This is a genomic window from Acidovorax sp. NPDC077693 (assembly GCF_044542805.1).
GTDB lineage: Bacteria > Pseudomonadota > Gammaproteobacteria > Burkholderiales > Burkholderiaceae_C > Acidovorax.
Genome location: NZ_JBITVD010000018.1, coordinates 1 through 57,671 on the forward strand (window position 1 = coordinate 1; position 57,671 = coordinate 57,671).

The following is a 57,671-nucleotide window of genomic DNA, read 5'->3' on the forward strand; positions in this document are numbered from 1 at the left end:
GCCCCCTGGCCCCGCCCCCCGCCCCCCCCCCCCCCCCCCCCCCCCCCCCCCCCCCCCCCCCCGGCCACGCGCGGCTCCAAGGCGCTGACCAAGAAGCTCGAAGAACTCAAGAAGCAGGCGCTGGAGCGCTTTGACAAGCTGCGCGAGCTGTTCGAAAAAGTGCACAAGGTGTACGACAAGGAAGGCTACGGCACGCCTGCGTACGTCAAGGCGCAAGCCGCCTTGTCGGCCGAGCTGATGACCATCCGCTTCACCGCCAAGACCATCGAGAAGCTGTGCGACATGGTGCGCGGCCAGGTGGACGACGTGCGCAAGAAGGAGCGCGAGCTGCGCCGCATCATCGTGGACAAGTGCGGCATGCCGCAGGAAACCTTCATCAAGGACTTCCCGCCCAACCTCTTGAACCTGCAGTGGGTCGAGAAGCAGGCCAACGCCGGCAAGCCCTGGTCGTCCATCATCGCGCGCAACATCCCGCCCATCCAGGACCTGCAGCAAAAGCTGATGGACCTGCAGTCGCGCGTGGTGGTGCCGCTGACCGAGCTCAAGGGCATCAACAAGCGCATGAACGAAGGTGAAGCCACCTCGCGCGATGCCAAGAAGGAAATGATCGAGGCCAACCTGCGCCTCGTGATCTCGATCGCCAAGAAGTACACGAACCGCGGCCTGCAGTTCCTGGACCTGATCCAGGAAGGCAACATCGGCCTGATGAAGGCGGTGGACAAGTTCGAATACCGCCGCGGCTACAAGTTCTCGACCTACGCCACGTGGTGGATCCGCCAGGCCATCACCCGCTCGATCGCCGACCAGGCGCGCACCATCCGTATCCCGGTGCACATGATCGAGACGATCAACAAGATGAACCGCATCAGCCGCCAGCACTTGCAGGAGTTCGGCTTCGAGCCCGATGCGTCCATCCTGGCGGCCAAGATGGAGATCCCGGAAGACAAGATCCGCAAGATCATGAAGATCGCCAAGGAGCCGATCTCCATGGAAACGCCGATCGGCGACGACGACGACAGCCACCTGGGCGATTTCATCGAGGACGGCGCCAACACCGCCCCGATCGAAGCCGCGATGCAGGCCGGCCTGCGCGACGTGGTCAAGGACATCCTGGATGGCCTCACGCCCCGCGAAGCCAAGGTGCTGCGCATGCGCTTCGGCATCGAGATGACCAGCGACCACACGCTGGAAGAAGTGGGCAAGCAGTTCGACGTGACCCGCGAACGCATCCGCCAGATAGAAGCCAAGGCGCTGCGCAAGCTCAAGCACCCCAGCCGCTCGGACAAGTTGCGCAGCTTTATCGACTCGCTGTAATACGGTGCACAAGACGCGGCATTCAATGCCGCGAACCCCTCCAAAAGCCCTGGCCGCGTTGCGGTGCAGGGCTTTTGCCATTTTTTCTGCTGTTTCACCACAGACCCGCGTTAACCCGGACGCTCTAGACAGCAAAATGACAGCTTGTAACGCGACGATTACACACCGCTGAAGGAGACTGTCATGCAGTTCGGCAATCTCCAGGAGCAGGCCTTGTGTCCCGACCCGGATTCCGGTTCAGACACCTGCCCCCTGTGCATCCTGCGCGTGCCCGTTCAACGACCTGCCACCTTTTTGCGAGACACCGCATGACCACATCCTTCAACCGCCGCGACATCCTGGCCCGGGCTGCTGCAGCCAGCGCTGTCAGCGCCCTGGGCGCCACCCTGGCGCCCGCCGCCTGGGCCCAGGCCGCAGGGGCGGCCGCACGCAGCAGCGCCCATGCCAAGGCCACCAAGCTGGCCCCCACGCTGCGCATCGTGATCCCGGCCAACCCCGGCGGCGGCTGGGACCAGACAGGCCGTGCGCTGGGCGCCGCCCTGGTGGGCGTGGGCGCAGCGGACCAGGTCGAGTACGAGAACATCGGCGGCAAGGGCGGCACCATCGGCCTGGCCAAGTACGCTGAAAAATACGGCAACGACGCCAACACCCTGCTGATGGGCGGCATGGTGATGGTGGGCGCCGTGGCGCTGCAAAAGCCCGCCGTGGACCTGACCCAGATCCAGCCGCTGGCGCGCCTGACCAGCGACTACCTGGTGGCCGCCGTGGCCGCCAAGTCCCCTATCCAGAACACCAAGGACCTGGCCGAAGCCCTGCGCGCCGACCTGCGGGCGGTGCCCGTGGCCGGCGGCTCGGCCGGCGGCGTGGACCACATCTTCGCCGGCGTGCTGGCGCGCGCGTCCAAGGCCAACCCCGAGAACCTGGTCTACAAGCCCTTCGCCGGCGGCTCCGAGGTGGTGGACGCCGTGCTGTCGGGCAGCGCGACCGTCGGCCTGTCGGGCTACAGCGAGTTCAGCGATGCGATCGCCGCCGGCAAGCTGCGCGCCATCGGGGTGTCGTCCCGGCGCAGCGTGTTCGGCCTGCCCGCCTTCCGCGAGCAGGGCCTGGACGCCACCATGGCCAACTGGCGCGGCGTGTTCACCGGCAAGGGCGTGGCAGCCGCACGCACGGCCGAGATGCTCAACGCCGTCGAGGCCGCCACCGGCCATGAATCGTGGCAGCGCACGCTCAAGAACAACCGCTGGGACGCCTCCTGGCTCTCGGGCAAGGACCTGGCGGAGTTCATGGAACTGGACCTCACCACCGCCCGTGTGATGGTCTACCTGCTCAAGCTCAAGGCCTGAACCTTGCGGCCCATGGCGAGACCCCCTGCTGATCTCTGGAACTGACCCATGAAGATGTCCAACCACTCCATCGGCGCCCGCATGGCGACGGCGCTCGGCCTGGTGCTGGCGCTGATGATCGGCGCCGCCCTCTTCGGCATCGCGGCGCTGTACCGCACGCTGGGCACCTACGACACCACGGTGCAGGAACGCGTGGCGCAGGAGCGCGCCGTGAGCCGCATGGAAAGCGACTTCAAGACGCAGGTGCTGGAGTGGAAGAACACCCTGCTGCGCGGTGAGGACTCGCGCAAGCGCGAGCTGCACTGGGCCGCCTTCCAGGCCAGCGAAAAGCGCGTGGCCGATGCCGCCCGGACGCTGGAGCCCCAGTTGGCCGACGCGCAGGAAAAGGCCGCGCTCCAAAAATTCACCCAGGCCCACACGCAGATGGCGCAGGGCTACCGCAAGGGCTTCGAAGTGTTCCAGTCGCTGGGCTTCGTGCCGTCCGCGGGCGATGCCGACGTGGCCGACATCGACCAGGGCCCGGCCAAGCTGCTGACCGAACTGAGCCAGCAGGTGGCGGCCAGCAGCGCGGCCATTGCACAGCAGGCGGCGCAGGACGCGCGGCGGGCCCTCGTCAGCAGCCTGGTGGCGCTGGCGCTGGTGACCGCGCTGGGCGCCTGCGCCGGCTGGCTGCTCACCCGCTCGGTGGTGCGCCCGCTGGGCGTGGCCGTGTCGCTGGCCCACAAGGTGGCGGCGGGCGACCTGACCACCAGCATCCGTGTCGAAGGCCGGGACGAACCCGCGAAGCTGCTCGAAGCCCTGCGCGCCATGCAGGACAACCTGGAGAACGTGGTGGCCGGCGTGCGCAGCAATGCCGAAGGCGTGGCCAGCGCCAGCGCCGAGATCGCCCAGGGCAATGCCGACCTGAGCATGCGCACCGAAGAGCAGGCCGCCTCGCTGGACGAGACCTCGTCGTCCATGCAGCAGCTGCAGGCCACGGTGCAGCAGAACGCATCGAACGCACAGCGCGCCAACGAACTCGCCCGCAACGGCGCCACCGTCGCGCAGCGCGGCGGCGACGTGGTCACGCAGATGGTGGAAGTGGTCCAGGGCATCCAGGACAGCTCGCGCCGCATCTCGGACATCATCGGCGTGATCGACGGCATTGCGTTTCAGACCAACATCCTCGCGCTCAATGCCGCGGTGGAGGCCGCACGCGCGGGCGAACAAGGCCGCGGCTTTGCCGTGGTGGCCAGCGAGGTGCGCAACCTCGCCACGCGCAGCGCCAGCGCTGCGCGCGAGATCAAGGCGCTGATCCAGACCAGCGTGGAGCGCGTGCAGGCCGGCTCCGACCTGGCGCGCGACGCGGGCACCACCATGGCCGAAGTGGTGTCGTCCATCCGCGAGGTGAGCAGCCTCATGGAAGAGATCAGCCAGGCCAGCGCCGCGCAGACCTCGGACATGCAGCGCGTGACCCAGGCCATCGTGCGCATGGACGACGTCACGCAGCAGAACGCCGCGCTGGTGGAAGAAAGCGCCGCCGCCGCTGGCAGCCTGAGCGGCCAGGCCCGCCAGATGGTGGAGGCCGTGGCGGTGTTCCGGGTGCGGCAGCACCACGCGGCGCTGCCAGGTCCAAAGGCTTGATATCCGCACGCCGGACCTTTGATACGGTATTGGCAAGGGTGTGGTTGGGGCCTGAGATAGGCCAAGCGTCCTGCCCGCCCGCCCCCACCCGTTCGGGCTGAGCGTGTCGAAGCCGGGGCAAGACCTCAGCGCAGCCCTTCGACAAGCTCAGGGTGATCGGTTCAGGGGCTGGAGACGGACTGGGATCCACATCCACATCCAAATCCACCCCTTCGGGCTGAGCCTGTCGAAGCCGGGGCACGACCTCAGCGCAGCCCTTCGACAAGCTCAGGGTGAACGGTTCAGGGGCTGGGGACGGACTGGGATCCACATCCACATCCAAATCCACCCGTTCGGGCTGAGCCTGTCGAAGCCGGGGCACGACCTCAGCGCAGCCCTTCGACAAGCTCAGGGTGAACGGTTCAGGGGCTGGGGACGGGCTGGGATCCACATCCACATCCACATCCACATCCACATCCACATCCACATCCACATCCACCCGTTCGGGCTGAGCCTGTCGAAGCCGGGGCACGACCTCAGTGCAGCCCTTCGACAAGCTCAGGGTGAACGGTTCAGGGGCTGGGGACGGGCTGGGATCCACATCCACATTCACCCGTTCACCCGCAAATACAACTACGGCGACACCGCCCAGGACGCAACCTCTTCAATCTACCTTCACATTCGCGTTCTTCACCACCTGCGCCATGCGCGCGGCCTCGCTCTTGAAGAACGCCGCGGCCTGCTCGGGCGGCGTGAGCTTGATCTCATAGCCCTGAGCGATCAGCGCATCGTGTGCCTCGGGCATCTCCATGGCGGCCTTGAAGCCGTTGTACAGCCGCGCCAGTTCGGCCTTGGACAGCCCGGCCGGTCCCACCGGGGCGATCCAGCCGTCCAGTTCGAAGCCGGGGAGCCCCTGCTCCGCAATCGTGGGCACGCCGGGCAGCGACGCCACGCGGCTGCCCGTGGTCACACCCAGCGCGCGCAGGGCGCCCGACTTGATGTGCGCGGCCGCAGGCGCCACCGCCACCACGCCCAGCTGCACCTGGCCGCCCAGGATGTCGTTCATGAGCGGGCCCATGCCGCGGTATGGGATGTGTTTGATGTCCAGCCTGGCCTGGTCCACGAACATCGCAGCCCCCAGGTGCAGGATGGTGCCGTTGCCCGACGAGCCGTAGTTCAGCACGCCGGGCTTGGACTTCGCATAGGCGATCAGCTCCTGCACGGTCTTGGCGGGCACCCCGGGGTGCGCCACCAGCACAAAGGGCGTGGCGCCGAGGATGGTGATGGGCGTGATGTCGGCGAGCGAGTCGAACGGAATATTCTTGTAGACGCTGGGGTTGACCACATGGTTGTTGGACACCACGCCGATCACCGAGCCGTCCTTGGGTGCGCGCACGATCTGCGTGGTGCCGGTGATGCCGCCAGCGCCTGGCAGGTTCTCGATGACCACCGGCTGGCCCAGCGCCTTGGACAGGCTGTTGCTGATGGCACGGATGGCGCCGTCCGCCCCCGAACCCGCCGACAGCGGCAGGATCACACGCAGCGGCTTGCCGTCGCCCTGGGCGCGGGCCACGCGCGGCAAGGCCCAGGCGGCGACGCCCAATGCAGCGGCGCTGGCGGCCAAAGCCTGGCGACGTGTGAGCAGGCTGCGGGACAAGGAAATGGCGGGGGCAGTGGTGGGCATGGGTTTGTCTCCAGTCGTTGTCATGCAATCCGGGGGCTGCGGTCTGCGCCGCGTGGGTGCCCCGGGCCGTCGAGAAATAAATCAGGCAATCGCGCCCGCGGCGTGCAGCGCCGCCACGGCCTCGGGCGTGTAGCCCAGGCTGTGCAGCAGCTCGGCCGTGTGCTGGCCCAGGCGGGGTGGGTCGCAGCGCACATCCAGGCGCTGGCCGTCCATGCGCAGCGGCATCAGCGTGACCTGCGCGGTGTGGCCCGCGCACTCGCCATCGGGCAGCGTGATGTCGGCGAGACCCCCCGTGGCTTGGAGGTGCGGGTCGTCGAACAGCTCTTCGGGCCGGCGGATGGGTGCGAACGGCAGGCCGTGGCGCTCGAAGATCGCGGCCAGCGCGTCGGCCGGGTGCTGCGCCAGGCGCTCGCGCAGCACCGGCATCAGCGTGGGCCGCGCGCGCACGCGGTCGTTGTTGGTGGCCAGCTGCGGGTCGGCCCTCAGGTCGGCATAGCCCATGGCGTCGCAAAAAGTCTGCCACTGCGCGTCGCTCACCGCGGCCAGGAAGATCTGCCCGCCGTCCTTCACGCTGAACACGTCGTACACGGCCCAGGACGAGATGCGGTCGGGCATGGGCGCCGCTGGCTGGCCGGTGACGGCGTACTGCATCATGTGCTGGCCCACCAGGAAGACGTTGTTCTCGAACAGGGCCGAGTCCACCTCCTGCCCGCGCCCGGTGATGCCGCGCTGCATCAGCGCGGCCATGGCGCCGATGGCACCGAACATGCCGCCCATGATGTCGTTCACGCTGGTGCCCGCGCGCAGCGGGTCACCGGGCCGGCCGGTCATGTAGGCCAGGCCGCCCATCATCTGCACCACTTCGTCGAGCGCGGTGCGGTGCTCGTACGGGCCGGGCAGAAAGCCCGTGTGGTTGACGTAGATGAGGCGCGGGTTGAGCTGGCTCAGCGCCGCGTAGTCCAGGCCGTATTTCGTCATCACGCCGGGCTTGAAGTTCTGCGCCACCACGTCGGCCGATGCCGCCAGCTTGCGCGCGGCCGCCAGGCCCTCGGGGCTGCGCAGGTCGATGGCGATGCTCTTCTTGTTGCGGTTGAACATGGGGAAGAAGCCCGCGCCCGCGCCCAGCAGGTGGCGGGTGCGGTCGCCGTCCACGGGCTCGACCTTGATGACCTCGGCCCCCAGGTCGGCCAGCACCATGCCGCAGGTGGGGCCCATGACCATGTGGGTGAACTCGACCACGCGCAGGCCCTGCAGGGGCAAGGCGCGGGGGGCCGGAGTGTCGGGCGGCGTGGGCGGGGCAAAGGAAGAAGCGGTGTGGGAAGTCATGGTCAGACGATACGGGATGGAAGGACGCGCGGCGGTGGATCAGGTCAGTGGGTGGCGGCCAGGGAGGTGGCTCCCGCGCCGGTGCGCGGTACTCCTGCCTGCCAGAGCGTGCCGTGCAGCGTCTCGCCCGACAACCAGCCCGCCACGCGCTCGCGCAGTGCCAGCAGCGCGGCCACGTCGATGCCGGTTGCCACACCCATGCGTTCGAGCATGAACACCAGGTCTTCGGTGGTGACGTTGCCGCTGGCGCCGGGCGCGTGCGGGCAGCCGCCGATGCCGGCCAGGCAGGCGTCGAAGCGGGTGATGCCTGTCTGCCACGCGGCATACACATTGGCCATCCCCATGCCGCGCGTGTCGTGAAAATGCGCGCAGGCCAGCCGGTCGCCCACCAGCGCCCGGGCCTTGCCGAACAGCCGGGCGACCGAGGCCGGGTCGGCGTAGCCCACGGTGTCGGCCAGGCTCACGCGGTCGGCGCCCGCGTCGAGCAGGGCCTGCATCAGGCGCAGCACCTCGCTCTCGGCCACCTCGCCCTGCAGCGTGCAGCCAAACGCCGTGCCCACGCCCCCTTCGATGAGCGTGCGGCTGCCGCTGGCATCGCGCAGCGCGCGGATGCGCGCCACCTCGGCCACCACCTCGTCCGGCGTCTTGCGCAGGTTGGCCAGGCTGTGGGCGTGGCTGGCCGACAGGGGCACGACCATGAGGTCGGCGCCACATTCCAGCGCGCGTTCCGCCCCCTTGTAGTTGGGCACCAGCACCGAGGCGACGAGCCCCGGCAGCGTCTTGGCGTGGGCCAGCACCTCGGCGGTGTCGGCCAGTTGCGGCAGCAGACGGGCGGGCACGAAGGAGCCGATCTCGATCTCGCGCTGGCCCGCCGCGTAGGCCGCGTCCACCCACTCGATCTTGCGGGCCGTGGAGACGATGGTGGCAATGCTCTGCAGGCCATCGCGCAGGCCGACTTCGCGCACCAGGGCGGCGGCTACGGGGCGCGGTGCCTGCGGCAGTTCGAAAGAGGCGCCTGTCGATAGGGGGCTGCTCACGGGTTGTCTCCATTTCTTGTGTCTGCGACCTAGCGTGGATTCTAGGAATTCCCATTTGAATCAGAAAATACATTGTGGAAGCTCTATGATTCCCAAACGGAATATCTCAGCATCCATGCGCGACCTCGACCTTCAGACCCTGCGCCTCTTCGCCGCCGTGTGCGAGCACCGCAGCATTGCGCGCGCGGCCGAGCAGGAGGCCATCGTGGGCTCGGCCATCAGCAAGCGGCTGGCGCAGCTGGAGGACACGGTGGGCACGCCGCTCTTGGTGCGCAAGCGGCGCGGCGTCATCCCCACCCCGGCGGGCGAGACGCTGCTGGAGCACGCGCGCACCATGCTGGCCAGCGTGGGCCAGATCGAGCGGGACATGGCCGCCTACGCCACCGGCACGCGCGGCCACGTGCGCATGCTGGTCACGGCCTCGGTCATGGCCGAGTCGCTGGCCGACGATGTGGCGGCGTTCTTGCAAGACCCGGCGCACCGCGACATCCAGGTGAGCCTGGAAGAGCGCGTGAGCCCGGACGTGGTGCAGGGCATCCGCGACGGCAGCGCCTCCATCGGCATCTGCTGGGATGCGGCCGACCTGTCGGGCCTTGCGGTGTGCGGCTACCGCCACGACCACCTGGCGGTGGTGGCCCACGCCTCGCACCCGGTGGCGCAGCGCCAGAGCGTGCGTTTTGCCGACGTGCTGGACCATGAATTCGTCAGCATGCCCGCCCTGAGCGCCGTGCAGGTGCTGCTGGCGCGCGCGGCGGCGGTCGAGGGAAAGATGCTCGCCCACCGCGTGCTGGTGTCCAACTTCGACGCCGCGCTGCGGGTGGTGCGCGCCAACCTGGCCATCAGCGTGGTGCCGCAGGAAGTGGCCCAGCCGTTTGCCGACATCGCCCCGGTGCGGGTGATTCCGCTGTCCGACCCGTGGGCACGCCGGCGCTTCGCCATCTGCTTTCGCAGCGCCCAGATGCTCACCCCGGCGGCGCGTCTGCTGGTGGACCATCTGGCCCGGCTGGGAGCCGGCGGTCCGGACTCCGGCGGCGTGGCCGCTCCGCAACAGTTTGATATGTAACGCCGTATTTTTGGTGTTTAGCGCATATGTGCTGTGCGTTCTGAGCTACCAAACTTGTAGCAAATTAGGTTCCGAGCTATAGTCAACGCACATCGTCGGGCCGGTCTCGCATCCGCCCAGAACGAACTTTCGAACCAACACTTGCGCGAGGAGAAGCGTCCATGAGCTCCAAAGAAAATGCCGCCATCAACCAGTTGTTCGAGCGGCTCGAATGCCGTTACGCACTGCGCGTGCTGTGGGCCCTGAAGGACGGCCACCCCCAGACCTTCCGCCTGCTGCAGGACAGCGTGGGGGGCATCACTCCCAACACGCTCAACACCCGCATCAAGGAACTGCGCGAAGCCGGCTTCGTGGACCACGGCAGCGACGGCTACACCGTCACCCCCTCCGGCGCCGACCTGCTCAAGCGCCTGTCGGACGTGCAGGCCTTCGCCACCCGCTGGGTGGCCGGCCGCGCCAAGAAGCAGACGCCCTGAGCGCCGGGGCTGCCAACGCCCCCTGCCCCGCACCAGCCCTGCCGCTCTGCAGGGCCTCCAGGCAGGCCCATCCGGGGCAGCCGTTAAAATGACAGTCTGAATAGCTTCTAGCGCCCATCCACCAAGCGCTAGGAGCTATATTTTTAATAGCACTCAAGGAATCACCATGGCATTGACCACCACCGCATCCGGCCTGCAGTACGAAGACACCACCGTGGGCGAAGGCGCCGAGGCCACCAAGGGCCAGAACGTGTCGGTGCACTACACCGGCTGGCTGTACAACAACGGCGAGCAAGGCGCCAAGTTCGACTCCAGCCGTGACCGTAACGACCCCTTCGAGTTCTCGCTGGGCGCCGGCATGGTCATCAAGGGCTGGGACGAAGGCGTGCAGGGCATGAAGATCGGCGGCCAGCGCACCCTGATCATCCCCGCATCCCTGGGCTACGGCGCCCGCGGCGCCGGCGGCGTGATCCCCCCGAACGCCACGCTCAAGTTCGACGTCGAACTGCTCAAGGTCGGCCGCTGATCCAGCCCCCTCCTGTCCCTTGTGGCAAAAACAAAAGCGGCCTGCGGGCCGCTTTTGTTTTTATCGATCCCGCCGTCCAAACCCGGCGCGCCCCCTACGCCAGTGCACCCGTGGATCTGGCTTCGCCAGGCCACCGGGTGCGTCCCCCTCCGGGGGACGCCGCAGAGCGGCTCAGGGGGGGCTTTCAATCAAACAGTGCCTTGTCCAGCCGCTCGAACTTGGCATCGCCCACGGCTTCGCGGATCTTCGGCGCCAGCGCCGCCAGGTCGTCGAAGCTGCCGGCGCTTTCGACCGCCAGGTTCAGCCGAAAGCCACGCAGGCCCAGGCCGGCGGTGATTTCCGTGGCAATCGGGTAGGCCGCCTGGTAGCGCTCCATGGGGCTGCGGCCCGAGCCTTCCCCGGCGGCGGCCACGGTGCCCAGGTCCATGGCGTCCGCCAGCGGCGCGGGCGCGGGCGCGACCGGCAGGCCTGCGGCCACGGCGGCGACCGCGGCGGACTTGCCCGCCAGCGGCTCCAGCAGGCCCTGGGCGATCATGGCCTGCACGTCGTCCTGGGTGATGCCCATGGCAGCGGTGGCGGCCAGGATCTCACCCGTGGTGCGCTTGCCGTCAAAAAGTATGAAGGCCGAACGCTGGCGTGAACTGAGGCTGCCGCGCCGGTCCTTGAGTGCTTCCTGCCCTGCCTGGGTCTTGACGAGAACCATGAATCTCCTTGAATGGAGCACGCGGCCGCCCTCCGGCCCGGCATGCTGGGTTCCAGACTCTCACGTTTTGACACAGTTGAATATCGGGGTTTTCACATAACCCACGGCATGTCGTGCGCTCCGGGCGCCCTGATGCAGAACTACATCTCGGAGCGTATGCGGGGCAGCTCGGGCCCGGGGCGGGTGATCCAGCTCACCACCACCGCCACCGCCGCGCCGGCGGGCACGCCGAACACGCCCGCGGAAATCGGCTGGATGCCGAACCACAGCCCGTCGGCCAGCAGCCAGGGCGGCAGGGCCGCGCGCATGGCCGGCACGTGCGACAGCATGTAGTACACCGCCACGCCCAGCCCGGCCAGCATGCCGGCCACCGCGCCCTGGCGCGTGGTGCCGCGCCAGAAGATGCCCAGCACCATGGTGGGCACGAAGGCCGAAGCGGCCAGCGAGAACGATGCCGACACCATGGGCAATATCTCGGACGGCTTGAGCGCCGCCACGAAGGCCGCCGACAAGGCCACCGCCAGCAGGGTGAACTTGGTCAGGATCACGCGCTGCTCGGGCGAGGCCTTGCGCTGCGCATCCGGGAAGTACAGGTCGCGCACCAGCGCATTGCTGATGGTGAGCAGCAGCCCGTCGGCGGTGGACAGCGCAGCGGCCAGCCCGCCCGCCGCCACCAGGCCCGACACCACGTACGGCAGCCCGCCCAGCTCGGGCGTGGCCAGCATGATCAGGTCGGCACCCAGGCGAATCTCGCCGAACTGCACGATGCCGTCGCCGTTGACGTCCTCGATGGAGAGCAGCGAGCTGTCCACCCGCGCCCACTGGGCCATCCAGTTGGGCAGCGCCTCGAAGCTGCTGCCCACCAGGTTCTGCATGACCTCGAACTTCACCAGCACCGCCAGCGCGGGCGCGCTCAAGTACAGCAGCGCAATGAAGAACAGCGACCACGCCACCGACGCCCGCGCGCCGCCCACCGTGGGCGAGGTGTAGTAGCGCGTGAGCAGGTGCGGCAGCCCGGCCGTGCCCACCATCAGGCAGAACATCAGCGCGAGGAAGTTGCGCCGCGTGAGCTCATAGTCGCGCTGCTCATCGGGGGTGCCATCCGGGTCGCCCACATAGGCCTGGCTGTGCAGCGGCAGCCCGCCCAGGGGCCGGGCACGCTCGTAGTTCTCGCGCATCTCGCGCGTCCAGCGCTCGCGGGCCGCGGCGGCATCGCGCGGGAGCGCGGCCAGCTCGCGGCTGGCGCTGACGATGAGCCCCACGTCGGCGTTCTGGGTGCGCAGCGTGCGGATGCGCTCGCGGCCCTTTTCGCGCTCGCGCTCCAGCGCGCCCTCGACGTCCTGCAGGCGCGCCTCGTAGTCCTTGGCGCGCTGCAGGTAGGTCTGCACCACCTGGTGCTCGGCCGGGGAGTCGAGCAACTGGGCTTCCAGGTCCGCGATCTTGCTGATCTGCGCGCCGTAGACCAGCGGCGCGAGCGGGCTGCCCAGCTGCTTGTAGGCCAGCCAGGACACGGGTATCAAAAAGGCCAGCAGCAGCACCACGTACTGCGCCACCTGCGTCCAGGTGATGGCACGCATGCCGCCCAAGAAAGAGCACAGCAGCACACCGCCCAGGCCCAGCATGATGCCGATCTCGAACTGCACACCGGTCAGGCGCGATGCGATCAGCCCCACGCCGTAGATCTGCGCAACGACATAGGTGAACGAGCACAGCACCGCCGCCAGCGCCGCGATCACGCGCGGCCAGCGGCCGCCGAACCGCACGTGAAAGAAGTCGGGCACGGTGTACAGGCCCATGGCCCTGAGGTGCGGGGCAATGAGCATCGCCACCAGGCAAAAGCCCCCCGTCCACCCCAGCAGGTAGGCCAGGCCCCCCGCCTGCCCCGGCGTGCCGGAGAAGCCCTGCAGATACAGGGCGCCCGAGAGGCTGATGAACGACGCGGCGCTCATCCAGTCGGCCGCCGCCGCCATGCCGTTGTACATGGGCGGAATGCGCCGCCCGGCCACGTAGTATTCCTCGGGGTCGCTCGTGCGGCCGTACACGCCGATGCCGGCGTAGGCCATGACGGTGATGAACAGGAAAATCGGCCCGATCCAGTGGCGCGACAGGCCCTGGTGCTCGGCCCAGGTCATCAGCGCCAGAAAGGCCAGCACACCCACCACGTACAGCGCCAGGATGCGGTGCAGCCGCCACAGGTAGGCCGACCCGGAGGTCGCCCGCCCGCGGCCGTCGGTGCCGGGGGACCCGGCGCCCTTGTCAGCCATGGGGGCCACGCAGTCCACCCGCTGGTGCTGGGACTTGCGCCGCCAGCTCACCCTGCGCTGCGGCCAGGCGCTCGGCGTCCTGCCGCTCGAAGCGGTTCATGGCCCAGCAGTAAGCCACGACGATGCCGATGAACACCACCACCGCACCCTGCGCGGCGATCCAGTAACCGAGCGGCCAGCCGCCCACCACGAGCGCCTGCAGGTCGCGGGCGAAGTACGTGGCCACGAAGGACACCAGCGCCCACAGCAGCAGCAGGCCCGCCTTGAGCTTCAGGTGGCGCACGTCGTGCAGGTCGGGCGGGAACGGGCCCGCCATCTCGGCGTCCGCAGGCCGGGCGGGCCCCGGCTGCGTGAACTGCATCACAGGCACCGCAGTGCAGGCACTGCGGCAGGTGGTGCAGACAGTGCGCGCATACCGCAGTCCCCCGGGGTCTGGGCGTTCAGCCCGCCAGTTGCTGCCAGGTCGCGATCACGCTGTCAGGATTGAGCGAGATCGACGAGATGCCTTCCTTGGACAGCCACTGCGCAAAGTCAGGATGGTCGCTGGGGCCCTGGCCGCAGATGCCGATGTACTTGCCCTGGGCCAGGCAGGCCTTGATGGCCTTTTCCACCAGCGCCAGCACAGCGGGGTCACGCTCGTCGAAGTCCTGCGCCAGCAGCTCTAGGCCCGAATCGCGGTCCAGTCCCAGCGTGAGCTGGGTCAGGTCGTTGGAGCCGATGGAAAAACCGTCGAAGAACTCCAGGAAGCGCTCGGCCAGGATGGCGTTGCTCGGCACCTCGCACATCATGATGACCTTGAGGTCGTCCTTGCCACGCGAGAGGCCGTGGGTGGCCAGCAGCTTGGTCACGCGCTCGGCCTGGCCCAGCGTGCGCACGAAGGGCACCATCACCTGCACGTTGGTCAGGCCCATGTCGTTGCGCACGCGCTTCAAAGCCTCGCACTCCATCGCAAAGGCTTCACCGAAGTCTTCGCTGATGTAGCGCGCCGCACCGCGAAAGCCCAGCATCGGGTTTTCTTCCTCGGGCTCGTAGCGGCTGCCGCCGATGAGCTTGCGGTACTCGTTGGACTTGAAGTCCGACAGGCGCACGATCACGGGCTTGGGGTAGAACGCGGCGGCGATGGTGGCCACGCCTTCGGCGACCTTGTCGACGTAGAAGGCGCGCGGGCTGGCGTGGCCGCGGGCCACCGATTCCACCGCCTTCTTCAGGTCGGCATCGATCTGGGGGTAGTCCAGGATGGCCTTGGGGTGCACGCCGATGTTGTTGTTGATGATGAACTCGAGCCGCGCCAGGCCCACGCCTTCGTTGGGCAGCTGGCAGAAGTCGAAGGCGAGCTGGGGGTTGCCCACGTTCATCATGATCTTGGTCTTGATGGCGGGCATCTCGCCGCGCTGCACCTCGGTGACCTCGGTCTCGAGCAGGCCGTCGTAGATGTGGCCGGTGTCGCCCTCGGCGCAGCTCACGGTGACCAGCGTGCCGTCTTTGAGCAGCTCGGTCGCGTCACCGCAGCCCACCACGGCCGGAATGCCCAGCTCGCGCGCAATGATGGCCGCGTGGCAGGTGCGCCCGCCGCGGTTGGTGACGATGGCGCTCGCGCGCTTCATCACGGGCTCCCAGTTGGGGTCGGTCATGTCGGTGACCAGCACGTCGCCGGGCTGCACCTTGTCCATCTCGCTGATGCTGTGCACCAGGCGCACGGGGCCGGTACCGATCTTCTGGCCGATGGCGCGGCCCTCGGCCAGCACGGTGCCGGAACCCTTGAGCTTGAAGCGCTGCTCGGCCTGGCCCTTGGACTGGCTTTTCACCGTCTCGGGGCGGGCCTGCAGGATGTAGAGCAGGCCGTCGGTGCCGTCCTTGCCCCATTCGATGTCCATCGGGCGGCCATAGTGCTGCTCGATCACCAGCGCGTAGTGCGCCAGCTGCTGCACGTCGGCGTCGCTCAGCGAATAGCGGTTGCGCTGCTCGGTGGCCACGTCGATGGTCTTCACGAGCTTGCCGCTGGCCTTCTTTTCGTCGGCCGAGGCGAACACCATCTGCAGCAGCTTGCTACCCAGGTTGCGGCGGATCACGGCCTGCTTGCCGGCCTTGAGCATGGGCTTGTGCACGTAGAACTCGTCGGGGTTCACGGCGCCTTGCACCACGGTCTCGCCCAGGCCGTAGCTGCTGGTGATGAACACCACGTCTTCGAAGCCCGATTCGGTGTCGATGGTGAACATCACGCCAGCGGCGCCCAGGTCGGAGCGCACCATGCGCTGCACGCCGGCCGACAGGGCCACCACGTCGTGCTCGAAGCCCTTGTGCACGCGGTAGGAGATGGCGCGGTCGTTGTACAGCGACGCGAACACTTCCTTCATCTTGTGCAGGACGTCGTCGATGCCCACCACGTTCAGGAAGGTCTCCTGCTGGCCCGCAAACGATGCGTCAGGCAGGTCTTCGGCCGTGGCGGACGAGCGCACGGCGAACGATGCGGCCGGGTTGCCGGCGCTCAGCGTGGCAAATGCTTCGGCAATGGCGGCCTGCAGGTCGGCCGGGAAGGGCTGGGCCTCGACCATGGCGCGGATCTCGGCGCCCACCGTGGCCAGGGCGCGCACATCTTCGGTGTCCAGGCTCTTGAGCTTGGCGCTGATCTTGTCGGCCAGGCCGTCGTGCGCCAGGAACTGGCGAAACGCGTGCGCCGTGGTGGCAAAGCCCGTGGGCACCCGCACACCCTGGGGCAGTTGGGAGATCATCTCGCCGAGGGAGGCGTTTTTACCGCCTACGGCCTCGACATCGGTCATTCTCAGGTTTTCAAACGGTACGACCAGGGCGGTCGGGCTGAAAAGTGCAGACATGGGAAAGCTCCAGAAGTTGAAACCGGGTCTGCGCGCCCGCCCCTTGCTGTACCTGGGAGCGATGGGCGAGCGGCCATGCACGGCGGGTGGCTTTGTCGTTGTGGTTGTGGGCCGACGAAGTGCATGGTGAGAATTTGGATAATTGTCACAATTGTAGGCCTGCGGCACTGGCGGCAGGCTGACGCACTGAAAGGCCCCCTGCTCCATGCACACGCGCACCGTATTTTTCGTCTCTGACGGCACCGGCATCACGGCCGAGACTTTTGGCAATGCCATTTTGGCCCAGTTCGAGATGAAGCCGCGCCACGTGCGCCTGCCCTTCATCGACAGCGTGGACAAGGCCCACCAGACGGTCCGCCAGATCAACCACACGGCCGAGATGGAGGGCAAGAAGCCCATCGTGTTCACCACGCTGGTGAACATGGAGGTCCTGAAGGTCATCCAGGAAGGCTGCAAGGGCATGCTGCTCGACATGTTCGGCACCTTCGTGCACCCGCTGGAGGAAGAGCTGGGCATCAAGTCGCACCACCGCGTCGGCCGCTTCAGTGACGTGAGCCGCAGCAAGGAATACACCGACCGCATCGAGGCCATCAACTTCAGCCTGGCCCACGACGACGGCCAGAGCAACCGCGACCTGGCCGGTGCCGACGTGATCCTGGTCGGAGTGAGCCGCAGTGGCAAGACGCCCACCAGCCTGTACCTGGCCATGCAGTGCGGCCTGAAAGCCGCCAACTACCCGCTGATCCCCGAAGACTTCGAGCGCCGCCAGTTGCCGCCCGCGCTGGTGCCGCACCGCGCCAAGATCTTCGGGCTGACCATCCAGCCCGAGCGCCTGTCCGAGATCCGCAACGAACGCCGCCCCGGCTCCAAGTACGCCGACCTGGTGAACTGCCGCCACGAGGTGGCCGAGGCCGAGGCGATGATGCGGCGATCGGGAATCCGGTGGCTGTCGACCACGACCAAGTCGATCGAGGAGATCGCGACGACGATCCTGCAGGAGATCCGGCCGGAGCGGCTGGTGTACTGACGGGCCGACCCGCCGAGCGCGCGCGTCAAATCTGCCGCGCAGTCGTCGTTTGGGTGAAAAACAAGGCTCTACCGCTTGTCCAGCAAGCGCTAGCAGCTATCAATTAATGAGCAACCGCACACCACAGACCTTGCCCGCCTGAAAGCACGCGGACAAGGCGGCGCTGTGCCGCTGCGCCTGGAGCACCCTTTTGAAAAAATCCACCGTCCTTCGCGCTGTTCTGATGACCTTGGCATTCGCCGTGGTGGTGACCCTGTTCATCGGCAAACGCTGGTACGACTACGTGAGCAGCGCCAGCTCGCCCTACGACGAAGTAGGGATCGAGCTGAACTCCCGCGCGCCCGGTCCCATCAACCGGTGGGGCTGCGCCAAGCTGCAGGAACGCTTCGCCCGGGCGACGCCGCCGTACGGGTGTTCGGCGGGCAACGGACGGCAGTGGAAGTAAGCAAAGCAGCTACTTCACCGCAAACCGCACATTCGCCGGCTTCTTGCCCGGCAAGGTCACCAGCGCCACCACCTTGGTGCCTGCGGCCACCTTGAAGGTGCCCTTGGCTTCGAGCTTGCCCTCGCCCGCGGGCACCAGCACGGCCTCGGATTTCTCCGTGCCGTTGAGCAGGGTGAGCTTGGCGGTCACCCCCTCGGAGCTGGCCGCCTTGCCGTGGTCGCGCAGGTACAGCGTGATGGCGTCCGGCTTGGCAACCAGTTCGTAGTCCATATCGTGGGTACCGGCCACGATGCCGCCGTGCTGGGGCTTGTGGTCGTCGCCATGGGCATGGTTGCCGGCGGCAAACGCAGCGCCGCTCACGGCCAGTGCGAGCGTGGCGATGAAGTATTTGGTGTTCATGAAAGTCCTTTCAAAGGGTGGTCAAAGGGTGGTCAAAAGCTGGTCAAACGCTGGTTGAGGCAGCGGCAAAAAATCAAAAAGCCTCGGCGTTCTTGTCGTCCAGCAGGCGCTCGGCATCGCGGCGGCCGAACAGCCAGAACAGGGCCGGGGTCAGGAAGGTGTCGAGCAGGGTCGAGCTGATCAGGCCCGAGAAGATCACCACCGCCACCGGGTGCAATATCTCGGTGCCGGGGCGTTCGGCCTCCAGCAGCAGCGGGGCCAGCGCAAAGGCGGTGACCAGGGCCGTCATGAGCACAGGGGACAGGCGCTCCAGCGAGCCGCGCACGATCATCGCGGTGTCGAAGTTCTCGCCCTCCACGCGCATCAGGTTCAGGTAGTGGCTCACCTTCAGGATGCCGTTGCGCACCGAGATGCCCGCCAGCGTGATGAAGCCGATCAGCGCCGCCACCGACAGCGGCTGGCCCGAGATCCACAGCCCCAGCACGGCCCCCACCAGCGCCAGCGGGATGTTGGCCATGATCAGCGCCGACAGCGTGGCCGAGCGGTAGCGCGTGTACAGCACCACGAACATCAGCACCAGCGAGACCACGGCCAGCATGCCCACCAGGCGGCTGGCCTCTTCCTGCGCCTGGAACTGGCCGCCCAGGGTGATGAAGTAGCCATCCGGCAAACGCGTCTCGCCCACCACCTTGCGGATGTCGGCCACCACGTCGGACAGCGCCCGGCCCTGCGCGTTGGCCGAGAGCACGATGCGCCGCTTGCCATCGTCGCGGCTGATCTGGTTGGGGCCGTCGCCGTCCTCGATGCTGGCCAGGCGCGACAGCGGCACGCGCCCGCGTGGGGTCTCGATCATGATCTGCGCCAGGCCGTCCAGCGAGCGCGCGCTCTCGGGCAGGCGCACCACCAGCGCAAAGCGCCGGCTGCCCTCCACGATCTGCGTCACCTTTTCGCCCTCCACCAGGCCCTGCAACGTGGCCAGCACCTGCGCGGCCGGCACCCCGTACTGGGCGGCCGCGGCATGGTCCACGCGCACGGTGATCTGCGGCGCCAGCACCTGCTTTTCCACCTCCAGGTCGGCCAGGCCGTCGATGGTGGCCAGGCGCGCACGCAGCGCATCGGCCTGGCCGCGCAGGGTGTCCAGGTCTTCACCAAAGAGCTTGATCGCGATCTGCGAGCGCACACCCGAGAGCATGTGGTCGATGCGGTGCGAGATCGGCTGGCCGATGGCAATCGCCGCCGGCATCTGCGCCAGCCGGCTGCGGATGTCGGCCTGCACCTCGGCCATGCTGCGCTTGAGCTCGGCCGCGGGCAGCAGGCCCACGTCGAGCTCGCTCACGTGCACGCCCTCGGCATGTTCGTCCAGCTCGGCCCGGCCGCTGCGACGGCCCACGTGCGTGACCTCGGGCACCTGGCGCACCAGCACCTCGGCCTGGCTGGCCAGCGCGGCCGATTCGGCCAGCGTCACGCCGGGGTTCAGGCGCATGCCGATGAGCAGCGTGCCCTCGTTGAACGGCGGCAAGAAGGTGGTCGGAAAAAACGGCACCGCCGCCACCGACAGCACCACCGCCACGGCACTCACCGCCATGGCGACGCGCGGATGCGCCAGCACCCGGGTGAGCCCGCCGCGGTAGCGCGCCTTGAGCCAGGCCACTACGCGGGTATCGCCATGGTCCAGGTTCTTCATGCGCGGCAACAGGTAGAAGGCCAGCACCGGCGTGACCGTGACCGACACCAGCAGCGAGGCCACGGTGGAGACGATGAAGGCGATGCCCAGCGGCACGAACAGCCTCCCCTCGATGCCTGGCAGCGCGAACAACGGCAGGAACACCAGCACGATGATGGCCGTGGCGTAGAGGATGCCCGAGCGCACCTCCATCGACGCGAGCTTGACCACCTCGATGGGGTGCAGCCGGTGGTGGGGGTGCTTGGCCCGGTCCATCTTCAGGCGTCGCAGCACGTTCTCCACGTCCACCACCGCATCGTCCACCAGCCCTCCGATGGCAATGGCCAGGCCGCCCAGCGTCATGGTGTTGATGGACAGGCCGAAATACTTGAACACCAGCGCCGTGATGAAGATGGACACCGGAATGGCGGTGAGCGCGATCACCGTGGGCCTGAGCGTGCCCAGGAACACGAACAGGATCACCGCCACGAACACCGAGGCGCCGATGAGCTTGCCCTGCAAGGTGGTGACCGAGGCCTCGATGAAGCTGGCCTGGCGGAAGGTGACGCGCGGCGCTTCCATGCCTTCGGGCAGCGACTTCTTCAGATCACCCAGCGCCGACTCGATGCTGCGCGTGAGCGCGATAGTGTCGGCCGTGGGCTGCTTCTGGATGCCCAGGATCACGGCCGGCTTGCCCTCGAAGCCCGCGTCGCCGCGCTTGAGGGCCGCAGCAAACGTCACCTCGGCCATCTGGCGCAGCAGCACGGGCTGGCCGTTCTTCGCGGCGAGCGCCAGGTTCTGCAGATCCTCCAGGCGCGACGTGCGGCCCAGGTGCCGGATCAGGTACTCGCGCCCATTGAGCTCCAGGAAACCGCCCGAGGTGTTGCTGGAGAAGCCCTTGAGCGCCCCCGTGAGCTGGTCGTGCGTGATGCCCAGCTCGGCCATGCGCGCCGTGTTGGGCTGCACCTGGAACTGGCGCACCTCGCCGCCGATGGGGATCACCTGCGCCACGCCGGCGATCGCCAGCAGGCGCGGGCGCAGCACCCAGTCGGCGTATTCGCGCACGGCCATGGGCGTGGTGCGCTGCACGTCGATGGGGATCGCCACCTGCATGATCTCGCCCATGATGGAGCTGATGGGCCCCATGCGCGGCGTCACGCCCGCGGGCAGGCCCTCCTCCATGGACGACAGGCGCTCGGACACCATCTGCCGGGCGCGGAAGATGTCCATGCTCCAGTCGAAGGTGACATAGATGAAGGACAGGCCCGCGCTGGAGGTGGAGCGCACGCGCTCCACGCCGGGCAGGCCGTTCATGGTCGTCTCCAGCGGAAAGGTGATGAGCTGCTCCACCTCTTCGGCGGCCATGCCGCCGGCCTCCGTCATCAGCGTGACGGTGGGCTTGTTGAGGTCGGGGAACACGTCCACCGGGGTGCGCGACAGCGTGAAGGCCCCGTAGGCCATGAGCACGCCCGCCGCGATGAGCACCAGCAGCCGGTTGGCCAGGCTGCTTTCGAGTAGCCACTTGAACATTGCGTGGCTCCCTTCAGCGGACCTGGTTGATCAGCGTGGCGCCCTGCGTGGCCACGCGGTCACCGGCCTTCAGGCCCGAGGTCACGGCCACCGAGGCACCGTCCAGCGGCACGAAGGTGACCACCCGGGGTACGAAACGCTCGGGCGACTCCTTGACCCAGACGATGGTCTGGTTCGCGGGGTTGCGCAGCAGCGAAGCCACTGGCACCTGCACGCCCGCGGCCTGCTCGGTGGATTGCACGAACACGCGCACCGGCTGGCCCAGTGCGAGGGTGCCCAGCACTGCGGCGTCCCCCGCGAACTGCAGCGGCAACGCCTGGTCGCGCAGGCTGCGCGCGGCGCCCAGAAAGCGCAGCGGCACACGCTGGCCACCCACGGCCAGCGCGGCACCGGCCACGCTCTGGGCCTGGGCGGTGTCGTAAGCCAGGGCTTCGACGCGCAGGCGCGTGGGGTCCACCACCTCGAACACCAGCTCGCGCGCATCCACCACCTGCCCTGCCACGGCGTTGGCCGAGGCGATGACACCCGAGACGGGCGCCACCAGCGCATCGCGGGTCGAAAGGCCCGCCCCCACCGCGCCCAGTCGCTGGGTGACGCTTTGCAGCTCGCTCTCGGCCGCCTCTATGTCCTTGCGAGGCACGGTGTCCGACAGGTCCTTCAAACGCGCCACGCGTCGTGCCGCCAGGTCGCGTGCCGCACGCAGCTCGGCCTGCTGGGCCAGCTGGTTGGAGCGCTCGATGGCGCCCGCCGTGGGCACCACATAGGCCAGCACTTCACCCTTGCGCACCGCCTGGCCCACGCCGGGCAGGCCCTTGGGGCCTGCCTCCAGCCGGCCTGCCAGCGCGGCCTGCACCTTGCCGCCGGCGTTGGGGTCCATGACCACCGTGCCGGCCAGCTCGAAGGCCTTGGGGTGCCGGCCCTCGGCGGCCACCAGGGTGCGCACGCCGAGTTGGCGCTGCGCAGGCTTGGGCAGGAAGACGCTGCCATCGGGCTGGCGCTTGGGGCCGTTGCCGTCTGCGGGCGCGGGCGCGTCGCCATGGTCATGGCCTTCGCCGGCGAGCGCCATCAGCGGGGCGCACAGCGCAGCGGCCATCAACAGGGCCGTCACGGAATGGAGAGAGGTCAGCCGCTTCATGCTGCACCTCCGAGGCGCTGCGCGCGCGCGGCGCGGCCACGCCGCAGGCCCCACGCCAGGGCCAGGGCTGCAAGCACGGCGACCACGGCACCGGCGACCAGCGCGTTGCGCCGGCCTGTGGGCTCGGCGTGGGCATGCGCCGCGGCGTGCACGTCGATCTCGCCGGCCAGCAGGTCGGTGTCGGTGCCGGCCACCACGGTGGCGGTGACGGGGCTTGCGCCCTCGGCCAGCGGAGCGGCCAGCGCGGCCTGGAACTCGCCGTCGGCCACGCGGCTCACGGGCACGCGCGTGCCGGCAATGTCGAGCTCGAGCTGCGCCTCCTTCACCGGGCTGTTGTCGCCCGCATGGTCGAGGTAGAGCGCCAGCTTTTGACCGTCGAGCACACCGACCAGTTCGAACAGGTCGGAGGTGGCGGCAAAGCGCGGCATCGCAGGGCCGGCTGCAGTGGCAGGGGCGTCTCCATGGTCATGGCCCGCATCGGCCCAGGCTGCCGGCGGCACGAGGCCCAGCACCAGGGCCAGGCCCAGTGAGGAAAAGAGAGAAAGGAGTGGCATGGTGATCACAAAAATGGGGGGGGGTGAAGAGAGGCTTTGCGCTCACTGCGGCAACAGGCCCAGGGCCTGGCGCAGGGTGGAGATGGCGGCCGCGGCATCGATGCGGGCCCGCGCCAGCTGGCGCTCGGCCTGCACGGCTTCGAGCTCCACGCGCAGGCGTGTGGGCCAGTCGGCTTCGCCCAGGCGAAAGGCCTTGTCGATAAAGCCGCGCGTGTCGCGGGCCAGCGCCGCATGGCGGGCCATGGCCTCGCGCTGGGCCTGGCTGGCCTTCACGCGGGCCGTGGCCGCGGCCAAGTCGGCGGCGAGGCGGTCCTGCTCGGCGCGGGCGCGCACTTCGGCGTCGAGCGCGTCGGCTAGGGCCGCTGTCTCCTTGGCGCGCGCCCGGTCGCCGCCGCCCAGGGGTATGCGCACGCCGACCGTGAAGCTTTGGAGGTAGCGCTCGCCGGCCTGCTCGCGCCCGCGCGTGGCGGCCACGGTCAGCTCCGGGTTGGCACGGGTCTGCACAGCGGCCAGGTCGGCGGCGCGGCGCGCCACCGCGGCCTGGTCGTTCCAGTCCGCCACCGACGGGTGGTCGGCAGGCAGGCCGGCTGCTGGCAGCGCTTCCGCCTCGGGCTCGGCGCCGTCGGCCAGCACCACGCTGCCGCCCCATGCCGCCAGGGCTGCCTGTGCGACATCGCGTGCGCCCGTGGCCTCGGCCACCGCGGCCTCGGCCTGGGCCACGGCACTATCTGCCTGCGCCTGGTCGGCCCGCGACATGTCGCCGGCCTGAAAGCGCCGCGCCACGTCGGCCCTCAGGCGCTGCGCGTTCTGCAGCCGGTCCTGGGCCAGGCCCAGTTCTGCCTGCGCGCGCTGCAAGGTCCACCAGGCCTCGCGCACGGTGGCGGCCAGTTGCAGCTGCGCGGCCAGGCGGCGGCTTTCCACGGCCTTGATCTCGGCGTCGCCCAGCGCGGCCTTGCGCGCGCGCTCGCCGGGCAGCCACAGCGGCAGGGCCACGCCCACTTCGTATTCCCTGCTGCCCTGGTTGCTGCCGGGGCGGTCGCTCTTGCGGGACAGCTCCAGCGCAGCGGGCTCGGCCAAGAGGGACGATGCGCCGCTGCGCGCGGCCTGCGCCGACTCGCGCCGCAGCGCTGCGGACTGCGCCTCCGGCTGGCGCTCCCAGGCGCGCTCGAACAGGGATTTCAGGGTAAGTGGTGCTACTGCTGCCGGTTCAGCCGGTTCAGCCGCTAATTGGGCTTGCGCACCGCCCACGGCCAGTGCGCACCCCAGCGCCACGGCGGCCAGCAGCGGCCGTGGCAGGTGATTCTTGTGTGTCGTTCTTTGCATCCGATTCCTCTGCAGTGGCCCAGGGCCACGGGGTTGAAATCGGCGAGGCACGATGGCCGGCGCATGCGCTCGCGCGCAGGCACTGCAGCAGCCTGCAAGGGCCGCGTCACATCGTCAGGACAGGGGTTGCCCGCAACCCGCCTCGCCGCTCAGGCGAGGACGGACCACTTGGGGCGTTCGGGGCGGGTGAGCGGGGGATGGACCCAGGCCGGTGCCACCAGGGCGGCAGGCGCAGCGACCGCGACCACGATGGCCTGACCACTCGCACTCAAGGCCATGCCGCTGCCCACGCCGTGGCAGGCATGGCAGTCCATGTCGGCCGTGGCGGCGGTGGCCAGTGCCTTGTGGTCGGGGGTCTCGCTGGCGGCGGACGGCTGCGCTTGCGCGGCTGGCGCATCACTGTGGTGATCGTGCGCATGGTGGCCGAAGTGCGATGCCTGCGGCGCCGTCTCGTGCTTGCAGTACGGCGATGCAGCCGCCCAGATGGACTGGAGCGGCATGAACAGCAGCAGGAAGACGAGGAGCAGGCGGCGCATGGTGTGCGCGCATTCTAGTGACAAGATGGCGCGGTGCAGCATCCGCCCACGCCCATGTCCCCACGCGGCCAAGGGCAAGGCTTGGAGGGATGACCGAATCGTCATCTGAGCATCATCCCGCTGCCACCAGAAACTGCGCCACGCCGTCGCTGGCGCGCACTTCGGAACACTCCACGCCCCACACGCGTGCAATCGCCGCGGCGTCCAGCGTCTGCTCCACGGGCCCCACATCACAGCGCCCCGCGCCCATCAATACCACGTCGTGCGCGTACCGCAGCGCCAGGTTCAGGTCGTGCAGCACCGCGACCACGCCGATGCCCTGCTCCGCTGCCCAGCGGCGCACCAGGGCCATGGCCTGGTGCTGGTGCGCCAGGTCGAGCGCGGCGGTGGGTTCGTCCAGCAGCAGCCAGCGCGTGGCGCCGTCGGGCCGGGGCTCCCAGATCTGCGCCAGGGCACGGGCCAGGTGGGCGCGGGCGCGCTCGCCACCCGACAGGGTGTTGACGCCGCGCTGCGCCAGGTGGGCCACGCCGGTGGCCTCCATCGCATCGCGGGCGATGCGCGCCTCGCTCCGGCTGGGCGACTGGCGGTGCGGAAAGCGCCCCATCTCCACGACCTCCTGCACCGTGAAGTCGAAGGCCACCGCCGTCTCTTGCGGCAGCACGGCACGCAGGCGCGCCAGTTCCAATGCGCCCAACGCAGAGAGCGCCCTGCCCCCCAGGCTGACCGAGCCCGAGCGCGGCGCGCGCTGGCCCGACAGCATGGACAGCAGCGTCGACTTGCCTGCGCCATTGGGCCCGAGGATGGCGGTGAATCGGCCAGGGGCCAGGCGTGCATGCACGGTGGCCAGCAAGGGCCGGCCCGGCAGTCCCACGCCCAATTGATCGCAGACGAGTTGGTCGCCGCGGAGAGCGCCGAGCCCACTCATACCTTGCTCCTGAATTGCCGCAGCATGGCCAGAAACAACGGCACACCGATGAACGCCGTGAGCACCCCCAGCGGCAGCTCCGCCGGCTTGACGATGGTGCGCGCCACCACGTCGGCCGCCAGCACCAGCGCCGCACCCAGCAGGGCCGAGCCCGGCAGCACCACGCGATGGTCGGGCCCGGCCACCAGGCGCACCCAGTGCGGCGCCACCAGGCCGATGAAACCGATGATGCCCGTGGCGGCTGTCACCGCGCCCACCGCCAGCGCGGTGACCAGCACCGCCAGGCGCTTGGTGCGTTCCACCGGCACGCCCAGCAGCGCGGCCTGGGCCTCGCCCAGGGCAATCGCATTGAGCGGGCGCGCCAGCGCCAGGCCCAGCCCGCAGGCCACGGCCACGATGGTGCCGACCAAGGCCACGGCGCTCCAGCGCGCCCCGCCCAGGCTGCCCAGCAGCCACATCTGGATGTTGCGCAGTTGCTCGTCGGTGGAGATGAAGTTGAGGTAGCCCAGCCCCGCCAGCGCCAGCGCGTTGACCGCCACGCCGGCCAGCAGCATCAGCCCCATGCGCGTGCCGCCATCGGCCTGCGCCAGGCCATAGATGAGCGCCGTGACCAGCAGGCCGCCGCCAAAGGCCATGCCCACCAGTGTCCAGCTGCCCAGCGTGCGCGGCAGGTCGGGCAGCCAGTGGCTGCCCAGCACGATGGTGAGCGCAGCGGCCAGCGCGGCCCCGCTGCTGACCCCGATCAGGCCCGGGTCGGCCAGCGGGTTGCGGAACAATCCCTGCATCAGCGCACCCGCCAGCCCCAGGCCTGCACCAGCCGCCACGCCCATCAACAACCGGGGCAGCCGGATGTTGATGAACACCAGATATTCAGGCGCCTGCTCGGCCGACGGCGCCGCGCCCAGGGCCTGCAGCAGCACCTGCCACAGCTGGGCGGGTGCAATGGCGTATGCACCCTGCGTGCTGGCCCACACGAACGCGAGTCCCACCAGCGCAACGCCCCACAGCAGCGCTGCGCGCGGCGACAGGCGCCGCAAAGACCAGCGCGCACCCGGCTGCGCCACGGCCACGCCGCTCACGCCGTGATCGCCTGCATGCGGGTGTGCAGCTCGCGCACGGCCGCGGGCAGGCGCGGGCCAAAGCCCAGCAGGTGGCTGGCCTCCATGGCGACCAGCGCCTTGCGGCGGAACGCGGGCGTGAGTGCCAGTTCAGGCCGCTGCCAGAAGGCTGCCTCGCCGCCCAGCGCCTCGATACCCTGCGTGCTGTTGAGCAGCACCTCCGGCGCCGCGCTGGCCATGGCTTCGGCCGTGAGCGGCCGGTAGCCTGCGAACTGGGTGATGGCATTGGTCGCGCCCGCAAAGCGGATCAGCGCATCGGCCGCCGTGCCGGTGCCCGCCACCATGGGGCTGCCGCCGTGCGACAGGATGAAGATCGCGCGCGGGCGCCGCGACGACGCGGCCACCAGCTTTTGCACCGCTGCCCACTGCGCATCCAGGTCGGCCTGCAAGGCCTGCGCCTCGCGCTCGCGGCCGGCCACGCGGCCCACGGTGGCGACCTTGCGCTGCACTTCGTCCCAGGTGTGGTCGGCCTTGACCAACTCCACCCGCACCCCGGCGCTGCGCACCTGATCCAGAACCACCGGCGGGCCGGCCTCGGTGGTGCCCACCACGGCGTCGGGCCTGAGGGACAGCAGCCCCTCGGCCGAGAGCTGGCGCATGTAGCCGACCTTGGCGGTCTTGAGCGCAGCCTCGGGGAACAGGCTGGTGGTGTCGGTGCCCACCAGCTGGCCCTGCGCGCCCAGCAGGTAGACCACCTCGGTCAGCGCGCCGCCCAGCGAGACGATGCGCGCCGGGCTGGCCGCCAGTGCGCGCTCGGCACCCAGGGCGGACAGCAGTGGCAGCGCGCCCATGCCGCGCAGCAGCTGCCTGCGCCCCGTGTCGGTCAGGCCGTCACGCAGCATGGGCCACCTCGTCCTGCTGCGCCTGCGGCAGCCGCGCCACCAGGTCGCGCCAGCCCTGCAGCTCGGGCTTGCCGGGCTTGCGCGCACCGAAGAACATGGCCATCAGCTCGCCCGCGTGGTCGAACGCCTCGACAGAGGTGACCACGCCATCGGCCGTGGGTTTTTCGACCACCCACACGCTGGCCACCATGTCGGTGCGCAGGTGCAGGTTGAAGCCCGCATCCAGCACGTTGATCCACTGCGCGTGCGGCGTATCGAGCGGCTTTATGTTGCGCACCGGCCCGGTGTGGATCTGGATGCAGCCGCCGCTGCCCACGAACACCATGATGGGCAGGCCGTCCAGCGCGGCCTCGTCCAGCAGTCGCGGCACGGCCTGCGGCGTGGCACGCCAGGCGAACTGGCCCTCGACCAGGCGAAAGCTTTGCTGGCGCTCCACGCCGAATTTCTTGGTGATGCCGAAGAATTCGTGCGTGTCTTTCATGGCACCCCAGGCCTCACGCAGGCCGTCGGCGTCGATATCGGCATCGGGCCGCACCGCCTCCGGCGCGGGCGCCTTGCCGAACACGTAGCCGGCGCTCGGCTGTGCAAAGCGGCTCACCACCGCGTCGAACGCGGCCAGGTCGGTGGCATCGCGCGTGAAGATCTTGTGCACTGCGCGGCCCTGCGCGTTGTAGAACTGCAGGCTGCGCGACGGCGGCTTGGCCGGGTCGTTGGCCAGCTCCGTCACCGCAAAGCCCGCATGCCACTGTGCAAAGAAAAGGCGCAGGTCGATGTCTTCGCCCAGCGCAATGCCCACCGGCCCGGTGGCCGAAACGTGCGTGTACACGCCGGTCTTCTCGTGCACCGTACCTTCGTTGCGCGTCAGCGCCATCAAGGGGCCGCAGGCTTCGAGCGCTTGCAGAAGGTGCAGCCACGATCCCTGCAGCGGCACGGCTTTGAGCGGGTGCGCGTGCTCACCCGCGTGGGCAGCGACAGCGGCGCCTTCCGAGAGCCCCAGGCTCTCGGCCGCATCCTTGGCGCGCTTGCCGGCTGCGCGGGCCGCAGCGAACTGCGTGCGAATGTCCGGCGCAGCGATCGGCGCTGCCACTGCCACTGCCGCACCTTGGGAGGTCGTCACGGCGGCGATCATTGCATGGCCTCCGGCGCGGTGTGCCACAGCACGCGGCGCTGCTCGGCGGCCACCATGGCCGCCGTGGCAGCGGTGTCCTGGCGGGCCTTGCACTGCTCTTCCCAGCGGCCCTGCAGGCTCCAGACCACCGTGCGGAAGTGTGCGGTGAAGCCGTCGGCATCGGCCAGCATCTGCAGGTTGGCCGATATCTTGCGGCCCATGGCGTCGCGGTGGCTGTCGCAGCAGGCCTGCACGTAGCCCGTCATCAGGGCGAGCGTGCCGGCCAGCAGCGCCTCGGCGCACGGCAGGCTGTATTCCTCATCGGTGTGGCTGCCGGCATCGGGCAGGTCGGGAGCGTGGCTCATGGTGGTCTCCTGGGGTGGGTGCCTGGGGGATGAAAGCGGAACTCAGAAATCGGCCACCAGCGACACGCGCACGGAGCGGCCGGGCTGGCTGTAGGCGTCGATGAAGTTGGCGTTGGCGGCCAGGCCGCGCACGTCGGCCCAGCGCCAGTGCTTCTTGTCGGTCAGGTTGTAGATGCCGAGGTTCAGGCGCAGGTCCTTGCGGATGCGCCACTGGCCCGACAGGTCGAGCACCGTGTACGACGGCGTGAGGTACTGCGTGCTGCCCGTGGCCAAAGCCACGTCGCTCGGCTTCTTGGCGGCGGCGTGGGTGGCATCCAGGCGCGCCATCCAGCCGCCGGTGTCGTAGCGCAGGCCGGCCGACAGGCGCGATGGGTCCACCGTGTTCACCGGCCTGCCGGTGGCGGTGTCGCGCCCGCGCGTCTGGCCGTAGCTGAAGGGCGATGTCCATCGCCCGCCTGCCCACTGGCCCCAGCGCATGTCGCCCTTGACCTCGAAGCCGTTGAGCTTGACGCGGCCGATGTTGACCGACTGGAACACCAGCGGGTTGCCCGGCGCACCGGTGCCGCCGACCTGGCGCAGGTCTTCGATGAAATCCTTGTAGCGGCCCGTGAACGCTGCAGCCTCGACCGACAGCGCGTCCAGCCGGCCGCGCACGCCCAGCTCGAAGTTCTGGCTCTTTTCGGGCTTGAGGTGGGCGTTGGGCACCGTGCGGTAGTTGCTGACCGGGTTCTCGAAGAAGGCGTTGACCTGGCCCGCGTTGGGCGCACGGAAGCCCGCCGCGTAGTTGCCGAACACGCTCCACTGCTCGCTGGCGCGGTACAGCACGCCGAACTTGGGCGAGGTGGCGTTGCCCGAGAGGGACACGGCCTGCGCGCCGAAGCCGGCCTGGTCGGCCTTGATGCGGAAGGTGTCGAAGCGCACGCCCGGGGTGATGCTCCAGGGGCCGGTCACGAACTCGTCCTGCACGTACAGCGCGGCGCTGGTCTCGGTGGTGTCCGGAAAGCGCTTGAGCGGGAAGGTCTCGCCCACCGGCGGGGTCACACCGGTCTGCAGGTTCTCGACCTTGGCGGACGTGTAGTCAAAACCGTAGGTGATCTTCTGCACCAGGCCGCCAGGGCCCGCGCGCAGCACCTTGCTGCCCTGCAGGTTGGCCTGCCAGGTGCGCTCGTCGTAGGTCACGTCGCGCACGCGGTGGGCAGCGGTGTTGCGGTCTTCGGTGACGTATTCGCGCGAATGCGAGTCCTGAAAACTCAGCGTTGCCTTCAGGTCGTCGGCCAGCGCCGAGTTCACGCGCCACGCGCCCTCCCACGTCGCACGGCTGCGCTGCATGTCGGTGAACGACGTGGAGCCCAGCACGGACGTGGCGGCCAGCGGCGGCTTGGAGCGTGCGGTCAGCAGCTCGTAGTCGGAGGTCTTGTCCACATGCTCCAGCGTGAACACATGGCGCTGGCCGCCGCCCGGCGTGAGGATGACCTTGCCCAGCAGCGCGCCGCTTTGGTCCTTTTGCGGATTGGGGCGGGTGCGGTCGGCATTGGCCGCGCTGTTGGTGCCCATGTTGTCCAGCTCGCTGGCGCGCGTGACGTTGCCGCCCAGCAGCCACTGCACCGTGTCGCCCGCCTTGCCCGCCACCGTGGCGCCCACGCGCTTGCCGTGGTCGTCGCCGTCGTAGCCCAGGCTCACACGCCCGCCGATGCGCTTGTCGCCTTCCAGAAATGCCGATGGGTCTGCGGTGATGAAGTTGACCAGGCCCGCCATGCCGTCCGACCCGTACAGCGCCGACGTGGCGCCGCGCACGACCTCGATGCGCTGCAGCAGGCCGATGTCCAGGTAGTCGCGCCCGAAGGCATTGGCGCTGAAGACGTAGCTGCGCGGCAGGCGGATGCCGTCCACCATCATCAGCACGCGGTTGCCGTCCAGGCCGCGGATGTTGAAGCCCGCGTTCTGCTCGCGCCCCGTGGATCCGCTGGCCAGCGTGAAGCGCGCGGGCGAGCGCGTGACCGACACGTTGGGCAGCTCGCGCGCCACATCGCGGATGTCGCGAACCTGGCCTTCTTCGATGGCCTGCGCGTTGATCACGTCGATGCTCATGGGCAGCTCGCCCGGGTCCTGCTCGCTGCGCGAGCCGCTGATGACGACCTCCTTGAGCGCCGGGCCGGCAGCGATGAGCTGCCCTGCACCCAGCGGGCCTGGCGCGCCCTGGGCCTGGGCGTTCCAGGCGGTGCAGAGCGCACAGGCCACGAGCCAGGCCACGGGGTGGAGGTTGAACGTGCGGGAGCGGAATGCGGATGCGGATGCGTGCGCCACGGGGGAGCCCTTCTTCTCTGGTCGGAGTCAATGACAGGAAGCTGGCTCTGCGCGCCCTCTCACCGCTCGGGTGCTGGCACGTCCGCTGGCAACGAAGCGTCTATTCTATATGAGAATAATTATCAATACACATGTTGCAAACTATTCCTTGTGGCGGCTTGGGGTTTGCGGGACCTCTCAAAGCGCAGCAGGTTGCGCCCGGGCTCCATCACTTTTTCGCGCCATGAAAAAGGGAGCCCGTAGGCTCCCTGGATCTGCATGGCGACGACTGGCGATCTGCTATGCAATCAATAGCTGCTAGCGCTTATCCATCAAGCGGTAGCGGCCATTTTTATGCCTGTTGTCACACTGTTTCTGCCACCGCCGCGGCGGCTGGCGCCGCAGCCACAGGCTGGGCCACCACCGGCATGCGGATCAGGTGGTCGAAAGCGCTCAGCGCGGCCTTGGACCCATCGCCCGCTGCGATCACGATCTGCTTGAACGGCACCGTCGTGCAGTCACCCGCCGCGAACACGCCGGGGATGTTGGTACGGCCGTGCGAGTCGACGATGACCTCGCCGAACTTGGACAGCTCCACCGTGCCCTTGAGCCATTCGGTGTTGGGCACGAGGCCGATCTGCACGAACACGCCTTCGAGCTGCACCAGGTGCTCCACATTGGTCGCGCGGTCCTTGTACTTGAGGCCATTGACCTTGCCGTCAGCGCCAGTGATCTCGGTGGTCTGCGCGTTGGTGTGGATGGTCACGTTGGCCAGGCTTTTCAGCTTGTTGACCAGCACGGCGTCGGCTTTCAGCTGGTCGGCAAACTCGATCAGCGTGACATGGGCCACGATGCCGGCCAGGTCGATGGCGGCCTCGACACCGGAGTTGCCGCCGCCGATGACCGACACGCGCTTGCCCTTGAACAGCGGGCCGTCGCAGTGCGGACAGTAGGCCACGCCCTTGTTCTTGTACTCGGCTTCGCCGGGCACGTTGACATTGCGCCAGCGCGCGCCGGTGGACAGGATCACCGTCTTCGATTGCAGCGTGGCGCCATTGGCCAGCTTCACACCGATCAGGCCACCGGGCTCAGCCGCCGGGATCAGCTGGTCGGCGCGCTGCAGGTTCATGATGTCCACGTCGTAGGCACGGGTGTGGGCTTCGAGCGCGGCAGCGAACTTGGGTCCGTCGGTCTCCAGCACCGAGATGTAATTCTCGATGGCCAGTGTGTCGTTGACCTGGCCGCCGAAGCGCTCGGCCGCCACGCCGGTGCGGATGCCCTTGCGGGCGGCGTACACCGCGGCTGCGGCGCCGGCAGGGCCGCCGCCGACGATGAGCACGTCGTACGGTGCCTTGGCCGACAGCTTGGCCGCGTCACGGGCGGCGGCGCCGGTGTCGAGCTTGGCGACGATCTCTTCGACCGACATGCGGCCGGACGCAAACACCTGGCCGTTCATGAACACCATGGGCACGGCCATGATCTCGCGGTCGGCCACTTCCTGCTGGAAGGCGCCGCCCTCGATCACGGTCGTCTTGATCTTGGGGTTGACGATGGCCATGAGCGACAGCGCCTGCACCACGTCCGGGCAGTTGTGGCAGGTCAGGCTCATGTAGACGTCGAAGCTGAAGTCGCCGTCGAGCGCGGCGATCTGCTCGATCACCTCGGGCTCGATCTTGGGCGGGTGGCCGCCGGTCCACAGCAGGGCCAGCACCAGCGAGGTGAACTCGTGGCCCAGGGGCAGGCCGGCAAAGCGCAGGGTGTTGGTGGCGCCCACGCGCTGCAGGGTAAACGACGGCTTGCGGGCATCGTTGCCGTCGGTACGGAGCGTGATCTTGTCGCTGCGCAGGGACTGGATGGTCGTCAGCAGCTCCAGCATGTCGCGGGCGGTCTCGCTGTCGTCCAGGGACGCCACCAGTTCGAACGGCTGCTGCACGCGCTCCAGGTAGGCGGAAAGCTGGGTCTTGAGTTGTTCGTCGAGCATGGTGGTGTCCTTTGCTTTGAGTTCTTGGGTTGTCGTCTATCTAGGGTGTGGCAAACACTGGCGTTTGCAATGCCTGTCGCCGCGGCCCGCATAAAAAGTACGAGCGAAAAGTACGGGCGAAAAAAAGCCGGACGGCATGGCGCACACGCGCCATGACGCTGTCCGGCTCAGGAGCGCCCGGGCTGGGGCGCTCTGCCGAATCGGTGGCGGCTTAGATCTTGCCGACCAGGTCCAGCGATGGGGCCAGGGTCTTGGCGCCTTCGTTCCACTTGGCGGGGCACACCTGGCCGGGGTTGGCGGCGGTGTACTGGGCAGCCTTGAGCTTGCGCACGGTTTCCTTGACGTCGCGGGCGATTTCGTTGGAGTGGATTTCGGCCGTCTTGATCACGCCATCGGGGTTGATCACGAAGGTGCCGCGCAGTGCCAGACCTTCTTCAGGGATGTGCACGCCGAAAGCGTTGGTCAGCTGGTGCGTTGGGTCGCCGACCAGGGGGAACTTGGCCTTGCCCACGGCGGGGGAGGTTTCGTGCCACACCTTGTGCGAGAAATGCGTGTCGGTGGTGACGATGTAGACCTCGGTGCCAGCCTTCTGGAACTCTGGGTAGTTGTCGGCAGCGTCTTCGATTTCGGTGGGGCAGTTGAAGGTGAACGCTGCAGGCATGAAGATCAGCACAGACCATTTGCCCTTCAGGTCGGCTTCGGTCAGATCGATGAATTCACCCTTGCCGTTGCGGTTGACGAAGGCGGTGGTCTTGAAGGGCTGAACTGCGGTGTTGATCAGGGACATTGCTGTTTCCTTAATGGTGGGTTGAGTGAACAAGGCTGAAGTCTAGGCCCATCGAGCCCATGAATCCAATTAATTGATTGCATGGAATCAATTGCCTGTGACTATACAGAGTCGGCATTTCAGCATCATGAAAATCCGATGGCCCCACCCGCCCGGGTGCGCGCGCCGGAGCATCGACCCGCAGATTGCGACAGACCCCAGGTTGGAGGCACGCCCGGCACCAGCGACAGCCTGGGCTCCGCTGCGTGACCATGCTTTTGGCCCTGCAGATGCGAACACAACTCAGCATCACACGCAGACAGAGCGAAGACACAGGGGTTTGGCTTGCGGTGTTTGATCGAGGTCACGACAATCGGCCCCGAATCCACAGAACACACAAGGAGTCCCCATGAAAGGTGACGCACAGGTCATTGGCCATCTGCAGGCCCAGCTGAAGAACGAACTCACGGCCATCAACCAGTACTTCCTGCACTACCGCATGCTCAAGCACTGGGGCTTCGACAAGCTGGCCAAGAAGGAGTATTCGGAATCCATCGGCGAGATGAAGCATGCCGACTGGCTCATGGACCGCATCTTCACGCTCGACGGCCTGCCCAACCTGCAGGACCTCGCCAAGCTCCAGGTCGGCGAAGACGTGCCGGAGATCCTGGCCTGCGACCTGCGCTCCGAACAGGGCGCCCAGGCGACGATCAAGGAAGGCATCGCCCACTGCGAAACGGTGCGCGACTATGTCTCCCGCGACCTGCTGCAAAAGATCCTGGACGACACGGAAGAGCACATCGACTTCCTGGAAACCCAGATCGACCTGATCGACAAGGTCGGCCTGCAAAACTACCTGCAATCCCAGATGGGCGAGGCAGAGTAAGCAAGACCGCAAAGACTTCAGTTTCTCAGAGCGCTCCACGAAAAAAGCAAAGAAGAAATCAAGAAAGCGGGCTTCGGCCCGTTTTTTTGTGCCCGTTTCAACGGCACCAGTGGCAGACGTCACCCGCGCAACGTGGAGGTGGACTTGGGCTGCGCCCGGCGCCCAGCTCGTCACAGAATGTTGCAACCGCACATCAAGACAGCAAAAGTCTGGATTCAATGAATGCGAATGCTTCTCAACAAAAGTAGAATGCGTTCTTACGACCAGCGTTGATCCCTGCGACGCCCGCCTGACGCTCAGGCCATGGGCCACCAGCGATCGCCGCACGCTGGCCTGAATCTCCTGAACACCAGCCAGTCAGCCGGGGCCTTGCCGCCGCCCCGCCGCTGCAGCCAGCGTTTGACCGTTTTCGCCTGCAAACCTGCCTGGAGCCATCCCTGATGCTGCGCCGCACCGCCAGCCCCTGCCTGCCCGGGGCCTCCCCTTCGTCGCCTTCGTCCCCACCGATGGGATCACCGCTGGCCCGCTGCCGACCTGCGGCAGGCACGCCATGAAGGCCGCGCGCGTCGATTGGCGCTACCGGCTGGCCATCACCTCTCGCGCCGTGGCGGCCATTGGCGGCGGCTATGCGCTGGCGGCGGGGTTCGCGGCTGCGTTGTCGCTGGGGCTGGCGCAGTTCATGCCGCGGGTGGAAGCCGTGCTCACGGCCACCATGCTGGCCTGGCTGGCCTACGCCATCGCCGCGGGCTGGGCGTTCTATGCCCGCACCGCCCTGGGAGCCTGGGCGGGCACGGCGCTGCCGGCGCTGGTGCTGGGTGCCTGCGCCATGGCGCCGCAATGGATGAAGGCCGCCGCATGAACACCACCACACTGACACCCGACGCGTCCGCAGACATGGCAGCGGGCACGCCCACGGCGGCTACTGTGAACGCCAAGGCCAAAGCCGCCAGGACACCCAACGACCGCGAGGGCTTTCGCCAAGCGATGTCGTGGCTGCACACCTGGGCCGGGTTGATATTGGGCTGGCTGCTGTTTGCGATCTTCCTCACCGGCACGCTGTCGTTCTTCAAGAACGAGTTCAACCTGTGGATGCGCCCCGAGATGCACGGCCTGCCCGCGGCGGATGCGCAGGTGGCCCAGAAGTCGCTCGATGCCCTGGTGCGCAAGTCGCCCGAGGTCACGCAGTGGATCATGCACCTGCCCGACGAGCGCGACCCCGCCGTCAACCTGCTGTGGCGCGGTACCGGCAACGGCCGGTTCGAGACGCTGCGCATGAACCCGCAGACCGGCGAGGCCATCGAGGCGCGCCAGACCATGGGCGGGGACTTCTTCTACCGCTTCCACTTCGAGCTGCGCACGGCCCAGAAGGGCCGCTGGACCCTCGAAGGCCGCTGGGTGGTGGGCGTGGCCACGATGCTGATGTTCGTCGCGCTGATCACCGGTGTGATCACGCACCGCCGCATCTTCAAGGACTTCTTCACCTTCCGCCCCACCAAGGGCGGGCAGCGCGCCTGGCTGGATGCGCACAACGTCACCGGCGTGCTGGTGCTGCCGTTCTACCTGATGATCACCTTCAGCGGGCTGATGATCTTCCACACGCTGTACATGCCCGCCGGCATCGCCACCACGTACAAGAATGAAAAAGGCGTGGACTCCAACGCGTACTTTGCCGACCTGCAGGGCGAAAAGGCCGAAAGCCGCCCCCGCCGCGGCGCAAACGACAAGGTGGAGCCCCTGCCCGCCATCGCGCTGCAGCCCATCCTGACCGAAGCACGCACCCGCTGGGACGGCGGGCGCATCGGCAGCGTGCAGGCGCGCCGCGATGCCAAGGGCCGCGCCGTGGTCGAGGTCACGCGCCACGAGGGCGACCGCCTGCAGTACCGGCCGCCGCGCCTGTTGTTCGACGCCACCACCGGCCAATGGCTGGACCAGGCCGACCCCACCGGCCCCGCCGCCAAGACCTATGGCGTGCTGTACGGGCTGCACCTGGCGCGCTTTGCCGATGCTGGCATGCGCTGGGCCCTGTTCGGCTTTGGCGTGCTGGGCAGCCTGATGATCGCCACGGGCATGGTGCTGTGGACCGTCAAGCGCAGCGCCCTGTCGCAAACCAAAGCCGGCCGCCAGGGCGCAGCCACCGCTGCAGCGCGCACCAAGGCGCCGTTCGGCGAGCGCCTGGTGGCCGCCATCAACATCGCCACGCTCGCGGGCCTGCCGCTAGCCTGCGGCGTGTACGTGGCCTCCAACCGCCTGATCCCCGTGGGCATCGAGGGCCGGGCCGATACCGAGCTGGCCTGGTTCTTCAGCGCCTGGGGCGTCGCGCTGCTGTGGGCGCTGGCGTGCGCCGTGGTGCGGCCCAGCCGCATGGGCTGGTCGGTACCGCTGGGTGCTGCGGGTGCCGTGTGGGCTGCCTTGCCGGTCATCAACGCACTGACCACCCACACCCACCTGGGCGTCACGCTGCCCGCGGGCGAATGGATCTGGGCCAGCATGGACCTGTCGTTCCTGGCCACGGGCCTGCTGCTGTGCTGGCTGTCCTGGCGGCTGCGCCCGGGGCGCGTGCCCAAGGGCCGGGCGGCGGTGTCCCAGGCACCGCGCCACGCCGCAACCGCCAACGCAACCGCCAACGCATCCGCCCCGCAGCCCGCGGCACCGGCGCTGTCGGCCACGCCCGACGTCTCCACGACGGGAGCCTGATCCATGTCCGCTTTTCTGCTGTGTTTTGCCGCATGGTCGGCCATCGCGCTGGGCATGGACCGCCACCACGAAGACGCGCTGGGCCGCGAGGGCACGGCGCGGCGCCAGATGCACCTGCGCCACGCCGGCTGGCTGGTGCTGGCGCTCTCGCTGTGGCTGGCGGCGCGGCCGTCGGGCGAGGTGCCTGCATCGCTGGGCGTGACGGCCTGGACGGTCGCCCTGTCGGTCGCGGCCCTGGCGGTGACCGCCATGGTGACCTGGCAGCCGCGGCGCACACCGGTCGCGGCCGGCGTCGCGCTGGCTGCCGGGCTGCTGGCGTGGGCCGGCGGCTGGTGATGGCGCCCAGCGCCGCACGGGCTGGCTGAACGCCGCTGCGGCAGCGCTGCGCACGCCCGGGCCACACCGCGTCCTGCCCCCTGCCCCGTCCACCCCAACGCATTCGTTTCGCTTCACCGCTTCGCACACCTCCCAGCCAGGGCCGACCACCGGCCCGCGCCAGGCCCGGTGTGCGGGTTGTCTTCACCTGCGCTGCGCACATACCAAAGGAAAAACCATGCACGCATTCCGCCAGTCCCACACGCTCAGGCCCCTGTCGGCCGCCCTGCTCGCCGCGCTTTGCAGCGCTGCGTGGGCGCAGCAGAGCCCGCCGGCCACCGCACCGCAGACGCTGGGTGAGGTCACGGTGCAGTCCACCACGGGCGACGACGGCTACTCGCCCGCCGCCAGCACCTCGGCCACCAAGGGCAGCGCGCCGCTGCGCGACGTGCCCCAGGCCGTGAACGTGGTGCCCGAGCAGCTCATGCGCGACCAGGGAGCGCGGTCGATGGAAGACGTGCTGCGCAACGTGCCCGGCGTGGCCATGAGCCACGGCGACGGCCAGCGCGACCAGGTGGTGATCCGCGGCTTCACGGCCATCGCCGACCAGTTTGTCGACGGCGTGCGCGACGATGCGCTGTACTTCCGCGACCTGGCCGACATCGAGCGGGTGGAGGTCCTCAAGGGCCCCGCCGCCGTGCTGTACGGGCGTGGATCGTCGGGCGGCCTGATCAACCGCGTGACCAAGAAGCCCAGGTTCGGCGAGACCTCGGGCGAGGCATCGCTGGGCCTGGGCAGCTTCGACTACCGCCGCGCCACTGCCGATGTGAATGTGGGCATCAGCGACACCGCGGCCTTTCGCATCAACGCCGCGGTGGAGGACTCGGGCAGCTACCGCGACCAGCAGTTCGTCAAGCGCCACAACTTCGCGCCGTCGCTTGCGCTCAAGCTCGCGGCGCAGACCGACCTGCTGCTGCAGTACACCAACGCCCGCGACCAGCGCCTGACGGACTTCGGCATTCCCGCGCTCAACGGCCGGCCCGTCAACGTGTCGCCGCGCACGTACTACGGCTCCAGCAACGCCGCGCAGGACGACACCACCACCAGCACCATGCAATCGTTCGCGGCCACGCTGAACCACCGCTTCAACGACGACTGGTCGGTGCGCAACGTCACGCGCCTGTACGACTACGCGCTGGACCGCTACAACACCCTGCCCGGCGGCACCACCGACCCGGTGAACCTGACGGTGGGCCGCACGCGCTCGTTCGTCCTGCGCGATGAGAAAGGCTTCTTCAACCAGACCGACGTCACCTGGAGAAACCATTTGGGCGGCGTCAAACAGGAATGGCTGATGGGCGTGGAGCTGGGCCAGCAAAAGAAGCGCGCCGAGTCCGTCTCGGGCGGCGCCGACCGCGTGCCGATCTTCAACCCCGGCAACCGCCCTGCCCCCGCCATCCCGGCCGCCAGCTTTGCGGCCGACGGCGCCATCCCCAGCCACACCACGCAGGACACGGCCGCGCTGTACTGGCAAAACCAGATCACGCTGGCGCCGCAATGGAAGGCGCTGGTCGGCGCCCGCTACGACGTGTTCGGGCAGGAGACCACGTTCGACCGCAAGCTCGCGGGCCTGTCGCGCACCGACAAGAAGTTCAGCCCCCGCGCGGGCCTGGTGTGGCAGCCCAGCGATGCGCTGTCGTACTACGTGTCGTACAGCAAGTCGTTCCAGCCCTCGGCCGAAACCTTCGCACTGGCCGCCAACAACACCGGCGCCGAGCCCGAGATCACCGAGAACAAGGAGATCGGCGTGAAGCTCGACGTGCTGGACGGCCGGCTGAACTTCACCGGCGCGCTCTTCAACCTCGAGCGCACCAACATCAAGAACACCGACCCGACCAACCCGTCGCGCCAGATCAACGTGGGCACGCAGCGCACCAACGGCCTGGAGCTGACCGCCAATGGCCGCCTGCCCGACCGCTGGGACGTGAGCGCCGGGTACGCATGGCTGGATGGCCGCATGACCCGGTCGCTGGCCACCACGGGCTCGCTGCAGTTGCCCACAGCGGCCATCGCCGCACAGGGCAAGATGGCTGCACTCACGCCGCGCAACTCCGCGTTCCTGTGGGCCATGAAGGACCTGGGCCACGGCCTGCGCGCGGGCGGCGGCGTGAACTACGTGGGTGCGCGCTTCACCTCGCTGACCAACCTGGTCACCCTGCCCGGCTACACCACGCTCGACGCGGCGCTGCAGTACACGGTGGGCCAGTGGGACCTGGACGTGAACATCAAGAACCTGGCCAACCGCAAGTACTACGTGTCCGCCCACGGCAGCAACGACAACCTGATCCTGCCCGGCTCGCCCCGCGCACTGCAGGTGACGCTGCGCACGCGGTTCTGACCCGCCAGGCCATCTGCCTGCTGCGAATTTTCAATGGAAATGACTGCTACCGCTTGATAGACAAGCGGTAGCAGCTACCAAAACCATAGCGTTTTACACACCGAGGAGGAGAAGCACCATGCGCATGCACCCATTGGCCCTGGCGGCCTCGCTGCTGGCCACGCTGGCCACAGCCCAGGCCCAGACCACCGCCACCACCGCCGCCACCGCCGCCCTGCCCGAGGTCAAGGTGACCGACGGCGCGGACGGCGCCACCACCGAGGGCAGCGGCCAGTACACCGCCCGCGAAGTCAGCGTGGGCAAGCTGCAGCAGACGCCGCGCGAGACGCCCCAGTCCATCAGCGTGGTCACGCGCCAGCAGCTTGACGACCGCAACCTGACCAAGGTCGAGGACGCCATCAAGCTGAGCACCGGCATGACCATCACGCGGCTGGACGGCGCGGGCAACTACAACTCGTTCCAGTCGCGCGGGTTCGATCTGGGCGCGATCCAGCTCGACGGCGTGCCCATCCCGCAAGGCAACTACAGCACGCTCGATACGGCCATGTACGACCGCATCGAAGTGCTGCGCGGCCCGGCCGGGCTGCTGCAGGGCGCGAGCGAGCCCGGCGGCACGGTCAACCTGGTGCGCAAGCGCGCCCCGTCCAAACTGGCCATCGGCGCCGATGCGGCGGTGGGCTCGTTCGGCCTGCGCCGGGGCACGGTGGACGTGGGCGGCGGCCTGAACGCCGAAGGCACGATCCGCGCGCGCGCCGTGGCCGTGGTGGAAGACCGTGACAGCCACATCGACACGCTGTTCAACAACAAGCGCCTGGGCTACGGCACGCTGGAATGGGACATCGCCCCGTCCACCACCGTGTCGGTGGGGGCTGCGCAGCAGCGCGTGCGCGCCGCCATCGACCAGGGCCTGCCCACCTATGCCGACGGCCGCCTGGCCGACCTGCCCCGCAGTTCCTTTGCCGGCCTGCGTGCCAACCGGCAAGACCTGGAGACCACCGACATCTTCGCGGAGCTGGAGCACCGCCTGGCCGGCGGCGGCGTGGTGCGCCTGTCCGCGCGGGACATCGATCGCACCGCGTTCTACCGCTCGGCCCGCGCCAACAGCGCCCTGGCCGCCAACGGAAGCTTCACCATGGAGACGGTGGACGGCGACTTCCACGTGCGCACCCGCAACTACGACGCCTTCCTGGCCACGCCGGTGCAGGTGGCAGGCCGCACCCACAAGCTGCTGGTGGGCGCGAGCCACAACGAGGGCAAGACCTGGGACGGCAACTACGCCTACGGCCAGCCCCGGCCCTTCAATTTGCTGCGGCCCAACTACGACCTGGCCTATCCCGACATCCCGCTGCCGGGCTTCACCTCCCTCATCACCCGCCGCGAGAACGCGCTGTACGGCCAGGCCCAGGTCAGCCTGGCCGACACCGTCAAGCTGCTGGCCGGCGGCCGCCTGTCGTGGGCCGAGGTGGTGACGCGCAGCACCAGCACCGGCGCAGTCACCGCCGCCGCAGACCCCGGCCGCCAGTTCGTGCCGTCGCTGGCGCTGATGTGGGACTTCCACCCGCAGTACACCGCCTACGCCAGCTACGCCGAGACCTTCGTCGTGCAAAGCCAGCTCACCACCGCCAAGCAGTTGATCGAGCCGCGCACGGGCAAGCAGGTCGAACTGGGGGTGAAGGGCGAGTTCCTGCAAAAGCGCCTGCAGGCCCATGCAGCGCTCTTTCGCATCATCGACGAGAACCGCGCCATCCCCGACCCGGTGGTGACCAACGCATCAATCGCCGGCGGCAAGGTCCGCGCGCAGGGCTTCGAGGCCGAGGTCAGCGGCCAGCCGCAGCCCGGCTGGGACCTCGTGGCGGGCTACGCCTACAACGACACCCGCTACCTCAAGGCCCCCGTGGCCCAGCAGGGCCAGGTGTTCAGCCCCATCACCCCGCGCCACAGCGTGAACCTGTTCACCCGCTACGCCTTCACCCACCCCGCGCTGCGCGGCTTCAGCGTGGGCGGCGGCATGTCCTGGCGCAGTGAGTTCTTCGCGCAAAGCGGCGCGTTGCGCATCAACGCACCGGGCTACGCAGTGTTCAACGCGCAGGTGGGCTACCAGATCAACGACCACCTGTCGGTGAACCTGTCGGTGGACAACCTGCTGGACAAGACCTACTACGAGAAAGTGTCGGGCGTTTCGCGCCAGAACTTCTATGGCGAGCCGCGGCGGGTGACGGTGGCGCTGAAGGCGCGGTATTGAGCGAGCGCCGAAGCGGCGGAGACGGCGGCGGTGAGCACGTCGGTGCTCGTCGCCCGCCCACCACTGATTCTGGGTGCGCGGTGTGGGTTCAGGCCTTCACATCGATTCAAGATGCTGCCGCGCGTACCAGCCCGAGAGATACCCTGCCACCGCGTCGTGCAGGGCATTCAGGTCCATTCCACGCACCTTGGAGGTGCTGATCACCAGCTTGTGGGTCTTGGCACGGTACGTCACGCGGCCCAGGTTTTTGTGGGGCGCGTGCAGGCGCGGCGCGTCAGGGTTCAGGTCGAATGTCATGAACAGATTGGAGCCGTTGACCACGGTGGACGAATAGTCGTTCACCGAAGACCAAGGCACCGCCTGGGGCCACCCGGGGATCATGATGCCCTCAGACGTGAGCTGCATCAGCATGACCGTGGAGCGATGCCAGAACCATGCGGCCATGCCCGCCAGCACCAACCCACCGGCCAGGGTACCGCACAGCAGTTGCCAGGACCCGGCCAACGACTTTCCTGGCGACAGGCTGTTTGCCATCAGACCTACGAACGCCGCCAACACCACCACTGCCAAGCCGCCAAACAGCCACGCATTGTTCTTGCGTTCAAACACCTCGACCGCTCCCTGCGCCTGTTGCACGACCTCGGCCAGTTCCTTGCGCATCTGTTCGTTCTGCTCATGCGCCACGCCCTTGAAGTCGGCCAGCAACCGCGCCTGCAGGCCCTGACTGTCGGCAAACAGCGATCGCACCCACACCAGCGATTCCGGGTCCGGCGTGGACAGGGTCGACTGCACCATCGCATCGGTCACCGGCGCGTTGACGGCTTTCGCGCGCTCCAGCGTCGGTGGATGCGTATCGGTCGGGTGCGCGGTGGCCACTTCGGTGGAGAAGTTGGGGGCCGTGAGGCCGGTCAAGCGCACGGCGTCGTGCAGCATCTGCACCAGGTCGCTGCCCGCCTCTTGCGGTCGGCGTCCGATGTCGGCGAGCACCTTGTCAACCACCTCGTGCAGAGCCGTCACCCGCACCAGCGACCGCGCAATCGCATCGCCGCTCACCAGCTTGGCAGCCACTTGGTCGGCCGCGAATTCGCGCACGCGGCTCCAGTGCTTGACTGCCAAATCGAAGCGATCCAGCAGGTATTCGATGAAGGATGTGGCCGGCAGGTCCATCCACTCGCCGCTGTCGTCGCGGCCATAGATCGCATGCAGGCTGGCCACCAGCCGTTGGTAGATGGGCGAGAACTGCAGGCTGTAGGCCGTGTCGGCGCCCGCGAAGTGGCCGAGTTCGTGGGCCAGGATGGCGCTGATCTCGTCGCGCTGCAGCAGCGTGAGGTAGGTCAGCGGCAGGTACATGGTCTCGCCCGTCAGCTTCTGGCCGCCGGGCACCAGTTGCATGGGGTGGCCGGTGACGTAGAAGCCATCGGTCAAGCCCACCACCAGATGGGCTGGTGCCGCAGCCCCGGCGCCTCCGGCCAACGTATCGACGTAGGCCCACAGCGCTGGCGCCTCCTGGCGCGACACGGTCACGCCCATGACTTCGTTCGGCTCGTCGTGCAGCACCTGCAGCGACTTGTACAGCGCCCGCAGCAGGGTCACGCCGCACCACAGCACGGAGCCGGCAATCAGCAGGATCACCATCTGGAACTTGGCCTCGCCGGACCCTGCCCGCTCCAGGACCATGACCTGGTAGGCCACGCCCAGCCTCGCGCCCAGCAGGCCCGCCACCGTGACCATCAGCAGGACCATGTGCACGGTCAGGTAGGTGGGCAGCAGGTTGCGCCACCGGGCAAACAACCGCATCAGGGCATCGCGCGACTGCAGTGACTGCCGGCCGGCGGCGTTGACGCCGTACAGCCCCGCCAACGCGACCAGCGCCGTGAGCACGCCAGCCACCATTGCAAGGATGCTGGCCGGGCGAACCACAGCCCCCACCTGGGTGCGCGACGCGCTGTCACCGCGGATGCTTCTGGCGATCTGGCTCAATTCACGCGAAGCGGCGAACCCGCGGTAGTCCTGGCCGCCGATGTTGATGGTGGCGCGGGGGTTCTCACGAACCGCCGCTTCTGCTTCGGTCACTTCAGCCAGCATTTGCTGCTGCTCGGCGGTCAGGCCGGGCTGGGCGTACTGCCGGTACTCCCACAAGCCTATTCCCGACAGCAGCAGCGGCATGCACACCGCCCACAACACCAGCCGGGTGCTGCTGGGCAGGGCGTTCAAGGCCCTGGATATTTTTTGACCGAACGAAGAAGCCATGATTTTTGGAATGGTTGATTTTTTGATGGGTCTGCGTACCGGCCGCACAAACCGGTGCTGCCGCCGCAGCCACGGGCCACTGCCTCCACGCCAGTGACCGTGCCCGCGCCCGAGCGACTCCCAAGGAAGGCCCTGGTGCCACCGGCGTGACCGGTGTGAAGGGCAACGGGCTCACAGGACGTTGTTTCAGGCGGTGCGATTCTGCCGCCGACCATGCCGCACAAAGCGATGGAAGCGCTACCAAGAAGCAACCGTTTGTGTTTTCTGTTGCGCCGTTAGCGCGCTGCGGCAAGCCTGAAAACGGGAGTTGCCAAAGCCGAAGCTGCCGCAGGATGTGCTGTTGCAAAAACGCACTAACACAAGAAAAAGAACCATTCTCATTTAGAATGTAACTATTCCTACCGCAAGCCAGTCGCGGGAGCATGCACTCCTCGGACCAGCCAGCACTCGCCGTCTCCCCTGCTCGGGGCGACCGTCTGGACCCAAGCCCATCTGGCTCGCTTGTCGGCAGGCATGCCCGCGAGGGGGCCGAGGCCAGGATCACCTGCTGACCACCACCCGCCATGCTTTCGCCCACCGCCCTGCGCCGCTGGTCATGGACCCACAAGTGGTCCAGCCTGGTCTGCACCGTCTTCATGCTGCTGCTGTGCCTGACCGGCCTGCCGCTCATCTTTCACCACGAGATCGGCCACCTGCTGGGCACCGAGGTCGAAGCGCCCCCCATGCCCGCCCACACGCCGCGCGCCAGCCTGGACAAGGTGCTGGCCGCCGCGCAGGCGCTGCACCCCGACCGCGTGGTGCAGTTCGCTTCGCAGCCCGAGGACGACGACGCCCTGTGGTTCGTGACCCTCACGCCCACGCCCGCGCCGACCGAGGATTTCAAGTCCATCGCGGTGGACGCGCGCACTGCGGCCGTGTTGTCGCAGCGGCCGGTGGACCAGGGTTTCATGTACATCATGTTCCGCCTGCATGTGGACCTGTTCGCGGGCCTGGCGGGCAAGCTATTCCTGGGGTTCATGGGCTTGCTGCTGCTGGTGGCCATCGTCACCGGCGTGGTGCTGTACGCGCCGTTCATGCGCAAGCTCGCGTTCGGCGAGGTGCGCCGGGACCGGTCCACCCGCGTGAAGTGGCTCGACCTGCACAACCTGCTGGGCATCGTCACCCTGGTGTGGGCCTTCGTGGTGGGCGGCACGGGCATGATCAACACCTGGGCCGACCTGATGATCAAGTACTGGCAGTACGACCAGCTGTCGACCCTGCTCAAACCGTACGAAGGCCAGCCCACCGTCCCCATGGCCGAGCGCGGGCCGCTGCAGCAGGCGCTGCAGGCCGCGCAGGCGCATGCGCCGGGCATGAAGCTGTCGTTCATCGCCTTCCCGGGCACGGCGTTTTCCAGCCCGCACCACAACACGTTCTTCCTGAAGGGCAACGAGCCGCTGACCTCGCGCCTGCTGCAGCCCGTGATGGTGGACGCCCGGACCGCGCAGGTCACTGCCGCCCCACAACTGCCGTGGTACCTGACGGCGCTGCTGGTGTCGCAGCCGCTGCACTTTGGCGACTACGGCGGCATGCCGATGAAGATCATCTGGGCGCTGCTCGACATCGCGACCATCGTCGTGCTGGGCAGCGGGCTGTACCTGTGGCTGCGCAAGGGCGTGCAGGCGGGCAGCACCGCCGCGGCCGCCATCGCACCCGCGCCTACCGGCCTGCCCACTGCCTCTACCGCCATCCCAGCTGCACGCACCGGCACGCCGCTGCCCCGCACGGAGGGCCGCGCATGAAGCCGAACCCGTTCTGGTCGCTCTGGGGCTGGCCCATCGTGATGGGCGTGCTGACCACCACGGGCCTGATCACCGCCCTGGTGTCCGACACCTGGGGCGACTGGTGGTCGTGGGTGGGCCTGGGCGTTCCGGTGGCGGTGATGGGCTGGTTCTCATGGCCTTTTTCACAGCAGGCACACCATGCACGCAGCGCCCTCCGTGACACCCCGGCACCGCAGACCACCCCGGGCCGCGCCGGCGACCCCGTCGACACCGACATCCACAGCAGCGGCACCGCTTCGGCGCCGCGCTAACACCTCCTTCAACTTCATTTTTCACACCACGACCATGCGCCCAGCCACATCGTTCCAGCCAGCCCCGCTGCGCCCCGTTTTTGCCGCCACGCCGGTGGCCATTGCCGCCGCCGTGATGTTCGCGCTGGCAGCGCCTGCCGTACTGGCCCAGCAGGCTGCGCCAGCCGCCGCCGCGGAAGGCAAGGCGCTGTCCACCGTCACGGTGAACGCCAGTGCCGACGCATCGGCGCAGGGCCTGTCGCCGGCCTACGCTGGCGGCCAGGTGGCCCGCGGCGGCCGTGCCGGCGTGCTGGGCACCAAGGACGCGATGGACACGCCGTTTTCCATCACCAGCTACACCAACGAGTTCATCCAGGACCGCCATGCCCGCAGTGTGGGCGACGTGCTGCAGAACGATCCCACGGTGCGCGTGGCGCGCGGCTTCGGCAATTTTCAAGAGGCGTACTTCATCCGCGGCTTCATCCTGGACTCGGACGACACGGCCTACAACGGCCTGTACAGCCTGCTGCCGCGCCAGTACATCGCCACCGAGCTGTTCGAGCGCGTGGAAGTGCTGCGCGGTGCATCGGCCTTCTTGAGCGGTGCCAGCCCCAATGGCGGCGGCATCGGCGGATCGATCAACCTGCTGCCCAAGCGCGCGCCCAACGAGCCTTTGAACCGCGTCACATTCGGCGTCTCCAGCGGCGGGCAGACGCAACTGGCGGCCGACATCGCGCGCCGCTTCGGTCCCGACGGCAACACGGGCATCCGCGTGAATGCGGCCACCCACAACGGCGGCACGGCCGTGGACCATGAAGACGTCAAGCTCGGCCTGGCAGCCGTGGGACTGGACTGGCGCAGTCGCGACGTGCGCCTGTCGGGCGACATCGGCTGGCAGGACCACAAGCTCAAGAGCACCCGCACCAACGTGACGCTGGGCGCCACCGCCACGAAGATGCCCACGGCACCCGACGGCGGCACCAACTTCGCCCAGCCCTGGACGTATTCGAACGAGCGCGACACCTTCGGCACGCTGCGCGGCGAATGGGACATCACGCAGGACATCACCGGCTGGGCCGCGGCCGGCGCACGCCGCAGCTCCGAAGCCAACTCCCTGGCCAACCTGACGGTGAGCGACAGCAGCACCGGCGCGGGCTCTACCTACCGCTTCGACAACACCCGCAAGGACAGCGTCAACACCGGCGAACTGGGCCTGCGCGGCAAGCTGCAGACCGGCAGCGTGGGCCACGAGTGGGTGGTGGTGGCTTCGCACTTCAGCGCGGACAAGAAGAACGCGTACGCCATGGACTTTGCCAACACGCAGTCCACCAACCTCTACAACCCCGTGTACAGCCCGCTGCCAGGCTTCAGCGCGGGTGCCTTCCGCGGCGGCGACCTGGCCGACCCGCGCCTGACCGGCAGCACGCGCCTGACCAGCTTTGCCATCGGCGACACCCTCTCGCTGCTGGACAAGCGCCTGCTGCTCACCGGCGGCCTGCGCCACCAGAAGCTGGAGATCGCCAACTACGCCTACGGCACAGCCGCCGAGACCGACCGCTACGACCAGAACCGCACCAGCCCGCTGCTGGCGGCCGTCTACAAGCTCGACAAGAGCCTGTCGCTGTACGGCAACTACGTGGAAGGTCTGAGCCAGGGCGCCACCGCGCCCTCCACCGCCGCCAACCGCGGCGAGATGCTGTCGCCCTATGTTGCCAAGCAAAAGGAAGTGGGCGTGAAGTTCGACGGCGGCCGCTTTGGCGGCAGCGTGGCGCTGTTCTCCACCACCAAGCCGCGCGCCTATGTGGGCAGCGACAACATCTTCCGCAGCAACGGCAAGGACCGCCACCAGGGCATCGAGCTGGCCGTGCAGGGCGAGGCGACCAAGGGCCTGCGCCTGCTGGGCGGCCTGACCTGGCTCGAAGCCAAGCAACTGAACACGGGCACCGCCAGCACCGACGGCCGCCGCGTGATCGGCGTGCCCAAGCTGCAGGCCAACATCGGCGCCGAGTGGGATGTGCCGGGCGTGAACGGCCTGGCGCTGGACGGCCGCCTGGTGCACACCGGCTCGGTGTATGCCAACGCCACCAACACCATCAGCGTTCCCGGCTGGAACCGCCTGGACGTGGGCGTGCGCTACCTGACCGAGGTGCAAGGCCGCCTCGTGACGCTGCGCGCCCGCGTGGACAACCTCACCAACCGCAACTACTGGGCATCGTCGGGCGGCTACCCCGGCGCGGGCTACCTGGTGGTGGGTGCGCCGCGCACGCTGTCGGTCAGCGTGGGCGTGGACTTCTGACGCCACCGGCTCTCCGCGCCCTGCACCACAGCCCCTTGCCCCAGCGGCGCGTTCATCCGGACGCTGCACCCTGCACCCTGCACACCGCCGCACAGCCACCCAGCGCCTGACCACCGGGCGTAGGCAGCCACTCCCTTTCGCACCGCGTTTCGCCCCCTCGTCCAGGGGCGCGCAGCGCTGCGCGCTCGCCGATTTTTGTTGAAACCACCGAAAGGAAACTGCCATGTCCTCGTCCCTGCGCCACAAGGCCCCCGTGCTTGCCGCCCTGCTCGCCTGTGCATCCCTCACCGCCGTCACCGCCGCCCACGCCCACCAGGTGTGGCTGGAAAACGCGGGCGGCCAGGCCCGCCTGCATTTTGGCGAGTTCAACGAGAACCTGCGCGAGACCTCGCCAGGCTCGCTGGACAAATTCAAGGGCGTGCCCGCACTCGAGCAGCGCACCGGCACGGCCGCGCAGCGCGTGGACGGCCAGCTGGGCAAGGACGGCTTCAACTACACCGTGGCCGGCACGCCCGACACGCTGTTCGCCGCCGCCACCTACCCGCTGATCGACCGCAGCAAGCGCAACCTGCCCGCGATGTACTGGCAGCCCTCGGCCCGCTGGGTGGCGGGCCTGACGCAAGCCGTGGCGCCCACCGCGCCGCTGGACCTGGTGCCCACCGGCAAGCCTGGCGAGTTCAAGGTGGTCTACAAGGGTGCGCCACTGCCCAAGGCCAAGGTGCAACTGGCAGCCCCCTCGGGCTGGACGCGCGAGGCCGAGGCGGCTGAAGACGGCACCGTGACCTTCGTCACGCCCTGGAAGGGCCAGTACGTGGCCGAGGTGAAGCACAGCGACAAGACCCCCGGCGAAGCCCAGGGCGAGAAATACGGCGAAGCCAGCTACGTGACCACGCTGACCTTCGTGCTGGCCGACGGCATGGCGTCGCCCGCCCTGCCCGCGCCCCCCAAGGCCCACTGAGAGCGGCTCACAAAACGCTTCTGGCGTTGTTGCCACGTCTTGTCGTACTGCGCGTACTGCTTGCGACGTGGCGCCTGGCCAGAACCGTTTCGCTGAGTTTTGTGATCCGCTCTGAGCCTTAGCGACCGCCGAGGCGCCGCCCGCAAGGCGCCACCGCGACTGGACCCACGCCATGCGCAGTCCCTGCAGCGCGGGCCGACGCACCACCGGCAACAGCCAGTCGCTCACGCCAGCGGTGTCGTGCAGGGTGCGGCTTCTGCATCCAGCGTCTGGTGGGGTGCTTGCCGCAAATCCACCGTTCGCCCTGAGCCTGTCGAAGGGCCCTTCGCAGAAAGCGCCTTGGCTTCGACAGGCTCGGCCCGAACGGACCGGAGCGTGGATGAGGTATGCAGCCAACCCAATCCAATCCGACCCAATCCAATTGCCGCCTACCGCTTGATGTACAAGCGCCAGCAGCTATTAAAACCATAGCATCATGATCCAACCGAACTTTTTGCGCACCGCCGTGGCCCACGCCGCCCTGCTGGCCCTGTGCAGTGCAGCCCTGGCACAAACCAGCGCGGCGCCAGACCCTGCCGACCCGCCCGCAGCGGCGCCATCGTTGCGCCAGGTGGATGTGGTCGATTCGACCGCGGGAGCCGCCGCCACGCCCGCACGGCGCGCCCAGAGCAGCTCGCGCCTGGGCCTGTCGGTGCTGGAGACGCCCCGCTCGGTCAGCGTGATCGACAACGCGCTGCTGGAGCAGCAGATGGCCACGACCGAGCGCGACGTGCTGCGCAACGCTTCGGGCGTGTCGATGCGCAGCGAGTACTACGGCTCGTACTCGCAGTTCTCCATCCGCGGGCTGTGGGCCAACAACACCTTCAACTTCCTGCGCGACGGCGCCAAGTTCGTCCACCTGCTGGACCCGCCACTGTTCAACATCGAGCGGGTCGAGGTCATCAAGGGCCCCGCCGCGCTGGAGTTCGGCCAGGTCGCGCCCGGCGGCCTCGTCAACTACGTGAGCAAGCGGCCCCAGGCCGAGGCGCTGCGCAACGTGAAGGTCGGCGTGGGCAGCGACGGCTGGCGCAACGCGGAGTTCGACCTCACCGGCCCGCTCAACGCCGACGGCACGCTGCGCTACCGGCTCGATGGCGGCGCCAGCCGGGGAGGCAGCTTCGTGGACGGCAACACCCCGCGCAAGCAGGGCATCGCCGGCAGCCTGGAGTGGCAGATCACGCCCGACACCGTCTGGCGCGCGCAGGCCGAATACCAGGGCATCGACGGCGTCTCCACCGTGGGCCTGGCGGTGCCCGATCCCAAGAACCCGCGCAGTGCCGACGTGCTGCCAGTGGGCGCGTTCTACGGCGAGCCGTGGCTGACCACCGACGGCCGCATGCGCTTTTACTCCACCGAACTGGAGCACCGCTTCACCGATGTGCTGCAGGGCCGCGTGCACCTGTCGCGCAACGAGACGAACCGCAACGTGAACCTGCCCTCCCCCATGGGCCCTGCGGCCAACGGCCGGGTCCCGCGCGGCTACTGGCTGGCACCCGGGCAGGAATACACGTCGGACACCGCGCTGGCCGAGCTGCGCGCCAAGGTGCAGACCGGCCCGGTGCAACACACTCTGCTGGCCGGCATGGACTGGCGCACCATCCAGGGCGTGTACGGCGCGCGCGCCACCGGCAACCTGGGTGCCGTCGACCTGTACAACCCGGTGACCGGCCTCGTGCCGGCGGCAGCGTCCACCGGCGTGTCCCGGCTGTCCTCGGACGCGCGCAACACCGGTGTGTTCGTGCAGGACCGCCTGGTGCTGGGCGACTTCGGCCTGCTGCTGGGCCTGCGCCACGACCGCTTCAAGGACGCATACTCCACGCCCGTCACCGACCTGAGCAAGACCCAGCCGAGTGCGGCGATCAGCTGGGAGCCGCGCCCCGGCACCATGCTCTACGCGAGCCACGCGCGCTCGTTCCAGGCCAACACCGGCACGCTGCTGTGGGGCGACCGCGGCGCGCCGCCGTCGGAGGGCAAACAGCTGGAAGTGGGCTGGAAGCAGGAATGGCTGGACAAGCGCCTGATGACCACCGTGTCGGCCTTCGAGCTGGAGCTGACCAACGCGCCCGCCACCGACCCGCAGCACGCGGGCTACTCGGTGCTGACCGCGCGCCAGCGCATCCAGGGCGTGGAGCTGGAGCTGCAAGGCCGTATCACCCCCGGCTGGACGGTGACGGCCCAGGCCAGCTTCCAAAACCCCAAGGTGCTGGCCGACACCACCGCCGGGGCCAACGTGGGCAACCGCGTCGCGCTGGCCACGCGCCGCAACGCATCGCTGTGGACGCAGTACCGCCTGCCGCAACTGCCCGGCCTGTGGGTCGGCGGCGGCCTGGTGCACCAGGGCGACAAGTTCACCGCCAACGACAACAAGTGGCGCCTGCCGGGCTTCACCACGGTCGACCTGGCCGTGGGCTACCAGTTCGCAGGCGGCGTGCGGCTGCAGGCCAACCTGAAGAACGCGGGCAACCGCCGCTACTACCTGGACGGCACGGCCACGGCGGCCGGCTTTGGCACCGTGGTGCCCGGCCAGCCGCGCACGGTGCAGGTGTCGCTGGATTACACGTTCTGACGGCAAGCGATTCCCCCACCCCGCCCGACCCACCACCCGCCCGCAGGCCAGCGCTTGCCCGCGCAAGCCTTGCGCCTCGGGCCGGACAAGTTTTCAACCATCGGAGAAAAGCACCATGAAACCTGGCATCACCGCCTGCCGCACCGCCATCGCGCAGGCCGCATTGCTCGCCCTGTGTGGCGCCGCCCACGCCCAGCAGGCCACCGCCGAAGGCACGGCCGCGCCCACGGCCGACAAGGCCCTGGCCCCCGTCACCGTGAGTGCGGGCAGCGAACAGGAAAGCCCCACCGCCCCGGTCACCGGCTTCGTCGCCAAACGGGCGCTGAGCGCCACCAAAACCGACACGCCCCTCATCGAAACCCCGCAGGCCATCAGCGTGATCACCCGCGACCAGATCGAGGCGCAGGGCGTGCAGACGCTGCGCCAGGTCACGGCGTACACGGCCGGGGCGGTGTCGAACTACTTCGACAGCCGCGTGGACAGCTTCGCCGCACGCGGCGGCACCGTGTCGCAGTACCAGGACGGCCTGCTGCGCACCTACGGCACCTACAACACCAGCCGGCCCGACCCCTACACGCTGGAGCGGGTGGAGTTTCTGCGCGGGCCGACCTCGGTGCTGTACGGCCAGGGCAGCGTGGGTGGCGTGCTCAACCTCACCAGCAAGCGCCCGCAGGCCGAAACGCAGCGCGAGGTGCAGCTGCAGCTGGGCAACAACGCCCGCAAGCAGATCGCCGCCGACCTGACGGGTGCGCTCGACCAGGACGGCCAGTGGCTCTACCGCCTGGTGGCCGTGGGCCGCGACAGCGGCAGCCAGGTGGACCATGTGGACGACGACCGCCTGGTGTTCGCGCCCTCGCTCACCTGGAAGCCCAACGCAGACACCTCGCTCACGCTGCAGGCGCTGCACCAGAAAGACCAGAGCGGATCGCTCATTGGCTTCTTCCCGTGGCAGGGCACGCAACTGGCCAGCCGCTACGGCCAGATCCCGCGCAACACCTTCATCGGCGAGCCGGGCTGGGACGCCTTCGACACCACCAACAACTCCTGGGGCTACCTCTTCAGCCACCGCCTGAACGCGGACTGGACCGTGCGCCAGAACCTGCGCCGCACCGTGAGCGAGGTGGACTACCGCACCATCTACACCAGCTTCACCGCCAACGCCGCCACGGGCCGCCCCGCGCGCCCCGTGTTCAACAGCGACGCCCGCACCGTCGTGCGCGACGCGGTGTGGAACATCAACACCGGCCGCATGCTGCTGATCGACACCCAGCTCGAAGGCAAGCTCAAGACCGGCAGCGCGGACCACACCTTGCTCGCAGGCCTGGACGTGCAGCGCAACCACACCGGCCAGCAGGCCTGGCGCGCCGTGGCACCGGCCATCGACGTGTACAACCCGGTGTACGGCAACTTCACGCCGCCCACCACGGCGCAGCTGGTGCGGCAACCGAACGTGGTGCAAAAGCAGTTGGGCTTTTACCTGCAGGACCAGATCAAGTGGGACCGCTGGACCGCCACGCTGGGCCTTCGCCACGACAGCGCCCAGACCGACACCGTGGGGCGCCCTGCAGCCGCGGTCGATGACAAGGCCTGGACCAAGCGTGCAGGCTTCACCTACCAGATGGACGGCGGCTGGGCCCCGTACGCGGGCTATTCCGAGTCCTTCCAGCCGCTGGGCGGCGTGGACGCGTACGGCACGGCCTTCAAGCCCCAGCGCGGCGAGCAGTGGGAAGCCGGCGTGAAATGGCAACCCGCCGGCCAGGGCATCAGCGCCTTCGCGGCGGTCTACCAGCTGCGCGAGAAGAACCGCAAGACCAACGACCCCGGCAACCCGCTCAACAGCCTGCAGATCGGCGAAGTCAAGGTCCGGGGGTTCGAAGCCGAAATGCAGGCCAGCCTGGCCCGCCAGTGGGACTTCACCCTGGGCTACGCCTTCACCGACGCGAAGATCAGCCGCAGCAACGCAGGCGACCAGGGCACCCCCGTGGCCAGCGTGCCCAAGCACACCGCATCGGCCTGGCTGAGCCACCGCTTCGCCAGCGAAGGCCGCGGTGGCTGGACGGTGGGCGCCGGCGTGCGCTACACCGGCTCCCAGTGGAGCGGCACCAGCGCCATCAGCACCCCGGCCGCCACCCTGGCCGATGCGATGGTCGCGTACGACGCCGGCGACTGGCGCGTGGCCTTCAACGTGGTGAACCTGGCGGACAAGGTGCACATCACGCAGTGCCTGGCGCGGGGAGATTGCTTCTATGGACAGGCGCGGACGTACACGTTGACGTCGACGTACCGGTTCTGAGGACTGCGGGGGCAGGCCCCCGCACCGACGCGATCGTGCATCCCGTCCAGAAAAAAAGCCTGGGGACCGTCTTGCGAAGAGTCTCCGCAAGCCAGCCCCCAGGCTTCGTACCAGCAACCACCCGGCAGCCAACCGGCCGCCGGAGAGCGTGAATCTTCTTACACGTTCATGATCGACACCAGGCGCGTGTTCAGGTGCGCTTCGATGGCTTCGGGGCCGCCTTCGGAGCCGTAGCCCGAATCCTTCAAGCCGCCGAATGGCAGCTCTGCGGCAGGGGCTGCTGCCTGGTTGATCCAGAGCATGCCCACTTCCAGGCGCTGGGCCAGCAGGTGGGCGTTCTTCAGCGACGTGGTGAAGGCGTAGCCGGCCAGGCCGAACGGCAGGCGATTGGCTTCGGCAATCGCGTCCTCGATCTTCTCGAAGCCGCGCACCGCGGCCACGGGGCCGAAGGGCTCTTCGTTGAAGATACGGGCCGACAACGGCACGTCGTTGAGCACGGTGGGCTGAAAGAAGTTGCCTTCGGTGCCGATGCGCTCGCCGCCCGTGGCCACCTGCGCGCCCTGCTGCACGGCGTCGGCCAGCAGGTCGGCCATGGCGGTGATGCGGCGGGGGTTGGCCAGCGGGCCCATCTGCGTACCGGCCGTGAGGCCATCGCCCACCTTCAGGCCCTGCGCGTACTTGGCGAACGCCGCCACGAAGTCGGCGCGGATGCTCTCGTGCACCAGATAGCGGGTGGGCGAGATGCAGACCTGGCCCGCGTTGCGGAACTTGGCGCCGCTGCTGATCTTGATGGCCAGTTCCAGGTCGGCGTCTTGCGCCACGATGACCGGTGCATGGCCGCCCAGCTCCATGGTCACGCGCTTCATGTGCTTGCCGGCGAGGGCTGCCAGCTGCTTGCCCACGGGCGTGGAGCCGGTGAACGTGACCTTGCGGATGATGGGGTGCGGGATCAGATAGTTGGAGATTTCAGCCGGGTCGCCATAGACCAGGCCCACGGTGCCGGCAGGCACACCCGCATCGGCAAACGCGCGGATCAGCTCTGCGGGGCTGGCCGGGGTTTCTTCGGGCGCCTTGACCAGGATGGAGCAGCCTGCGCCCAGCGCGGCGGCGAGCTTGCGCACGACCTGGTTGATGGGGAAGTTCCACGGCGTGAAGGCCGCCACGGGGCCCACGGGGTCCTTGAGCACCATCTGCGTGGCCTTGAGGTTGCGCGAGGGCACGATGCGGCCGTACACGCGCAGGGACTCGTCGGCAAACCATTCGATGATGTCGGCCGACGCCATGGTCTCGACCTTGGCTTCGGCCAGGGGCTTGCCCTGTTCCTGCACCATGATCGCGGCGATCGCATCGGCGCGCTCACGCATCAGCGCCGCGGCGCGGCGCATGGTCTTGGCGCGCTCGGCGGCGGGGATGTCGCGCCAGGCTTCGAAGCCCTTTTGCGCAGCGTCCAGTGCGCGGTCCAGGTCGGCCTTGCTGGCATGGGCCACGCGGCCGATTTCCTTGCCGGTGGACGGATTGAACACGCCGATGGTCTTGCCGTCGGCGGCGTCCTGCCACTGGCCGGCGATGAAGAGTTGGGTACTGGGGTAGCTCATGCAAAGGCTCCTGATGACGAAACGGTGGGACGGAAAGCGCTGGACCGGCCCCGGGGGCCTTGCCGCGCGCGAAACCAGACACTATAGGCGCCAGCGCGGCGCCCCGCAGAAGGAGCGCGGGAACCCCGCCCTGCGGGGCTGGCTATTGGCCAGGCACAGCTGCAGAGACTACCGGGACACCGCGGCCAACCTGGCCTGCGCGTCGTCACCCCAGCCCCCACCCAGCGCGCGGATCAGGCCCACCGTGGCCACGTACTGTGCGGTGCGCACCTGCAGCTCCTGGCGGCGGTTGCGCAGTTCGCTGCGGCGCGCGTCCAGCAGCTCCAGCTGGCTCACCAGGCCGTTGCGGTAGCGCGCGTCGGACAGCTGCGTCGCACGGCGTGCGGCCGTCACTGCGCGGGCCTGCGCCTCGGCCTGGCCCGACAGCAGGCGCAGCGAGCTGAGCTGGTCTTCCACGTCACGGAAGGCGTTGAGCACCTGGCCGCGGTGGTCCGCCAGCGCGGCCTCCAGGCGGGCCTTGGCGCCCTGCACCTGCGCATCGCGCTGGCCGCCGTCGAAGATGGGCAGCGACAGCAGCGCACTCACGCCCCACGCGCGGGCCGACCACTTGAACAGGTCACCGAGCTCGGGCGATGCATGCCCCGCATTGCCGGTGAGCGTGACCGCCGGGAACCACGCGGTCTGCGCCACGCCCACGCGGGCCTGCGCGGCCAGCACGGCGGACTGCGCGGCCGACACGTCGGGGCGCCGCGCCAGCACGGTGCCGGGCACACCGGGCGGGATGACGGGCAAGGCGGCATCGGTGGCCGCCGCCGGCAGCGTGAAGCCGCTGGCCACATCGCCCACCAGCACGGCCAGCGCGTTGGTCAGCAAGGCTTGCTGGCGCTGCAGTGCCAGCGACTCGGACTCGGTGGAAG

45 protein-coding genes (1 of these 45 running past the window's edge) are annotated in these 57,671 nt (G+C 68.5%); 21 read left to right on the plus strand and 24 right to left on the minus strand.

Annotated elements, in window-relative coordinates; all coding sequences use genetic code 11:
* The 4 genes from rpoD to ACIGHN_RS22395 all read left to right on the plus strand — a co-directional run.
* Positions 1-1,314 (plus strand): RNA polymerase sigma factor RpoD (rpoD, locus tag ACIGHN_RS22380; protein WP_396506167.1); only part of this gene is annotated, 1,314 nt, incomplete at its 5' end.
* Positions 1,315-1,497: 183 nt separating this feature from the next.
* Positions 1,498-1,626 carry a hypothetical protein gene (locus tag ACIGHN_RS22385; protein WP_268751114.1) on the plus strand — a complete coding sequence of 43 codons (129 nt, stop codon included), beginning with the start codon at positions 1,498-1,500 and terminating at the stop codon, positions 1,624-1,626.
* Complete coding sequence (locus ACIGHN_RS22390) at positions 1,623-2,657, plus strand: tripartite tricarboxylate transporter substrate binding protein (protein WP_056411740.1); 1,035 nt, start codon at positions 1,623-1,625, stop codon at positions 2,655-2,657. Before ACIGHN_RS22385 ends, ACIGHN_RS22390 begins: the two co-directional genes overlap by 4 nt.
* Before the next feature lie 48 nt (positions 2,658-2,705).
* Entirely contained in the window at positions 2,706-4,280 is a 1,575-nt protein-coding gene (locus ACIGHN_RS22395) for a methyl-accepting chemotaxis protein (protein WP_396506169.1), read from the plus strand.
* 643 nt (positions 4,281-4,923) lie between these two features.
* Here ACIGHN_RS22395 and ACIGHN_RS22400 read toward each other — a convergent pair.
* The 3 genes from ACIGHN_RS22400 to ACIGHN_RS22410 form a co-directional block, all read right to left on the minus strand.
* Positions 4,924-5,943: a Bug family tripartite tricarboxylate transporter substrate binding protein gene (locus ACIGHN_RS22400; RefSeq protein ID WP_396506171.1), complete on the minus strand. Its 1,020-nt coding sequence runs from the start codon at positions 5,941-5,943 to the stop codon at positions 4,924-4,926.
* An 81-nt stretch (positions 5,944-6,024) separates the two neighbouring features.
* On the minus strand, positions 6,025-7,269 hold the full coding sequence (locus tag ACIGHN_RS22405) for a CaiB/BaiF CoA transferase family protein (RefSeq protein ID WP_396506172.1): 1,245 nt from the start codon (positions 7,267-7,269) through the stop codon (positions 6,025-6,027).
* A 44-nt stretch (positions 7,270-7,313) separates the two neighbouring features.
* A complete protein-coding gene (locus tag ACIGHN_RS22410) occupies positions 7,314-8,270 on the minus strand; it encodes a hydroxymethylglutaryl-CoA lyase (RefSeq protein ID WP_396506302.1) in 957 nt (318 codons plus the stop codon).
* A gap of 151 nt (positions 8,271-8,421) precedes the next feature.
* Between ACIGHN_RS22410 and ACIGHN_RS22415 the strand changes: the two genes are divergently transcribed.
* The 3 genes from ACIGHN_RS22415 to ACIGHN_RS22425 all read left to right on the plus strand — a co-directional run bounded on the left by ACIGHN_RS22415 (position 8,422) and on the right by ACIGHN_RS22425 (position 10,371).
* On the plus strand, positions 8,422-9,369 hold the full coding sequence (locus ACIGHN_RS22415) for a LysR family transcriptional regulator (protein ID WP_056411743.1): 948 nt from the start codon (positions 8,422-8,424) through the stop codon (positions 9,367-9,369).
* 161 nt (positions 9,370-9,530) lie between these two features.
* Positions 9,531-9,845 (plus strand): helix-turn-helix domain-containing protein, encoded by a 315-nt coding sequence (locus ACIGHN_RS22420; protein ID WP_056173851.1) that lies wholly within the window; start codon positions 9,531-9,533, stop codon positions 9,843-9,845.
* 166 nt (positions 9,846-10,011) lie between these two features.
* Complete coding sequence (locus tag ACIGHN_RS22425) at positions 10,012-10,371, plus strand: FKBP-type peptidyl-prolyl cis-trans isomerase (protein WP_056411744.1); 360 nt, start codon at positions 10,012-10,014, stop codon at positions 10,369-10,371.
* Between the two features lie 184 nt (positions 10,372-10,555).
* Here ACIGHN_RS22425 and ACIGHN_RS22430 read toward each other — a convergent pair whose 3' ends face one another.
* The 4 genes from ACIGHN_RS22430 to ppsA form a co-directional block, all read right to left on the minus strand.
* Positions 10,556-11,074 carry a hypothetical protein gene (locus ACIGHN_RS22430; RefSeq protein WP_056411745.1) on the minus strand — a complete coding sequence of 173 codons (519 nt, stop codon included), beginning with the start codon at positions 11,072-11,074 and terminating at the stop codon, positions 10,556-10,558.
* Between the two features lie 140 nt (positions 11,075-11,214).
* Complete coding sequence (locus ACIGHN_RS22435) at positions 11,215-13,338, minus strand: VC_2705 family sodium/solute symporter (RefSeq protein WP_396506174.1); 2,124 nt, start codon at positions 13,336-13,338, stop codon at positions 11,215-11,217.
* Positions 13,331-13,699, minus strand: coding sequence for a DUF4212 domain-containing protein (locus ACIGHN_RS22440; protein ID WP_396506175.1), 369 nt, complete (start codon positions 13,697-13,699; stop codon positions 13,331-13,333). Before ACIGHN_RS22440 ends, ACIGHN_RS22435 begins: the two co-directional genes overlap by 8 nt.
* Before the next feature lie 79 nt (positions 13,700-13,778).
* Positions 13,779-16,169, minus strand: a complete 2,391-nt coding sequence (ppsA, locus tag ACIGHN_RS22445) for a phosphoenolpyruvate synthase (protein ID WP_396506177.1) — start codon at positions 16,167-16,169, stop codon at positions 13,779-13,781.
* 205 nt (positions 16,170-16,374) lie between these two features.
* Here ppsA and ACIGHN_RS22450 point away from each other — a divergent pair, with 205 nt between their 5' ends.
* On the plus strand, positions 16,375-17,196 hold the full coding sequence (locus tag ACIGHN_RS22450; protein WP_056411749.1) for a pyruvate, water dikinase regulatory protein: 822 nt from the start codon (positions 16,375-16,377) through the stop codon (positions 17,194-17,196).
* Positions 17,197-17,419: 223 nt separating this feature from the next.
* On the plus strand, positions 17,420-17,641 hold the full coding sequence (locus ACIGHN_RS22455; protein ID WP_156370974.1) for a hypothetical protein: 222 nt from the start codon (positions 17,420-17,422) through the stop codon (positions 17,639-17,641).
* A gap of 9 nt (positions 17,642-17,650) precedes the next feature.
* On the opposite strand, the gene ACIGHN_RS22460 is transcribed toward ACIGHN_RS22455, so the two are convergent.
* From ACIGHN_RS22460 to ahpC, 14 genes are all read right to left on the minus strand, one after another.
* Complete coding sequence (locus ACIGHN_RS22460; protein WP_396506179.1) at positions 17,651-18,040, minus strand: hypothetical protein; 390 nt, start codon at positions 18,038-18,040, stop codon at positions 17,651-17,653.
* A 73-nt stretch (positions 18,041-18,113) separates the two neighbouring features.
* Positions 18,114-21,233: an efflux RND transporter permease subunit gene (locus ACIGHN_RS22465; protein WP_396506181.1), complete on the minus strand. Its 3,120-nt coding sequence runs from the start codon at positions 21,231-21,233 to the stop codon at positions 18,114-18,116.
* A gap of 13 nt (positions 21,234-21,246) precedes the next feature.
* Positions 21,247-22,368 carry an efflux RND transporter periplasmic adaptor subunit gene (locus ACIGHN_RS22470; protein ID WP_396506183.1) on the minus strand — a complete coding sequence of 374 codons (1,122 nt, stop codon included), beginning with the start codon at positions 22,366-22,368 and terminating at the stop codon, positions 21,247-21,249.
* Positions 22,365-22,922: a hypothetical protein gene (locus tag ACIGHN_RS22475; protein ID WP_396506184.1), complete on the minus strand. Its 558-nt coding sequence runs from the start codon at positions 22,920-22,922 to the stop codon at positions 22,365-22,367. The genes ACIGHN_RS22470 and ACIGHN_RS22475 overlap by 4 nt, the downstream gene beginning before the upstream one ends.
* A gap of 42 nt (positions 22,923-22,964) precedes the next feature.
* Complete coding sequence (locus ACIGHN_RS22480) at positions 22,965-24,245, minus strand: TolC family protein (RefSeq protein WP_396506185.1); 1,281 nt, start codon at positions 24,243-24,245, stop codon at positions 22,965-22,967.
* A gap of 149 nt (positions 24,246-24,394) precedes the next feature.
* Positions 24,395-24,781 carry a hypothetical protein gene (locus tag ACIGHN_RS22485; protein WP_396506187.1) on the minus strand — a complete coding sequence of 129 codons (387 nt, stop codon included), beginning with the start codon at positions 24,779-24,781 and terminating at the stop codon, positions 24,395-24,397.
* Between the two features lie 112 nt (positions 24,782-24,893).
* A complete protein-coding gene (locus tag ACIGHN_RS22490) occupies positions 24,894-25,706 on the minus strand; it encodes a heme ABC transporter ATP-binding protein (RefSeq protein ID WP_396506189.1) in 813 nt (270 codons plus the stop codon).
* Positions 25,703-26,785: a FecCD family ABC transporter permease gene (locus ACIGHN_RS22495; protein WP_396506190.1), complete on the minus strand. Its 1,083-nt coding sequence runs from the start codon at positions 26,783-26,785 to the stop codon at positions 25,703-25,705. Before ACIGHN_RS22495 ends, ACIGHN_RS22490 begins: the two co-directional genes overlap by 4 nt.
* Entirely contained in the window at positions 26,782-27,666 is an 885-nt protein-coding gene (locus ACIGHN_RS22500) for a hemin ABC transporter substrate-binding protein (RefSeq protein WP_396506192.1), read from the minus strand. Before ACIGHN_RS22500 ends, ACIGHN_RS22495 begins: the two co-directional genes overlap by 4 nt.
* Positions 27,656-28,795: a hemin-degrading factor gene (locus ACIGHN_RS22505; RefSeq protein ID WP_396506193.1), complete on the minus strand. Its 1,140-nt coding sequence runs from the start codon at positions 28,793-28,795 to the stop codon at positions 27,656-27,658. The genes ACIGHN_RS22500 and ACIGHN_RS22505 overlap by 11 nt, the downstream gene beginning before the upstream one ends.
* Positions 28,792-29,139, minus strand: coding sequence for a hypothetical protein (locus ACIGHN_RS22510; RefSeq protein ID WP_056173802.1), 348 nt, complete (start codon positions 29,137-29,139; stop codon positions 28,792-28,794). The genes ACIGHN_RS22505 and ACIGHN_RS22510 overlap by 4 nt, the downstream gene beginning before the upstream one ends.
* Before the next feature lie 42 nt (positions 29,140-29,181).
* A complete protein-coding gene (locus tag ACIGHN_RS22515) occupies positions 29,182-31,443 on the minus strand; it encodes a TonB-dependent hemoglobin/transferrin/lactoferrin family receptor (RefSeq protein ID WP_396506195.1) in 2,262 nt (753 codons plus the stop codon).
* A 343-nt stretch (positions 31,444-31,786) separates the two neighbouring features.
* Positions 31,787-33,403 (minus strand): alkyl hydroperoxide reductase subunit F, encoded by a 1,617-nt coding sequence (ahpF, locus tag ACIGHN_RS22520; protein WP_396506196.1) that lies wholly within the window; start codon positions 33,401-33,403, stop codon positions 31,787-31,789.
* A gap of 211 nt (positions 33,404-33,614) precedes the next feature.
* The gene (ahpC, locus tag ACIGHN_RS22525; RefSeq protein ID WP_056173794.1) at positions 33,615-34,190 is read right to left on the minus strand and encodes an alkyl hydroperoxide reductase subunit C; all 576 of its coding nucleotides are present in this window, start codon (positions 34,188-34,190) and stop codon (positions 33,615-33,617) included.
* A 388-nt stretch (positions 34,191-34,578) separates the two neighbouring features.
* Between ahpC and bfr the strand changes: the two genes are divergently transcribed.
* From bfr to ACIGHN_RS22555, 6 genes are all read left to right on the plus strand, one after another.
* On the plus strand, positions 34,579-35,055 hold the full coding sequence (gene bfr, locus ACIGHN_RS22530; RefSeq protein WP_056173789.1) for a bacterioferritin: 477 nt from the start codon (positions 34,579-34,581) through the stop codon (positions 35,053-35,055).
* A gap of 550 nt (positions 35,056-35,605) precedes the next feature.
* The gene (locus ACIGHN_RS22535) at positions 35,606-35,914 is read left to right on the plus strand and encodes a DUF3649 domain-containing protein (protein ID WP_396506199.1); all 309 of its coding nucleotides are present in this window, start codon (positions 35,606-35,608) and stop codon (positions 35,912-35,914) included.
* A gap of 35 nt (positions 35,915-35,949) precedes the next feature.
* Positions 35,950-37,749, plus strand: coding sequence for a PepSY-associated TM helix domain-containing protein (locus ACIGHN_RS22540; protein ID WP_396506304.1), 1,800 nt, complete (start codon positions 35,950-35,952; stop codon positions 37,747-37,749).
* A gap of 3 nt (positions 37,750-37,752) precedes the next feature.
* Complete coding sequence (locus ACIGHN_RS22545) at positions 37,753-38,085, plus strand: DUF3325 domain-containing protein (RefSeq protein WP_396506200.1); 333 nt, start codon at positions 37,753-37,755, stop codon at positions 38,083-38,085.
* A gap of 217 nt (positions 38,086-38,302) precedes the next feature.
* Positions 38,303-40,462 (plus strand): TonB-dependent receptor, encoded by a 2,160-nt coding sequence (locus tag ACIGHN_RS22550; RefSeq protein ID WP_396506201.1) that lies wholly within the window; start codon positions 38,303-38,305, stop codon positions 40,460-40,462.
* 118 nt (positions 40,463-40,580) lie between these two features.
* Complete coding sequence (locus ACIGHN_RS22555; protein WP_396506202.1) at positions 40,581-42,704, plus strand: TonB-dependent siderophore receptor; 2,124 nt, start codon at positions 40,581-40,583, stop codon at positions 42,702-42,704.
* 96 nt (positions 42,705-42,800) lie between these two features.
* On the opposite strand, the gene ACIGHN_RS22560 is transcribed toward ACIGHN_RS22555, so the two are convergent.
* Positions 42,801-44,918: a M48 family metallopeptidase gene (locus ACIGHN_RS22560; RefSeq protein ID WP_396506204.1), complete on the minus strand. Its 2,118-nt coding sequence runs from the start codon at positions 44,916-44,918 to the stop codon at positions 42,801-42,803.
* A 599-nt stretch (positions 44,919-45,517) separates the two neighbouring features.
* Between ACIGHN_RS22560 and ACIGHN_RS22565 the strand changes: the two genes are divergently transcribed.
* The 6 genes from ACIGHN_RS22565 (at position 45,518) to ACIGHN_RS22590 (ending at position 55,159) form a co-directional block, all read left to right on the plus strand.
* Positions 45,518-46,735 carry a PepSY-associated TM helix domain-containing protein gene (locus tag ACIGHN_RS22565; RefSeq protein WP_396506206.1) on the plus strand — a complete coding sequence of 406 codons (1,218 nt, stop codon included), beginning with the start codon at positions 45,518-45,520 and terminating at the stop codon, positions 46,733-46,735.
* A complete protein-coding gene (locus ACIGHN_RS22570; RefSeq protein WP_396506207.1) occupies positions 46,732-47,028 on the plus strand; it encodes a hypothetical protein in 297 nt (98 codons plus the stop codon). Before ACIGHN_RS22565 ends, ACIGHN_RS22570 begins: the two co-directional genes overlap by 4 nt.
* Before the next feature lie 34 nt (positions 47,029-47,062).
* Positions 47,063-49,303: a TonB-dependent receptor gene (locus ACIGHN_RS22575; RefSeq protein ID WP_396506209.1), complete on the plus strand. Its 2,241-nt coding sequence runs from the start codon at positions 47,063-47,065 to the stop codon at positions 49,301-49,303.
* Positions 49,304-49,526: 223 nt separating this feature from the next.
* Positions 49,527-50,261, plus strand: coding sequence for a TonB-dependent receptor (locus ACIGHN_RS22580; RefSeq protein WP_396506211.1), 735 nt, complete (start codon positions 49,527-49,529; stop codon positions 50,259-50,261).
* A 475-nt stretch (positions 50,262-50,736) separates the two neighbouring features.
* Positions 50,737-52,866, plus strand: a complete 2,130-nt coding sequence (locus ACIGHN_RS22585) for a TonB-dependent siderophore receptor (protein ID WP_396506213.1) — start codon at positions 50,737-50,739, stop codon at positions 52,864-52,866.
* Positions 52,867-52,981: 115 nt separating this feature from the next.
* The gene (locus ACIGHN_RS22590; RefSeq protein WP_396506215.1) at positions 52,982-55,159 is read left to right on the plus strand and encodes a TonB-dependent siderophore receptor; all 2,178 of its coding nucleotides are present in this window, start codon (positions 52,982-52,984) and stop codon (positions 55,157-55,159) included.
* A 158-nt stretch (positions 55,160-55,317) separates the two neighbouring features.
* Here ACIGHN_RS22590 and ACIGHN_RS22595 read toward each other — a convergent pair whose 3' ends face one another.
* Together ACIGHN_RS22595 and ACIGHN_RS22600 are read right to left on the minus strand one after the other, a co-directional pair.
* The gene (locus tag ACIGHN_RS22595) at positions 55,318-56,754 is read right to left on the minus strand and encodes an NAD-dependent succinate-semialdehyde dehydrogenase (RefSeq protein ID WP_056411794.1); all 1,437 of its coding nucleotides are present in this window, start codon (positions 56,752-56,754) and stop codon (positions 55,318-55,320) included.
* A 168-nt stretch (positions 56,755-56,922) separates the two neighbouring features.
* Positions 56,923-57,671 carry the 3' end of an efflux transporter outer membrane subunit gene (locus ACIGHN_RS22600; RefSeq protein ID WP_396506217.1) on the minus strand. 775 nt of this gene lie beyond the right edge of the window, so only the last 749 of its 1,524 coding nucleotides appear in the window; its start codon lies beyond the right edge, outside the window; its stop codon occupies positions 56,923-56,925.

What these genes read in the sequence shown, in the direction of transcription:
- ACIGHN_RS22385 (WP_268751114.1), top strand. Translation starts at nt 1,498, where the DNA reads ATGCAGTTCGGCAATCTCCAGGAGCAGGCCTTGTGTCCCGACCCGGAT.
- ACIGHN_RS22390 (WP_056411740.1), top strand. Translation starts at nt 1,623, where the DNA reads ATGACCACATCCTTCAACCGCCGCGACATCCTGGCCCGGGCTGCTGCA.
- ACIGHN_RS22395 (WP_396506169.1), top strand. Translation starts at nt 2,706, where the DNA reads ATGAAGATGTCCAACCACTCCATCGGCGCCCGCATGGCGACGGCGCTC.
- ACIGHN_RS22400 (WP_396506171.1), bottom strand. Translation starts at nt 5,943, where the DNA reads ATGCCCACCACTGCCCCCGCCATTTCCTTGTCCCGCAGCCTGCTCACA.
- ACIGHN_RS22405 (WP_396506172.1), bottom strand. Translation starts at nt 7,269, where the DNA reads ATGACTTCCCACACCGCTTCTTCCTTTGCCCCGCCCACGCCGCCCGAC.
- ACIGHN_RS22415 (WP_056411743.1), top strand. Translation starts at nt 8,422, where the DNA reads ATGCGCGACCTCGACCTTCAGACCCTGCGCCTCTTCGCCGCCGTGTGC.
- ACIGHN_RS22420 (WP_056173851.1), top strand. Translation starts at nt 9,531, where the DNA reads ATGAGCTCCAAAGAAAATGCCGCCATCAACCAGTTGTTCGAGCGGCTC.
- ACIGHN_RS22425 (WP_056411744.1), top strand. Translation starts at nt 10,012, where the DNA reads ATGGCATTGACCACCACCGCATCCGGCCTGCAGTACGAAGACACCACC.
- ACIGHN_RS22430 (WP_056411745.1), bottom strand. Translation starts at nt 11,074, where the DNA reads ATGGTTCTCGTCAAGACCCAGGCAGGGCAGGAAGCACTCAAGGACCGG.
- ACIGHN_RS22435 (WP_396506174.1), bottom strand. Translation starts at nt 13,338, where the DNA reads ATGGCTGACAAGGGCGCCGGGTCCCCCGGCACCGACGGCCGCGGGCGG.
- ACIGHN_RS22440 (WP_396506175.1), bottom strand. Translation starts at nt 13,699, where the DNA reads ATGCAGTTCACGCAGCCGGGGCCCGCCCGGCCTGCGGACGCCGAGATG.
- ppsA (WP_396506177.1), bottom strand. Translation starts at nt 16,169, where the DNA reads ATGTCTGCACTTTTCAGCCCGACCGCCCTGGTCGTACCGTTTGAAAAC.
- ACIGHN_RS22450 (WP_056411749.1), top strand. Translation starts at nt 16,375, where the DNA reads ATGCACACGCGCACCGTATTTTTCGTCTCTGACGGCACCGGCATCACG.
- ACIGHN_RS22455 (WP_156370974.1), top strand. Translation starts at nt 17,420, where the DNA reads ATGACCTTGGCATTCGCCGTGGTGGTGACCCTGTTCATCGGCAAACGC.
- ACIGHN_RS22460 (WP_396506179.1), bottom strand. Translation starts at nt 18,040, where the DNA reads ATGAACACCAAATACTTCATCGCCACGCTCGCACTGGCCGTGAGCGGC.
- ACIGHN_RS22465 (WP_396506181.1), bottom strand. Translation starts at nt 21,233, where the DNA reads ATGTTCAAGTGGCTACTCGAAAGCAGCCTGGCCAACCGGCTGCTGGTG.
- ACIGHN_RS22470 (WP_396506183.1), bottom strand. Translation starts at nt 22,368, where the DNA reads ATGAAGCGGCTGACCTCTCTCCATTCCGTGACGGCCCTGTTGATGGCC.
- ACIGHN_RS22475 (WP_396506184.1), bottom strand. Translation starts at nt 22,922, where the DNA reads ATGCCACTCCTTTCTCTCTTTTCCTCACTGGGCCTGGCCCTGGTGCTG.
- ACIGHN_RS22480 (WP_396506185.1), bottom strand. Translation starts at nt 24,245, where the DNA reads ATGCAAAGAACGACACACAAGAATCACCTGCCACGGCCGCTGCTGGCC.
- ACIGHN_RS22485 (WP_396506187.1), bottom strand. Translation starts at nt 24,781, where the DNA reads ATGCGCCGCCTGCTCCTCGTCTTCCTGCTGCTGTTCATGCCGCTCCAG.
- ACIGHN_RS22490 (WP_396506189.1), bottom strand. Translation starts at nt 25,706, where the DNA reads ATGAGTGGGCTCGGCGCTCTCCGCGGCGACCAACTCGTCTGCGATCAA.
- ACIGHN_RS22500 (WP_396506192.1), bottom strand. Translation starts at nt 27,666, where the DNA reads ATGCTGCGTGACGGCCTGACCGACACGGGGCGCAGGCAGCTGCTGCGC.
- ACIGHN_RS22505 (WP_396506193.1), bottom strand. Translation starts at nt 28,795, where the DNA reads ATGATCGCCGCCGTGACGACCTCCCAAGGTGCGGCAGTGGCAGTGGCA.
- ACIGHN_RS22510 (WP_056173802.1), bottom strand. Translation starts at nt 29,139, where the DNA reads ATGAGCCACGCTCCCGACCTGCCCGATGCCGGCAGCCACACCGATGAG.
- ahpF (WP_396506196.1), bottom strand. Translation starts at nt 33,403, where the DNA reads ATGCTCGACGAACAACTCAAGACCCAGCTTTCCGCCTACCTGGAGCGC.
- ahpC (WP_056173794.1), bottom strand. Translation starts at nt 34,190, where the DNA reads ATGTCCCTGATCAACACCGCAGTTCAGCCCTTCAAGACCACCGCCTTC.
- bfr (WP_056173789.1), top strand. Translation starts at nt 34,579, where the DNA reads ATGAAAGGTGACGCACAGGTCATTGGCCATCTGCAGGCCCAGCTGAAG.
- ACIGHN_RS22535 (WP_396506199.1), top strand. Translation starts at nt 35,606, where the DNA reads ATGAAGGCCGCGCGCGTCGATTGGCGCTACCGGCTGGCCATCACCTCT.
- ACIGHN_RS22540 (WP_396506304.1), top strand. Translation starts at nt 35,950, where the DNA reads ATGGCAGCGGGCACGCCCACGGCGGCTACTGTGAACGCCAAGGCCAAA.
- ACIGHN_RS22545 (WP_396506200.1), top strand. Translation starts at nt 37,753, where the DNA reads ATGTCCGCTTTTCTGCTGTGTTTTGCCGCATGGTCGGCCATCGCGCTG.
- ACIGHN_RS22550 (WP_396506201.1), top strand. Translation starts at nt 38,303, where the DNA reads ATGCACGCATTCCGCCAGTCCCACACGCTCAGGCCCCTGTCGGCCGCC.
- ACIGHN_RS22555 (WP_396506202.1), top strand. Translation starts at nt 40,581, where the DNA reads ATGCGCATGCACCCATTGGCCCTGGCGGCCTCGCTGCTGGCCACGCTG.
- ACIGHN_RS22565 (WP_396506206.1), top strand. Translation starts at nt 45,518, where the DNA reads ATGCTTTCGCCCACCGCCCTGCGCCGCTGGTCATGGACCCACAAGTGG.
- ACIGHN_RS22570 (WP_396506207.1), top strand. Translation starts at nt 46,732, where the DNA reads ATGAAGCCGAACCCGTTCTGGTCGCTCTGGGGCTGGCCCATCGTGATG.
- ACIGHN_RS22575 (WP_396506209.1), top strand. Translation starts at nt 47,063, where the DNA reads ATGCGCCCAGCCACATCGTTCCAGCCAGCCCCGCTGCGCCCCGTTTTT.
- ACIGHN_RS22580 (WP_396506211.1), top strand. Translation starts at nt 49,527, where the DNA reads ATGTCCTCGTCCCTGCGCCACAAGGCCCCCGTGCTTGCCGCCCTGCTC.
- ACIGHN_RS22585 (WP_396506213.1), top strand. Translation starts at nt 50,737, where the DNA reads ATGATCCAACCGAACTTTTTGCGCACCGCCGTGGCCCACGCCGCCCTG.
- ACIGHN_RS22590 (WP_396506215.1), top strand. Translation starts at nt 52,982, where the DNA reads ATGAAACCTGGCATCACCGCCTGCCGCACCGCCATCGCGCAGGCCGCA.
- ACIGHN_RS22595 (WP_056411794.1), bottom strand. Translation starts at nt 56,754, where the DNA reads ATGAGCTACCCCAGTACCCAACTCTTCATCGCCGGCCAGTGGCAGGAC.